Source organism: Streptomyces sp. NPDC052301 (assembly GCF_044593395.1).
GTDB lineage: Bacteria > Actinomycetota > Actinomycetes > Streptomycetales > Streptomycetaceae > Streptomyces.
In genome coordinates, this window is the sequence record NZ_JBIUBE010000010.1 from 1 (window position 1) to 57,671 (window position 57,671).

Consider the following 57,671-nt stretch of genomic DNA (forward strand, 5'->3'; position numbering starts at 1 on the left):
CCCCGAAGGGCTTCATCGTTCGACTTGCATGTGTTAAGCACGCCGCCAGCGTTCGTCCTGAGCCAGGATCAAACTCTCCGTGAATGTTTACCGGTAATCCGGTGCACACACACGAGAGCGGAACCAAGAGGAGGAATAGTCCTCTCGGTTCACAGCGTCCTCGCTGTGTTTTTCAAAGGAACCTCGTCACGGTCGTGATGACCGTAGACGGGGTATCAACATATCTGGCGTTGATTTTTGGCACGCTGTTGAGTTCTCAAGGAACGGTCGCTTCCTTTGTACTCACCCTCTCGGGCTTTCCTCCGGGCTTCCCTTCGGTGTTTCCGACTCTATCAGATCTTTTCTCGATCCGATTTCCTCGGTGCTTTCCAGGTTACCGCTCTCGCGGCTTCCTTTCCGGCGGTTCCGACTTTATCAGAAGTTCTGAGTCGGTTTTCCCGCCCCGTCCGGGCACATGTGTCCAGCGCGTGAAGTGCTGGGGTTCCCGGTTGGGCGGAGCCGTAAACGTACTGGAGCGGGGCGCCCCGATGCAAATCGAGGTGCCCCGCTCGGGTCACAACCCGACGGGTCGTCAGACCTCCACGACCACCGGCAGGATCATCGGCCTGCGGCGATAGGTGTCCGAGACCCACTTGCCGAGGGTGCGGCGGATGAGCTGCTGGAGCTGGTGGGGCTCCACCACACCGTCCTGCGCGGAGCGCTCCAGCGTTTCCGTGATCTTCGGGAGGACGTCGGCGAAGGCCGAGTCCTCGATGCCGGAGCCGCGGGCCTGGACGTGCGGGCCGCCGGTGATCTTGCCGGTGGAGGAGTCCACCACCACGAAGACCGAGATGATGCCCTCGTCGCCGAGGATCTTGCGGTCCTTGAGGGCCGGCTCGCCGACGTCACCGACGGAGAGGCCGTCGACGTAGACGTAACCCGCCTGGACCTTGCCGGAGATCTTTGCCTTGCCCTCGACCAGGTCGACCGCCACGCCGTCCTCGGCGATGACGATCCGGTCGTGCGGGACACCCGTGAGGGCGCCCAGCTCGGCGTTGGCGCGCAGGTGGCGCCATTCGCCGTGGACAGGCATGAGGTTCTTCGGGCGGCAGATGTTGTAGAAGTACAGCAGCTCGCCCGCGGACGCGTGGCCGGAGACGTGCACCTTGGCGTTGCCCTTGTGGACGACGTTGGCGCCCCAGCGGGTCAGGCCGTTGATCACGCGGTAGACCGCGTTCTCGTTCCCGGGGATGAGGGAGGACGCGAGGATGACCGTGTCGCCGTCGACGATCCGGATCTGGTGGTCCCTGTTGGCCATCCTCGACAGCGCCGCCATCGGTTCGCCCTGGGAGCCCGTGCAGACCAGGACCACCTCGTGGTCGGGCAGGTCGTCCAGTGTCCTGACGTCGACCACCAGGCCCGGCGGGACCTTCAGGTAGCCGAGGTCGCGGGCGATGCCCATGTTGCGGACCATGGAGCGGCCGACGAAGGCGACCCGGCGGCCGTACTCGTGGGCGGCGTCCAGGATCTGCTGGATGCGGTGGACGTGGCTGGCGAAGCTCGCCACGATGATCCGCTTGCGGGCGCTTGCGAAGACCTGCCGCAGGACGTTGGAGATGTCGCGCTCGTGCGGGGTGAAGCCCGGGACCTCGGCGTTCGTGGAGTCGGAGAGGAGAAGGTCGATGCCCTCTTCGCTCAGCCGTGCGAAGGCGTGCAGGTCGGTGAGGCGGTTGTCCAGCGGGAGCTGGTCCATCTTGAAGTCGCCGGTGTGGACGACCATGCCGGCGGGGGTGCGGATGGCGACCGCGAGGGCGTCCGGGATGGAGTGGTTGACGGCGACGAACTCGCAGTCGAAGGGGCCGATGCGCTCGCGGTTGCCCTCGGCCACCTCGAGCGTGTACGGGCGGATCCGGTGCTCCTGGAGCTTGGCCTCGATCAGCGCGAGGGTCAGCTTGGAGCCGATCAGAGGGATGTCCGGCTTCTCGCGGAGCAGGAACGGGACGCCGCCGATGTGGTCCTCGTGGCCGTGCGTGAGGACGATGCCCTCGATGTCGTCGAGGCGGTCCCGGACGGACGAGAAGTCCGGCAGGATCAGGTCGATTCCGGGCTGCTCCTCCTCGGGGAAGAGCACTCCGCAGTCGACGATCAGCAGACGGCCGCCGTACTCGAAGACCGTCATGTTTCGGCCGATCTCACCGAGGCCGCCGAGCGGGGTGACCCGCAGACCCCCCTCGGGGAGCGGCGGAGGCGGGCCGAGTTCAGGATGCGGATGACTCAAAAGACTCTCCTCACCACGCGCGCCACGTACCGGTCGGGCACGTGGCGCGCATGACGTTCGTGCAGAAGCAGTTGTCGTTGTCGTGTGCAGGCACCGGTGGCCTGCATATGCGGTTGTTCTTCAGTTGTGAAGCAGGTGAGGCCCTGAGAGGCCGGGTGGTGCGAAGTCTGTTGCTAGAGCTGTACCCCGCCTGCGGCAAGATCGATCTTGAGCTGGGCGATCTCCTCGGGCGAGCACTCGACCATGGGCGAGCGCAGCGGGCCGGCGGGAAGACCCTGCAGGGCGAGGGCGGCCTTGGTGGTCATGACGCCCTGGGTGCGGAACATGCCGGTGTAGACCGGGAGCAGCTTCTGATGGATCTCGGTGGCCTTGACGACGTCACCGGAGACGTGGGCGTCCACGAGGGCGCGCAGGTCGGGGGTGACCAGGTGGCCGACGACCGAGACGAAGCCGACCGCGCCCACGGAGAGCAGCGGGAGGTTCAGCATGTCGTCGCCGGAGTACCAGGCGAGGCCGGACTGGGCGATGGCCCAGCTGGCCCGGCCGAGGTCGCCCTTGGCGTCCTTGTTGGCGACGATGCGGGGGTGCTCGGCGAGCCGGACGAGGGTCTCGGTGTTGATCGGGACGCCACTGCGGCCGGGGATGTCGTAGAGCATGACCGGCAGGCCGGTGGCGTCGGCGACGGCCGTGAAGTGGCGGTACAGGCCCTCCTGCGGGGGCTTGTTGTAGTACGGCGTGACGACCAGGAGGCCGTGTGCGCCGATCCGCTCGGCCTCGCGGGCCAGCTCGATGCTGTGGTGGGTGTCGTTGGTTCCGACGCCTGCGACGACGTGGGCGCGGTCGCCGACGGCCTCCAGGACGGCTCGTACCAGGTCCGATTTCTCCGCGTCGCTGGTGGTGGGGGACTCGCCGGTGGTGCCGTTGATGATCAGGCCGTCGTTGCCTGCGTCCACCAGGTGGGCGGCGAGCCGCTGCGCGCCGTCGAGGTCGAGTGCGCCGTCCGCCGTGAAGGGCGTGACCATGGCGGTGAGGACCCGCCCGAAGGGGGTCTGCGGAGTCGAGGTCGGAGCCATGGGTAACACGCTACTCGGTGCTCCCTGCGTGGTCTGCCCTCGGGGGGTCGGGTAAGTCCGGACAAATGCGGAGCCCGGCACTGCCTGCTCGGGGGTTCAAGCAGTGCCGGGTCCGTTTGATCAGGCTAGATGAACTTCTCTAAATGCCGCAATACGGACACTTCACCAGGCTGACCCGTACATCCGTTCCGGGCGTGGGAACAGGGCTTCGTTACGGGGCCACCCGTCCGTTCGCGTTGAAGGCGGCGTACGTCAGCGGCATGAGCTTGGCCCATTCCGCCTCCATCTTCTCGCCGACCATCTCGATCTCCCGCTGCGGGAAGGACGGCACCTTGGCCAGCTCGTGCTGGGTGCGCAGGCCGAGGAAGTGCATCAAGGAGCGGGCGTTGCAGGTGGCGTACATCGAGGAGAAGAGCCCGACGGGCAGGGCCGCGCGGGCGACCTCGCGGGCGACTCCCTCGGCGAGCATCTTCTGGTAGGCGGCGTACGCCTGCTCGTACGACTCCCGCAGGGTGTCGCTGACCGCCTCGTGCTGGGCCGGGGTGCCCTCGACGAAGACGTACTTGCCGGGGCGGCCCTCCTGGACGAGCTTGCGGGAGGCGTCGGGGACGTAGAAGACGGGCTCGAGCTCCCGGTAGCGACCCGACTCCTCGTTGTACGACCAGCCGACCCGGTGCCGCATGAACTCGCGGAACACGAAGATCGGGGCGCTGACGAAGAAGGTCATCGAGTTGTGCTCGAACGGACTGCCGTGCCGGTCGCGCATCAGGTAGTTGATCAGGCCCTTGGAGCGCTCGGGGTCCTTCTTCAGCTCGTCCAGGGACTGCTCGCCGGCGGTCGAGACACGGGCGGCGAAGAGGACGTCGGCGTCCGAAGCGCTGGACTTCACCAGCTCGACGGTGACGTCGCTGCGGAACGTGAGCGACTCGGGGGTGGTCACGGGGGTTGGGGTCCTTCCCATCACTTCTTAGGTTCGCGCCCACCTTACGGGGCACCCGCCCCGGCCACGGCAGTGCATGGCCTCAAAAATCCCACCACGGATTTTTTCCGACATGGGCACCTTTTGTGTCACTCGAGCGTCTGTATCGGTGAGGCCTGCACGTTCGACCCCGACTCCCGAGAGGAGAGGCAACCGCGATGTTCCGTCGGCGCGAGCCCGTACCCTTCGCCTTCCTGGCAGAGGCTGACCGGTTCCGCAGCAATGTCACTCCCCCGCCCCGTCCGCGGGCGTCCTTCGGTGAGATAGCCGGGCGCTGGCTGCTGGGTCTCACCCTCGTCGCCGGGCTCGTGGGCGCTCTGATGCTCGGCATGCCGGCGCTGTCCACCCCGTCCGGTACGCCGGTGCAGCAGTCCCAGGCGTCCCAGGGGCACTGACCCGTCCCGCTGACCCTTCCGGACGCTCCAGGCTGGTGGGCGGGAACACGGCCGGATAGCCTCACCGGGCACAGCCCACGCGAGGACCGAGTGAGGACCAGCCGTGCCCCTGCCCTTCCTGACGGCCGACCGCACCTTCGAGGCGGCCTCCGAGAGCGCGCTGCCGTACGACGATCCCGACCGCTGGCGGCGGCCTTACCGCCCCGGTCCCTGGCGGGTGGCCATGGCCGCGCTGGGGTTGCTGCTGGCCTCGTTCGTGCTGTTCGGTGCGGTCCTCATCGCCCTGACCGGCTCGGTCTCCTCCGCCGGCGCGGTCCTGGGCGCGGGTCTGGCGCTCATCGCCGGTGCGCTGCGGTTGCTGCGCATGGGGGTGTGGGTGAGCGGGCGAGGACTGCGGCAGGTTCGCTTCCTGGTGACGCGGACGGTGCCCTGGGCTCGGGTGGCGTCCCTGCGGACGGTGCAGCAGCCGGTGCGGTGGGTGGGGTTGCCGCGGACGGTGCAGGGGCAGGCCCTGGTGCTCGTCCGCAAGGATCCGGGCGCCGGTGATGCGCCGCCGCTGCTGACCACGCACACGCTGGACTTCCTGGGGCGTCCGTCGGCCTTCGACCGGGCGGCGGACGTGGTGGAGGCGTGGGCGGCGGAGTGCGGGCGCGGCTGAGCCTTTGGCTCTCTCCGGCCACGCGGAAGCGGTGCCACGGAGCCGACCGAGCCGTCGACCCTGTGCCGTCGGCGGGTGTCAGGCCTGGACAGGCTTTCCGTCGTGCAGGGCGATGGCCCTCTGCATCGCCTTGCGGGCGCGTGGGGTGTCGCGGGCGTCGTGGTAGGCCACGGCCAGGCGGAACCAGCAGCGCCAGTCGTCGGGGGACGCCTCGGTCTCGGCCTTGCGCTTGGTGAACACCTCGTCGGCCGAGTCGCGGTCGATCCGGCCGCTCGGGAGACGCCGTAGCTCGTCCACGGGCAGGCCGCCCTCGGCGTCGAGTTCGGTGGCGAGGGCGTTGGCCCGGCGGACGAACTGGGTGTTCTTCCACAGGAACCACAGGCCGATGACCGGCAGGATCAGCACCGCCACCCCGAAGGTGACGGTGACGACCGTGCCGGACTGGATGAGCATCACGCCGCGGCTGCCGACCAGGACGAAGTAGAAGACGAGGACGGCGGCCGTGACGAGGTAGGTGATCTTCGCGCGCATGACGAGGGGGCTCAGCTCAGGTCGAGGAAGTGTTCCAGGCCGAAGGTCAGGCCCGGAGTGGTCACCACGCGGCGGGCGCCGAGCAGGATGCCCGGCATGAAGCTGCTGTGGTGCAGGGAGTCGTGGCGGACGGTGAGGGTCTCGCCCTCGCCGCCGAGCAGCACCTCCTGGTGAGCCAGGAGACCGCGCAGGCGGACGGCGTGGACCGGGATCCCGTCGACGTTCGCGCCGCGCGCCCCGTCCAGGGCCGTCACCGTGGCGTCCGGTGCCGGGGCGGTGCCGGCCGCCCGGCGGGCCTCGGCGATGAGCTGGGCCGTGCGCGTGGCGGTGCCGCTGGGCGCATCCACCTTGTTCGGGTGGTGCAGCTCGACGACCTCGACGGACTCGAAGTACGGCGCGGCGATCTGCGCGAACTTCATGGTCAGTACGGCCCCGATGGAGAAGTTCGGCGCGATGAGCACGCCGGTCTCCGGGGACTCGGCGAGCCAGCCCTTCAGCTGCGCGAGGCGCTCCTCGGTCCAGCCCGTCGTCCCGACGACCGCGTGGATGCCGTGGCGGACGCAGAAGTCCAGGTTGTCCATGACCGAGTCGGGTGTGGTCAGCTCGACGGCGACCTGGGCACCGGCCGCCGTCAGCGTCTCCAGCGTGTCGCCCCGGCCGAGGGCGGCGACCAGCTCCATGTCCTCGGCGGCCTCGACCGCCCGGACCGCCGCGGACCCGATCCGGCCCTTGGCACCGAGGACCGCCACGCGCAGCTTGCTCATCTTTTGTGCTTCCTTACCGAAGACGGAGGGGTTAGGCGACGGCGTCGTGCAGCCGCCCGGCCTGCTTGTCCTTCAGCGGGCCGATGACCGACAGCGACGGGCGCTGTCCCAGGATGTCGCGGGCGACCGAGCGGACCTCGTCCGGGGTGACCGCGGCTATCTTCGCCAGCAGGTCGTCGACGGACATCTGCTCGCCCCAGCACAGCTCGCTCTTGCCGATACGGTTCATCAGCGCGCCGGTGTCCTCCAGGCCGAGGACGGTGGAGCCCTGGAGCTGACCGATGGCGCGGCCGATCTCGTCGTCGGTCAGGCCGTTGGCCGCGACGTGGTCGAGTTCGTCCCGGCAGATCCTCAGCACGTCGTGCACCTGGCTCGGCCGGCAGCCGGCGTAGACGCCGAACAGGCCGCAGTCGGCGAAGCCCGAGGTGTACGAGTACACGCTGTAGGCGAGGCCCCGCTTCTCCCGGACCTCCTGGAAGAGGCGGGAGGACATGCCGCCGCCGAGGGCGGTGTTGAGCACGCCCATGGCCCAGCGGCGGTCGTCGGTGCGGGCGATGCCGGGCATGCCCAGCACCACGTGCGCCTGCTCGGTCTTGCGGCCGAGCAGCTCGACCTTGCCGGCGGTGCGGATCGTACGGCTGCCCTGGCGCGGGCCGATGGGCGTCACGTCCGAGCTCGTGAAGGCGCCCGCCTTCTCGAAGGCCGCGCGGACCTGTCGTACGACCTTGTTGTGGTCGATGTTGCCGGCGCAGGCGACCACGAGGTGGGTCGGGTCGTAGTGCTTCTTGTAGAAGCGGCGGATGCGGTCGGCGGTGAGGGCGTTGACCGTGTCGACCGTGCCGAGGACCGGGCGGCCGAGGGCGTTGCTGCCGAACATGGTGTGCGCGAAGAGGTCGTGCACACAGTCGCCCGGGTCGTCCTCGGTCATGGCGATCTCTTCGAGGATCGCGCCGCGCTCGACGTCGACGTCCTCCTCGAGGATCAGCGATCCGGTCAGCATGTCGCAGACGACGTCGATGGCGAGCGGCAGGTCGGTGTCGAGCACGCGTGCGTAGTAGCACGTGTACTCCTTGGCCGTGAAGGCGTTCATCTCGCCGCCGACGGCGTCGAGGGCGGCGGAGATGTCCAGCGCGCTGCGCCGGGAGGTGCCCTTGAAGAGCAGGTGCTCCAGGTAGTGCGTGGCGCCGTTCAGGGCCGGGGTCTCGTCGCGGGAGCCGACGTGCGCCCAGATGCCGAAGGTGGCGGAGCGGACCGAGGGCAGGGTCTCGGTGACGATGCGCAGGCCGCCCGGGAGGGTGGTCTTGCGGACCGTGCCGATGCCGTTCTGGCCCTTGATCAGGGTTTGGGTACGGGCGACGGCCCGCGCCTCCGAAGAGGGGCGGGCCGTCACCTTGGAGCTACGGGACGTCACTGCTCGGCGTCGTCCTTCGAGGTCTCGTCGGTGCCTTCCTCGCCCTCGATCACCGGAACGAGGGAGAGCTTGCCGCGGGAGTCGATCTCGGCGATCTCGACCTGGACCTTCTGGCCCACGCCGAGGACGTCCTCGACGTTCTCCACGCGCTTGCCGCCGGCGAGCTTGCGGATCTGCGAGATGTGCAGCAGACCGTCCTTGCCGGGCAGCAGGGAGACGAACGCACCGAAGGTGGTCGTCTTGACGACCGTGCCCAGGTAGCGCTCGCCGACCTCGGGCATCGTCGGGTTGGCGATGCCGTTGATCGTGGCGCGGGCGGCCTCGGCGGCCGGGCCGTCGGAGGCGCCGATGTAGATCGTGCCGTCGTCCTCGATCGTGATCTCGGCGCCGGTGTCCTCCTGGATCTGGTTGATCATCTTGCCCTTGGGGCCGATGACCTCACCGATCTTGTCGACCGGGATCTTGACGGTGATGATCCGCGGAGCGTTCGGGGACATCTCGTCCGGACGGTCGATGGCCTCCATCATCACGTCGAGGATGTGCAGGCGGGCGTCGCGGGCCTGCTTGAGGGCCGCGGCCAGGACGGAGGCCGGGATGCCGTCCAGCTTGGTGTCGAGCTGGAGGGCGGTCACGAACTCCTTGGTGCCGGCGACCTTGAAGTCCATGTCGCCGAAGGCGTCCTCGGCACCGAGGATGTCGGTGAGGGTGACGTAGTGCGTCTCGCCCTCGATCTCCTGGGAGATGAGGCCCATGGCGATACCGGCGACGGGGGCCTTCAGCGGCACACCGGCGTTCAGCAGCGACATGGTGGAGGCGCACACCGAGCCCATGGACGTCGAGCCGTTGGAGCTCAGCGCCTCGGAGACCTGGCGGATCGCGTAGGGGAACTCCTCGCGCGTCGGCAGGACCGGCACGAGGGCGCGCTCGGCGAGGGCGCCGTGGCCGATCTCGCGGCGCTTCGGGGAGCCGACGCGGCCGGTCTCACCGGTGGAGTACGGCGGGAAGTTGTAGTTGTGCATGTAGCGCTTGCGGGTCACCGGGGAGAGGGTGTCCAGCTGCTGCTCCATGCGGAGCATGTTGAGGGTGGTGACGCCCAGGATCTGGGTCTCGCCACGCTCGAACACCGCGGAGCCGTGCACGCGCGGGATGGCCTCGACCTCGGCGGCCAGGGTGCGGATGTCGGTGACACCGCGGCCGTCGATGCGCTTCTTCTCCTTGATGACGCGCTCACGGACCAGGGTCTTGGTCAGCGAGCGGTACGCGGCGGAGATCTCCTTCTCGCGGCCCTCGAACTCCGGGAGCAGCTTCTCGGCGGCCAGACCCTTGACGCGGTCCAGCTCGGCCTCGCGCTCCTGCTTGCCGGCGATGGTGAGCGCCTGGGCGAGCTCGGGCTTGACGGCGGCGGTCAAGGCCTCGAGGACGTCGTCCTGGTAGTCCAGGAAGATCGGGAACTCGCCGACCGGCTTGGCGGCCTTGGCGGCGAGGTCGGACTGGGCGCGGCAGAGCACCTTGATGAAGGGCTTCGCGGCCTCCAGACCGGCGGCGACGACCTCCTCGGTCGGCGCCTCGGAACCGCCCTCGACCAGCTTGATGGTCTTCTCGGTGGCCTCGGCCTCGACCATCATGATCGCGACGTCGCCGTCCTCCAGGACGCGGCCCGCGACGACCATGTCGAAGACGGCGTCCTCGAGCTCGGTGTGCGTCGGGAAGGCGACCCACTGGCCGCGGATCAGCGCGACGCGGACGCCGCCGATCGGGCCGGAGAAGGGCAGGCCGGCCAGCTGCGTGGACGCGGACGCGGCGTTGATCGCCACGACGTCGTACAGGTGGTCGGGGTTGAGCGCCATGACCGTGCAGACGACCTGGATCTCGTTGCGCAGGCCCTTCTTGAAGGACGGGCGCAGCGGGCGGTCGATCAGACGGCAGGTGAGGATGGCGTCCTCGGAGGGACGGCCCTCGCGGCGGAAGAAGCTGCCGGGGATCTTGCCGGCGGCGTACATCCGCTCCTCGACGTCCACCGTGAGGGGGAAGAAGTCGAGCTGGTCCTTGGGGTTCTTGGAGGCGGTGGTGGCCGACAGCACCATGGTGTCGTCGTCCAGGTACGCCACGGCGGAGCCGGCGGCCTGCTTGGCCAGGCGGCCCGTCTCGAAGCGGATGGTTCGGGTACCGAAGGCGCCATTGTCGATGACTGCCTCGGCGTAGTGGGTCTCGTTCTCCACTAGCGTTTTCTCCGTTACGTATCGTCTTTCGTCCCTTGGCTGCCCGTGTGGCAGGGGGACTGCGGCGGAGAAGCGCGCCGTCTGGTGCGGGCCGGTCTTCGATCGAAGCACCCGGGGCTCGCTTCCCCCCGGGGGCCACTACCGAGGACCGGCGGCGGCGAGGTGCGCTTCTCCTCGTTCTGTCCTGCGTTCTGTTCTGCGTTGCGTGTCGTGCGTACTGCGATGTGCTACCACACTACAAAGCGCGTGTGACACTGCGCACGTTTCCGCACGTACGACGAAGGGAGCGGTCCCCGAGTGCTACGGGGAACCGCTCCCTTCACGGCGTCTTACTTGGCGCCCGCCGCACCGCGGCGGATGCCGAGGCGGTCGACCAGCGCACGGAAGCGCTGGATGTCCTTCTTCGCCAGGTACTGCAGCAGCCGGCGGCGCTGACCGACGAGGATCAGCAGGCCACGGCGGGAGTGGTGGTCGTGCTTGTGGGTCTTGAGGTGCTCCGTCAGGTCGGAGATCCGACGGGAGAGCAGAGCGACCTGGACCTCGGGGGAGCCGGTGTCACCCTCCTTGGTACCGAACTCGCCGATGATCTGCTTCTTCGTAGCGGCGTCGAGCGACACGCGTACTCCTCATTAGTCTGTCGAGTGCCACCGAGTGCCCCCGGTCTACGTCTCGGGGGAGCTTCCGTTACTCGGGAGGCGGGGATCCGCTGGGCGCGGCCTCCAGGGCGCTGGGCTCCGGGGGCGCGTACACAAACGGCCGTCAGCCAGGGTACCAGGAGGTGGCCGGCTTCTTTCCCCCGGTTCTCGAACCACCCGGGCGGGCCGTCACCGGCCACTAGGGTGAGCGCCGGCACCCGTACGCACCCCGGGAAGGGATCGCTGCAACGATGACGGAGACGGAAGCGGAGATCAAGGCGCGCAAGGAGCGGGAGCGGGACGAACTGTACGCGCTCGACATCTCGGGCGTCGCGTGGCACTGCGCGCCGGGTACGGAGGAGCACGAGGAGCGCGTCGAGATCGCGTACCTCCCCGCCGGGGCGGTGGCCATGCGTTCCTCGCTGGACCCCGCGACCGTGCTGCGCTACACCGAGGCGGAGTGGCGGGCGTTCGTGCTGGGGGCGCGGGACGGGGAGTTCGATCTGGAGCCGATGCCGCACAACGGGGGGCCGGCCGCGCAGTGAGCGGCGCGCACGGACGACGGCCGGGCCCCGGCTCCTGATGAGGAGCCGGGGCCCGGTGCCGTACCGCGGGGTGTGTGTCGCCGTGCCGTACCGCAGGGGCCAGTGCCCCGGTGCCGTGGTACGTGACGGGTTATTTGCTGGTCATCGCCCGCGCGGCCGCGTACACGTCGAAGACCGCCAGGGTGAGCGGGATCAGGGTCAGCAGGACGAAGCCCTCGCAGATCTCCAGGAAGCGGCCCCAGAACGGGGTGAGCCCGCCGCGCGAGAGGACCAGGCCGAGCGTCGTGACCAGGGCGGTGGCCGCGGCGATGACCGCGATCAGCCAGATGGTGCGGATGTCGAGGTCGGTGCGGTTGCCGGCGAGCGCCTCGAGCATCACGTGCCGCGGCGGGTTGAGGGCGAGACCGAGGCCGAGCAGGACCAGGGCGCCGAGGCCCGCGGCCAGGACGGGGGCGACCTGGGCGGTGTAGCGGAAGAGGCCGGCGCGCATGAGCATCGCGACGCCGGTGGCGAGCGCGAGCAGCTGGGCCCAGATGTCGTCGGAGAAGCCCAGGACGGACGAGGCGCCGACGGCGAGCAGCGCGCAGCCGCCGACCAGGCCGACGAGAAGTTCGTGGCCGCGCCGGGCCTGGGCCTCGATGCGCTCGGTGTCCACGGGCTCCGGCGCGGCGGACTCGGTGCCGTAGGCGGATCGGGGGGTGCCGCTGCTCGGGTTCTCGAAGCCGATCGGGAGCCGGGCGAAGCGCATGGACATGCCGGGCAGGAAGGCGAGGGCACCCACGGCGACGGGCGCGCACAGGCCGGCCATCTCGGTCGCGGACCAGTGGGTGAGGGTCGCGACGAACACCACGACGAGGGCGACCGCCGAGGCGAACACGAAGGACACGAACGGGCCGTCGCCGTGCGGGGAGCACAGGGCGAGGACGAGGGCGGCGACGAGGACGGCCGCGCACGCCAGCAGGAACTGCAGTCTGCCGATGCCCTCGCCGTGGGTGAGCGGCAGCAGTCCACTGCCGGCGACGCCGATGTTGGGCAGCGCACCGAGGCCGAGGGCGACGGCCGAGCCGCGGTCGTCATAGACACGGGCGCGGACCGCGGAGAGCACGACGAGCAGGATGCCGGTGACGGCGGCGAGGATGCCGGCCAGTCCGTTCATGTCGTGGCGCGGGTCGGCGGTCCAGGCGACGAAGGCGAGGAGTGCCGGCAGCACTCCGCCGCCGACGAGGCCCGCGGCCCGGGTCAGTTCGCCGCTCCACAGCTTGTGCTGCTTGGTGACGGCGGTGGCGACGGCCTCGGCGACGTCGTCGAAGACGGCCGGCGGCAGCGACTCCGCGAACGGACGCAGCGTGAGGAGTTCGCCGTCGAGAATGCGCTGGGCGGCGAAGGAGCGGGCGCTGTCCAGCACGGTGCCGTCGGTACGGACGAGGTGGTACCCGACCGGGGCGCCCGTCTCGGGGCTCTGCTGGGACAGCCGGAGGATCTCCGGGTAGAGGTCGGCGACCGGGACGTCGTCGGGCAGCGCCACGTCGATGCGGCTGTCCGGTGCGACGATGGTGACCCGGCAGAAGCCGAGTCCGGTGCCGGACGCGGAAGGGGCTCCCGTCCCGGGTCCGCCGGTGGCGGCGGCCGTCATGCTCACCTGCTGCTCCCCCTCAGTGGTGGTGGTGCGTCTACTTCGTGAAGGTCTCGTGCCGGTTCGCCGCGTGCGCGGCGGCACGGGCGCCACGTGGCCGGATTCCTGGGGCGCACCCCTCCGAATTCGGGCGGGGTGTCCTGGTTTTTCCGGCCTGCTGGGCATGTGCTCACGCGAACACCCGGCACCCTACCGCTCACCCGTGTCGGGTGAACTCAGTAGGATCACGCGGCGGCCTGCGCCCGCCGGACACGGGGCGGTGGGCGGAAAGCCTGGGTCGGGCAAGGGAATTGGTGAGCGGTGAGCCAGATTGTCGTCAAGCGCCCTCCGAGGGCGCTGCCGTCCGAAGTGCCCACACAAGAGGTCGTTGTCGAGGCACCGCCCGAACTGCCGCGGGGGCATCAGGAGAGCGTGCTGATGCAGCTCCTGCCCACGCTGGGCATGGGCGGCTCGGTGGTGTTCTTCTTCACGAACGGTCAGCCGTTCATGAAGATCATGGGCATGATCATGATCGCCTCGACGGTGGGCATGTCCATCGCGATGGTGGTCCGTTTCCGCCGGGGCTCGCAGGGCCAACTGGCCGACATGCGCCGCGACTACCTCAGCTATCTGTCGCAGACGCGCAAGGCGGCCGTGGACACGGCCCGCACGCAGCGGGACGCGCAGTACTACCTGCACCCCGCCCCCGAGCAGCTGTGGGCGCTCGTCGCCGAGGGCAGCCGGGTGTGGGAACGGCGGCCGGGCGACGAGGACTTCGCGCACGTGCGCGTCGGCCTGGGCCCGCAGCCGCTGGCGACCCCGCTGGTCGCCCCGGAGACGGGGCCGGTTGAGCAACTGGAACCGCTGACCGCGGGCGCGATGCAGCGATTCGTCGCCTCGCACAACACCGTCGGCGATCTGCCGATGGCGGTGTCGCTGCGCGCCTTCTACCACGTCACGGTCAGCGGTGAGCCGCAGTCCGTACGGTCCTCCGCCCGCGCCCTCGTCGGCTCGCTGGCCTCGCTGCACTCCCCCGAGGACCTGGTCATCGCGGTGGCCGCGGGCCGGGAGGCGCTGCCGCACTGGGACTGGGCGAAGTGGCTGCCGCACGTACAGGCGTCCGGTGACATGGACGGCGCGGGCAGCCGCCGGCTGATCGGCACCGACCCGCGCGAGCTGGAGGACCTGCTGTCCGTCCGGCTGACCGGCCGCCCGCGCTTCCACCCGGGTGGCGCGCCGGTACTGGACGCACCGCACATCGTGCTCGTCCTGGACGACATCTCCCTGCTGCCGGACTCGGTGCTCGCCAACCCCGAGGGCCTGCAGGGCGTCACCGTCGTCGAGGTCGTGCCCGGCGAGCTCACGACGAGCGCCGGCGACCTGTCCGTCGTCGTACAACCGCGCCTGCTGCGCCTGGAGTCCGGACACGGCGAGGTCTACGAGGGCACCCCGGACGTCCTGTCGTACGAGTCCGCCGAGGCGCTGGCCCGGCAGCTGGCGCCGCTGCGCATGGCGTCCGGCGGCGACGACGACGAACCGCTGCTGGCAAACCTGGAGTTCACCGACCTCCTCGGTCTCGGTGACGCGGCCTCGGTCGACACCAAGCGGACCTGGCGCCCGCGCGCGCTCGCCGAACGGCTGCGGGTACCGATCGGTCTCGGCGAGGACGGCCGGCCCGTGATGCTGGACCTGAAGGAGGCCGCGCAGGAGGGCATGGGCCCGCACGGCCTGTGCGTCGGCGCCACCGGTTCCGGCAAGTCGGAACTGCTGCGCACCCTGGTGCTGGGCCTCGCGGTCACGCACTCCTCGGAGACCCTGAACTTCGTCCTCGCGGACTTCAAGGGCGGCGCGACCTTCGCCGGCATGGCGCAGATGCCGCACGTGGCGGCGGTCATCACCAACCTCGCCGACGACCTCACCCTGGTCGACCGCATGGGCGACTCGATCCGCGGTGAACTCAACCGCCGCCAGGAACTGCTGCGCGACGCGGGCAACTACGCCAACATCCACGACTACGAGAAGGCGCGCGCGGCCGGCGCCCCGCTCCAGCCGATCCCCTCCCTCGTCCTGGTGATCGACGAGTTCAGCGAGCTGCTGACCGCGAAGCCGGACTTCATCGAGATGTTCGTGCAGATCGGCCGTATCGGCCGTTCGCTGGGCGTGCACCTCCTGCTGGCCTCGCAGCGCCTGGAGGAGGGCCGGCTGCGCGGCCTGGAGACGTATCTGTCGTACCGCATCGGTCTGCGGACCTTCTCGGCGGCGGAGTCCCGCGCGGCCCTCGGTGTCCCGGACGCCTACGAGCTGCCGAACGTCCCCGGCTCCGGCTTCCTGAAGTACGGCACCGACGAGATGGTCCGCTTCAAGGCGGCGTACGTCTCCGGCGTCTACCGCACGGGCGGCCCGCGCACGGCCCTGACCGGCGGCAAGCTGCCGGTGGACAGGTGCCCGGTGCTGTTCACGGCCACCGAGGTGCCGGTGCGGTACGCGGCCATCCCGCAGCAGCGCACAGAGTCGGCCCCCGAGGTCGACGAGGCGCTGGCCGACACCGTCCTCGACGTGATCGTGCGCCGGCTGGAGGCGCAGGGTCCCGCGGCGCACCAGGTGTGGCTGCCGCCGCTGGAGAGCCCGCCGTCGCTGGACGCGCTGCTGCCCGGCCTCGCGGCGGTGCAGGGCCGCGGCCTGACTCAGCCGAACTACGAGGGCGCCGGCCGCCTGATCGTCCCGGCCGGCCTGGTCGACAAGCCGTACGAGCAGCGCCGTGACCGCCTGATGCTCGACTTCTCGGGCGCGGCGGGCCACATGCAGATCATCGGCGGCCCCCAGTCCGGCAAGTCGACGCTGCTGCGGTCGCTGATCTGTTCCTTCGCCCTCACCCACACCCCGCACGAGGTGCAGTTCTACGGGCTGGACTTCGGTGGCGGCGGTATGGCGGCGGTGGACGGCCTGCCGCACGTCGGTGGCATCGCCTCCCGCCTCGACCCCGAACGCGTCCGCCGCACGGTCTCCGAGGTGTACGGCGTCCTGACCCGCCGCGAGGAGTACTTCCGCACGGCCGGCATCGCCTCGATCGCCGACTTCCGCACCCGCCGCGCCCGCGGCGACATCTCGGTGACGGACCAGCCGTGGGGCGACGTCTTCCTCGTCATCGACGGCTGGGGCAACTTCCGTACGGACTACGAGGCCCTGGAACCGGCGGTCCTGGACATCGCCGCACGCGGCCTCGGCTACGGCATCCACGTGATCATCACGGCGTCGCGCTCGATGGAGGTCCGTGCCAACCTCAAGGACCACCTCATGAACCGTCTCGAGCTGCGCCTCGGCGACGTCATGGACTCCGAGATCGACCGCAGGGTGGCGGCGAACGTCCCCGCGGGCGTCCCGGGCCGCGGCCTGTCCCCGCAGAAGCTGCACTTCATGGCGGCGGTCCCGCGCATCGACGGCCTCACGTCCGACACCGACCTGGCCGAGGCCACGGCGGCGCTCACCACCGAGGTCGGCCGCCACTGGCAGGCACCGGGTGCCCCGAAGGTCCGCCTGCTGCCGCGCCAGCTGGAGGCCGTGCAACTCCCGCCGGGCGACCGCTTCCCGCAGCGGGGCATCGCCTTCGCGCTGGACGAGGAGGCCCTGGAGCCGGTGTTCCTGGACTTCGACCAGGACCCGTTCTTCCTCATCTTCGGCGAGAGCGAGTCCGGCAAGTCCAACCTGCTGCGACTGCTCATCAAGCAGCTGACGCTGCGCTACAGCGGCGACGAGGCGAAGTTCTTCGTCGTCGACAACCGGCGCTCGCTGCTGGACATCACGCCCGCCGGCCACTTGGCGGAGTACATCCCGATGTCCAGCCAGATGGACCACCACATGACGGCCCTGGCCGACCTCATGCAGCGCCGCACCCCCACGGCCGACGTCACCCCGCAGCAGCTGCGGGACCGGAGCTGGTGGCGGGGTCCGCAGGTCTACGTCGTCATCGACGACTACGACCTCGTCTCCACGTCCAGCGGCAACCCGCTCAGCGGCCTGACGGAGATGCTGCCGTTCGCCCGCGACGTCGGCGTCCGCTTCATCATCGCCCGCTCCTCGGCGGGCGCGGGCCGCGCCTCCTACGAGCCGTTCATGCAACGCATGAAGGAACTCGGCGCCCAGGGAATCGTCCTGGCGGGCGACCCGGCGGAGGGTGACATCCTGAACGGGGTCCGGCCCCGGCCTATGCCGGCGGGACGAGGCATCTTCGTCTCCCGGAAGCGGGGGAAGCCGTTGGTTCAGACGGGGTTGGTGGATGTGGAGTACTGAGGTACGTCTTTCCAGTATTGACGAAACTCCCGTCCGCGGACGGGGCACGGGGAAAACGGGGAGGGACCGCGCATGGCCTGGGACGAGTGGGAGCAGTTGAAATCAGAGGCCGCAAAGGGCCCGTCGGCACACATGCAGTTGAACCAGCTGGCCCCGGCAGGCGGCGGGGGCGGTGAGAGCACGCGCGGTGACCTCACCGTGCACCAGACGGACCTGGCCGCGATCGGGTCTGCGGCGCATGACCTGTTCCAGGAATTCGGCCGGTACAGCGATCACGCACGGATCGCCTCCATGAAGGCAGCCGGAGGGCTGAAGAGCCAGGGCTTCGCTCTGGGCTCCGCCCTCGACCATGTCGCCGAGCACTGGGTCGACCAGGTGCAGACCCTTCTCGACGCCTGCGCTCACATCTCCAACCACATGCGCTACACCAAGAACCAGCACGCGGCCGACGATTCCTACATCGGCGGAACCCTCAGCAGCATCTCCCAGCTCGACAAGGGCTTCGACGAGCGGAAGGACGGCTGACGACGGTGGATCTCGACGCACTGCGCCACGGCAACTTCTCGCAGCTCGGTGAGGCCATCACCGACTGGGAGGAGATGACCAAGAAACTGGCGACCCTGAAAGAGGACGCGCAGAAGAACCTCAAGGGCAAGGCGGACAGGGCGAGCTGGAACGGCGTCAACGCCCAGGTGAGCCGCGAGTTCATCGACAAGACCGCCCAGGAGTTCGCGGACGCGCACACCCAGGCGGACACGATCACCAACATCCTCAAGGACACGCGCGGCGAACTTGTCGGCTATCACACCCAGTTGACCGAAGCCATCTCGCGCGGCGACAAGAAGAACCTCACCGTCATCGACACCGGCCACGGCACGTTCTCCGTCACCGGGAACACACGCCCGGACTGGGCCTCCGACCCCAGCGGCAAGACGAGCGCCACCAACCAGCAGGACGTGGACGACCTGCGGGACGAGATCCAGCGCATCCTCAGCAAGGCCACCGAGAGCGACAACAGTGCCGCCAAGGTGCTCAGGCTCCTCGTCGACCAGACCAAGTACGGCTTCTCCGACGCCGCCTATAAGGACCGCGACACCGCCGCCGACGCCGTCGAGGCCGCGGACAAGCTGGCGAAGATGGCCAAGCACCCGGACAAGATGTCCGCCAAGGACATTGCAGAATTCAACCGGTACCTGGAGAAGTACCACAACGATCCGCTGTTTTCCGAGCGATTCGCCGAGGGTCTGGGCGGCAAGGGAACGATCCAGTTCTGGACGGACATGGTGGACGCCCACGCCGGCGCCCGGGGTTCGGAACTCAAGAGCATGGAGGAGTTGCAGAAGAACCTGAGTATGACGCTGGCAACGGCATCGTTCTCCGATTCGGACGCCATGAAGGCCTGGAAGTCGGATCTCCTCAAGGAGATGAACACAAGCTTCCATCCCGATTCCAAGGTTCCGTCCCAGCTGAATCCCGTCGGCGCGCTCGGATCTCAGGTGATCAGCAGCCTGATGCGGCAGGGGGAGTTCGACACCGAGTTCCTCGACGACTACCGGACCAGGCTGTTCAAGCAGGACAGGGGTGCGGGCGACTCCGACACCGACGCGCTCTGGGTGAAGGGCTACGACCACATCGACCTGGTCTTCGGCAGCGGGAACGGACGCGACCCGCTGGACGGGCTCTTCGACGCCCTCTCCCACAACCCCGAGGCCGCCACGCACGCCTTCGAGTCGAAGGCGGACCTGGACCACATGCTGAACACGACGCGCTACACGGATCGAGGCGCATCCCTGGGGCATGCCTTGGAAGCGGCCGTGACCGGACTCGGGGCCGGGGAACTGAACTCGACTCCTCCGCACAGCAGCACCCAAGTCAAGATCATGGCCAACATCATGGCGGCAGTTGCCGACCCGGACAACGGCGGAAGTCTCGTGACCAAGGCCATGGGCGCGAGCTTCGGACACATGGCTGCGGCTTACATGCCCGAAATAAGCCGCGAGCTGGGTGGACCCAACTCGGAGAAGGTCTTCCTCACGACCAGCGACAGCCCGGCCGGCCTTGACAAAACCGACGTGGTTCGATTTTTGACGCAGGTATCGAACGACGCTGGCGGCCGAGCCGCGATCCGCTATGGCGAGAGCATCTACACGGACAGCCTCCTGGAGGCCCATATGGCCGATCCTTCACTGTTCCATGGAAGCCAGACGCAAGTCATTCATGACATTGCATACAATTCCGGGATGATTGAAGGAATCGTGGGCCGTGCGGTTGCCGATTCCGACGTCGCCTCTTCTGTCGAAATGGAGAAGCAGGAAAACGACGCAATGGCTCAGCAAGGAGAGTTCTTCAAAGCGGTCCTCGCGGGAGGCGTTGGCATGGGAGCTGTGGCACTGTGCCCGGAGGGCAAGTTCGCAGAAATGGGCGCCGGAGCAGGGGGCGGCTTCTTCGGTCAGGTCGCGAGTATCGCAGTTGACGCCATGTACGACGGAAAACAGCAGGAGGGCGCACTGGACTCCTCGCTGTACCGAACCGGCAAAGACCTCAACGCGATGCAGGATTCAGTCAATCAGCAGGCACAATGGGCGGTGCAAGAGGCCATGAAAAAGCACCACTCTACCCTCCCAGCGGATGGCACTCTTGATCTGGTGCGCAATGCCGCTAACGACGGCTGGCGTGACAGTGACGGCATCATGGAAGACGTCGAGAAGCGCCCCAGCGCCTGATCTGAAAGCCATTTCTGAAAGCAGTCCCGATGAGAAAGAACACGAGACAGTTCACCTTCGGTGCCGTCGCTCTCTGCCTGCTGGCAGGCGGAGGGTGGTTCGGCTACCAGCAGGTATTCACAAAAGGCCTCGACAGGCTCTCCGAGAAGGTGTGCGACGACGCTGTCGCGCGCGAGACCGTGATCCGGGCACTTCCCGACTCGAGGTCGGCAGAGCAAGCCGCAAAACAAAACGGCTCAGGCACGAGTTACACCTTCTCGTGCCGCGTAGCCACAAGCGGTGATTCGATTTTGTCCGGAGAAGTGAAGGTCCAGGACACGTCTGAGCGGACATGGATCGACTTTTACGGGAGTCACTCCGGCACCGCTCTTCTCCGCTCATCCGCCGACGGCGTGGAAGCTCTGGCGCAGCTCGACAACCACCACGGCACTGCTTCCGTCTACGTCTCGTGCGTCCCCCGGGGAGTGAGGGCCGGTGCGGCTTCCGAGTCCTACGCGCTCGTCACGGAAGCGCGCGCGATCGGAGACACCAGGTCCACCGGAACCTCGTTGCGTCAAGCCGTGACAGACTTCGCGTACCAGCTCACCAAGCATGCTTACAGGGCGGGAGAGTGTCAGACGCCGCGGGCATTCCCAGCAGAGCTGCCCCGTTACGAGGCGCACTGACCGGCTTCCTTGGCAGGTGCCTCGGCCGAGGGGATGGGTCAGAAAACCGGGAACCCGATCAGATCGCTGTTGGCCGTGGCGAAGGCTCGGTTGCCGTCGGCTCCGAGGCTGACGGCGATCTTGTTACCCAAGAAGTGATACAAGTCGTATTTCCATACCTCCGCACCGTCCTCGATGCTCGCGGTGCGTATCGTCGTGACGTCATACTCCTGGTGGACCCTCCAGACGCCACTTCCCTGTACCACCACCGATCCCTCGGCCGAGCCGTATGACGCCCACCGGTAGTCTTGACCTTTGTCTCTATGGCACCGTGTGAGCATGGTGCCGACAATCGAATAAACGAAGTCGCCATGGATTTCGGCAGGACCCCATTCCGGCGGGGTCACGTACTCGTTTGTCGCCTGCCAGATCTCCTTGCCGTCCGAGATCCTTCGCGCGGAGAGCGACTTGCCGTTGAGGTATACGACGCCGTTGCGTGCCACCGGGACGAGTTGTTTCTTCCTCGCCTGGTTGTACAGCGTCCACAGGGAGCGGCCGGTCTTCGTGCTGAGCGCCAAGGCGTGCCCGTTCGTCGTCGAGACGACCAGTGTTCCGCTGTCGACCGCCCCTTGAGGGAGCACATGAGTCCGAAACGGGGCCGGGATGGACACGGTCCAGCGGATTCTCGCATCGGAACGACCCACCGAGCGCAGCCGGTGGTCCTTGGTCACGACGTACACGGCCTCCTCATCGGCGGCCAGCAGCACCGCAGCATCGGCCCGCGCCGTCCACTTGGGTTCGCCCGTGGCAGGGACGAAGGTGCGCAGCGTGCCTTCCTTGTCAGCGGCCACGAGCAGACGGTCGGAGAGTGAGAGGCAGCGGCCCGTAGCCTCCACGGTCGAGGTCTGCCAGCGACGTTTGCCGTCGACGACGTTGAACGCCGCGATGCCACCGGCCGCAGCGGCGGCGATGACGACGTCCCGGACCGGAAGCGGAGCCAGGGCATCGGATCCGACGACCCCTTTGTGGTGCCAGAGCGGTTTCACCTGGTCACCGACGATGTAGTCGCCGGCGTCGGCGGACAGGACGCGTGCCGACGGTGTCTTCACCGCGGGGGGAATGGCGAACAGGTCCTTGCGGCTCGGGCCACCGTCACGCAGCAGCCACCACCCCGTGCCACCGGTCGCCGCCAGCAGTGCGCCGCCCGCAGCGAACCCGGTCAGCAGTCTTCGCCGACTCGGCGGTGTACCGGCCTGCGTCGTCAGCAGTGGCGCGGTCAGTTCCCGAACCTCACGCTCCCGCTCCCTGATCGCATCGCCCACAGAACCACGCTTCCACACCCTGTCGTGCCCCTTGGGCAGCGTGAAGGCCCCACTGATCTGCTCGGGCGTGGGCCGCGCCGCCGCCTCCTTGGCCAGGCACGGGGCGATCAGGGCGTGCAGCTCGGGTGAGAGGCCGTGCCAATGCGGTTCGCCGTGCACGACCTCGTACTGGACGGCAGCCACGTGCGTGCCCTCGAACGCCCGCTTACCGGTAGCCGCGTACACGAGGACGGCGCCGAGGGAGAAGACGTCGGCGGCGGGGGTGACGCGTCGGCCGAGCACCTGCTCGGGGGCACCGTATCCCGGGGTCACCGGGATCTGACCGGTGGTCGTCAGGGTGAGACCGTGCTCCGGGCGAGCGATGCCGAAGTCGATGACCCGCGGGCCGGTGGAAGTGAGCACGATGTTCGGCGGCTTGAGATCGCGGTGGACGAAGCCGGCGGCATGGATGTCGCGGAGGGTGCGGGCGACGGACACGGCCAGGGCGCGCAGTTCCGCATCGTCCAGCGGGCCGCGCCGGTCCACGATCTGGTCCAGGGTCGGTCCGGCGAGGAACTCGGTGGCGATCCACGGGCGCCCGCCCTCGGTCTGTGCACCCAGCACGGCCGCCACGCCCGGACTCCGCACGGCCTGGGCCGCCAGCGCCTCGCGCACGAACCGCTGGGCGAGCCCGGTGTCGTGGGCGAGTTCGGGTCGGAGCACCTTGACGGCGGCGACGGTGCGCGCGTGGTCCTGTCCCACGTACACCTTGCCCATGCCACCCTCGCCCAGCACGCCGAGCAGCCGGTACGGGCCGAGGCGGATCGGGTCGCCGGTCCCCAGGGGTCTCATCGCTTGTCGCTTTCTCTTCTCTGCACCGGTCGGCTCATCGCAAGGGGAAAGCTGCGAGGAAGTGGCCACCCAGCGCGATGATCTCCCCTGCCTTCTCATGGATCACGAACTGGTCACCGGTGGTCCGGTAGGAGTGGGCCGGGGCGTGGGAGGAGAGACCGGTGGCCCACAGCCGTGCCCCTCGCTTGCTGTACACGTAGCCGGAGCCGACCATCGGCGCGGTCTTCAGGTCCGCTTTCGTGGCCTCCCCGCCCCTCTCCTGCCACTTGACGCGCCCGCTCGCTGCGTCGAACGCGACGACCCCGAGGTCCTGTTCGACGGCGTACACGGTGCCGTTGCCGAGCGCGGGGAGGCTGTGGAGACGGCCCGGGCGCTCGGAGCCGGAGTCCCAAACCACGCTGCCGTCGCCGAGCCGTAGAGCCTTGAGCCGGCCGGCGCCCACGTACAGGTGATGCGCGTCGGTGACCAAGGGCTGCCTGACGCTGTCCGGATCGACACCGTCCAGCTTGCGGTCCCACAGGACGGTGCCCGTACGGGTGTCGCGTGCGACTGCATGCACACTGCCGTCGGTCGCTTCCTGCAACGCCACGAGACGGCCGCCCACGACATCGGCGGCGAGGACGTACAACTTCGGGGGATCTTGGCGCCGCGGAGACAACGGTGCCGTCCACAAACGCCTGCCCGTGCCGATGTCGACCGCGACCACGTACCAGGACTGGGAGGCGAGGAAGCTGAGGGAATACTTGCCCCGCCCCGCGACCACATAGGCCACCCCGTCCGCGATGCACAGTGCCTGGTTCAGCGGAAGGTAATCGAGGTCGGTGAACTGGACGAAGGGATCCCTCGCCGTGCCGGTGAGGGGATCGATCCAGGCCAGGGCCAGTGGCTTCGCCTTGGAGGTGTCGAGCCCCGAGGAGTGGTCGTCCCCCGACGTCACCAGGAGGATGCGCTCCGCGTCGGACGTGGTCTGCCAGGTCCACTCCGTGTCGTCCGACTGCCAGTCGATCTTTCCCGTGCCCGCAGCGACACCGTTCAGGTTCATCCCCGCCATCAGCACCACGAGGTCACCGACGACGTGCAGTTGCGACGGAAGCGAGGCCATGTCGTCCGTGAAATACGGGTTGTCGGGGTCGGCGACCTGGATCTGCCAGAGGGAGTCCAGCTGCTTCTTCGGCAGCAGGCTGTTGCTGGGCCCCGGCGCCGGCTGTGCCTTCCGGCCGCCGGGCCACCCGCCCCAGGTCAACGCTCCCGCCGTCCCGGCCGCAACGGCCGCGGCCGCGCCCCCAGCGGTGAACAGCAACCGCCGGCGGGACCACCGCGTCCGCACCGCCGTCGACACGATCTCGGGCTCGTCGATCGGGGCCGGCAGCCGCTGCGGGGTGATCTGCCAGACCTCGGAAGCCCGTCTCCCGATGTCGGCCAAGAGGCCGTCCGGCAGATGGTCGGCGAACTCCCCGCTCCCGTCATGAAGTTGTGAGGCGAGCCAACTGGTCGTCGGCCGCCGGAAGGGGTTCTTGTCCAGGCACTGCGCGAGCACCGGTACGAGGCTGCCGGGCACCCCGCTCAGGTCGGGCTCGGTGTACTGCACGCGGTACAGCAGATCCGCCGCCTGGCCGTGCCCGAAGGGCGGGTGCCCGGTGGCGGCGAAGACGAGCAGACCGGCGAGTGCGAAGACGTCGCCGGCCGCGGTGTGCTCCTGCCCGCTCGCCTGCTCCGGCGACATGAAGGCGGGGGTGCCGACCGCGACCCCGACCCGGGTGAGACGGTCGTCGCCGGCCGCACGCGCGATACCGAAGTCGATGACCTTCGGACCGTACGCGGTGACGAGGATGTTCGACGGCTTGAGGTCGCGGTGCACGACGTCGGACGCGTGCAGCTGCCCCAGTGCCCCGCACAGCGCCGCTCCGAGGGCCCGTACCGAGGTCTCGGGCAGCGGACCGCACAGCTCCACGGCCTCGTCGAGGGGCGGTCCGAGCACGTACTCGGTGGCCAGCCAGGGCGTCTCCGCCCGCGGGTCCGCGTCCACGACCCCGGCGCCGAACCGCTCCCCCACGACCCGGGCCGCGTCGGTCTCCAGCCGGAACCGGGTACGGAAGGCCGGGTCGGTGGCGATGCGGGCGTGCATCGTCTTGAGCGCGACGGTACGGCCGCCGGCCGTGCGGGCCAGGTAGACGGTGCCCATGCCGCCGCTGCCGAGGCGGGCGATGGGACGGTACGGGCCGAAAGCCCGGGGGTCGTCGTGGGTGAGGGGGGAGGGCATGAGACCGTCGTCAGTCCGAATGAGATATGGGGTTCGTGGGCGGAGTCGGCCCGGCCTCGACGGGGATCTCCGCCATGAGGACGGCCGCCGACTGGTGGGCCAGGGCGGCGATCAGTCGGCCGGGGAGCCAGCCGGGGGTGAGGAGGGAGCTGGAGCGGTCTTCCTTCCCGGTCTCGGTCTCGGTCCCGGTGGCGCCGGACAGGGCGTCGATCAGCTCGGCGAGCTGCGGGCGGGTGCTCGGGTCGCGGGAGAGGCACCGGGCGACGACCGAGCGGAAGGGCGCCGGGAGTTCGTCCCGTTCGGGTGTCGTGTAGCCGGTGGCCGCGTAGGCGAGCGTCGCGCCGAGTGCGTACACGTCCCCGAGAGGACGCGGGCGCCCGCCGGATGCCTGCTCCGGAGGCAGACTGCCCGCTTCCAGCCCCGGCAGCCCGGAGCGGGACGTACCGTCCGGGGCGGCCGCGCGCACCGCGCCGAAACAGGAGAGGCGGGGGCCGTCAGCGGCGAGGAGGACGGCCGACGGTGAGAGGCCGGCGAAGGTCAGCCCCTGCCCGTGGAGGACGGCCAGGGTCTCGGCGAGGGCCACGCCCAGGGCGCGTACGGTTCGCTCGGGCAGTGGTCCGCCGTGCACGGCCAGGGCGGTGGGTAGCGGCAGGGCGGGCCTGTACGGGCAGGCGTACCAGGCGGGTTCGCCGGGACCGGCGAGGGCGGTGGCGGGGGCCGCGCAGGGGCCGAGGAGGTAGCGGGAGGCTTCGGCTTCGGTCAGGAAGCGCTGAGCGTCGGCTCCGGGCAGCGGGAGGGAGAGCAGGACGGTGTGCCGGCCGTCGGCGCTGCGGGCGATGTAACGGCGTTCGGGGACGGGGGTTTTGGTGCGGGTGTCGTCCAGAGGCGTGATGAGAACGTACGGGCCGACGTGCCGGGATCGTCCGGCGCGGTCCTGCCCTCCTGCGCCCACCACGTCTGTGGCGCCACCCGTGGTGTGCACGATTCCCTGTCCTGTTGCCTGTCTTGTCTCTGCTGACCTCTGCCGGTCTCCTGTGCCGGTCATCCGTTCAGGATCCGGACATGGCAGGGGGGTGGGCACCTCCCGTGCGTGCCCACCCCGGTGCTGCATCCTGCACGTTCGGCTCCGGTTCGAGCCTTACATGAAGTAGCTGGCAGCCTTCTTGTCGCCACCCTGGTAGTCACCGCCGGCGGCGTGCACGACGCGGCCGATCGCCATCAGGGCCTCGTGGATGCCCTGGGCCTCACGGTCCCACGCGGCCTGCTGCTCGGTGTACGTGTGGTGGGCCTCGCCCTCCCACATGCTGGCGACGCCGGCGACCTTCTGCTTGATGGCCTCGAGGCTCTCCTCGAGTCGCTTGGCGTGGTTGGCCAGCTGCGTGGCGGTGTGGTCGAGGTTGTGGTACGAGACTTCGAGGTCGCCGATGTTGTTGGCGCTCATGATTACTCCGTTGTCGAGAAGTGGTGGGCGGGCGGGATCAGAGGCTGGACAGCGCGGAGGTCGAGCCGCCGTAGTTCACGTCGATGCCCTGCACCTGCGAGCGGACCTCGTCTTCGGTGCTGTCCTTGATCTTCCGGGTGGCGCTCATGCCCTCGATGAACTTGGCGAGGATGTTGCCGATCTTCACCATGCGCTCGTTGATCTCGGTCTGCTTGGCGTTGAACGCGCCGGCGCCGATGCCCTTCCAGTGGCCCTCGAGGCTGTCGATGAGGCTCTGCAGTTCCTTGAGCTGACCCTTGATGCCCTCGAAACGGTGCGCGAGCTCCTTTTCGAGGACGATGATGTCCTTGTCACTTACCTTCTGACGCCCAGTCGCCATTGCGATGCCTTTCGTTGTGAACTGACCTTGCCCTGCGCTGATTTCTGGCGTCAGCTGAAGGCAAGCGGGCTTCTGCTCACTCGGCGAGGAGCAGGGGTTCGGGAGCGCACTCAGGCGTTACGGCGTGCTCGCAGCACGGCGAAACCTGCGCCTCCGATGACTAGTACGGCTGCTGCGGCGCCGATGATCACCCAGGTCTGGGTGCTGCCACCGGAGCCGGAGTCCTTGGCGGCGGCGGAGGTGGGGCCGCTGGAGGAGCCGGTGTCCTTTGTCGGCTTGGTGGACGGGGCTTTGGCCGAAGAGGTGTCGGTGGCCGATGCGCCGCCTCCGTTCTCGGCGGCAAGCGGGTCGACGTTGGCCGGCCCCGGATCGATGTTCTTGTTGATCAGCACTCGCCGAGGCCGGATGCCGCCGTAGCCGAGGTACGTGCTGGGCTTGTCCTTCGGCCAGGAGCGGCCGGCGGTGTCGATCAGTGTGCGCAGAACCTGGTTGCCCGTCCAGCTCGGGTGAGCGGACCAGACCAGCGCTGCGGACGCTGAGGCTATGGCAGCAGCGGGGCTGGTACCCCGGCTGTCGCAGTACTCGGTGAACTTGTTGTCGCACCAAGAGGGGATGTGCAGACCCGGGGCTGCGAAGTCCACATAGTCGCCGTGGGTGGAGAACTTGGTCACCGTGCCGGATTTGTCGATGGCGGAGACGCCGATCGTGTAGGGGTAGTTGGCCGGATACTCCTGGCCATTACCCTTGTCTCCACTGTTGCCAATGGCGGCGAAGACCAACTTGCCCTTGGACGCCGCGTACTTGATGGCGGCTTGGGTCTCATCATCCGAGTACGGTCCGCCGAACGACATGTTGATGATTTTGGCGTCGCTGTCGGCGGCCGCGCGGATCGCCGCAGCATCGTCGGGCGCGTTCCTCTCTTCTTCGCCCGTCAGACCGTCCGCGTCATTCAGCCCCTCCAGATCAACGCGGATGGGGATGATCTTCGCACCGGGCGCAAGGCCCTTGATGCCGCCTCCTGCACCCGTACCCGCGATGATTTCGGCCATGGAAGTGCCGTGCCCGGCGTAGTCCTGTGTGACGTGATAGGCCACCGACTTGGGCACGTCGTCGATCAGCACTTGGCCTTTGAGGGAGGTGGTTTCCGGATTGACCCCACTGTCGATCACGGCAACCTTCACCCCCTTGCCCGTGCTGATCTTCCACATGTCCTGGGCACGCATCGCATCCAGGTACCACTCTTTCGACTGCACGTCGACGGCGGCAGCCCCAGGAGCCAGCGCTGCAGACATGATGACCAGCGCGCCGAGTGCCGAACACACAGCGGACAGCCGTCTCGCACTGCATCTCGAGAGGAGGGCAGTCTTCGTGCCGCGCCGGCGGCTCCCTGGCTTCATGCCTCTGTACGTCCTCGTTCGGGTTCAGTCGCTCTTCTGTGGCGTGTCGCGCCGCTGCTTCTGGGTCTTCCGGTGGTGTTCCTTCTCGGCCGACTCACCGACACGAGCGGACCCACCCTCCGCGCCTCGCCGGTCACCGACAACGCCACGGGTGATTCCGGAGTCGTCACCGTGGCCAGCAGAGCCCTTGGCGGACGAGGCCGCAGCGTTGCGCGGGGCGCCGATCACGCCTTGGGGGTTGGACGCAGAGCGCAGCACCTCCTGCGCATCGCCCCGTTCCAGCTTGGCGGCAGGTGCACCGACGACCCCTCGCTGGCCGACGGTTCCCTTCACCGGCGTGGAAGACCCCGGCTCCTCGGCGCCGACGACCGTACCGCGCGGCATTCGCGGATTGGAGCCAGCACCGCTCGGACGACCGCTGACGGGCTTGCCACCCACGACTCCGTTGCGCACGGGACCGCTGGGACCGGCGGCTCCGGTACGCCCGGTCGTCGTGTTGACCGGCCTCGGAGTGCCACCGGTGACACCACGGCCGAGAGGCGAGCGCCCCGACTGCGTCGCCCCCCTCATGCCCGACTGACCGGTCGGAGTCGCGCGTCCAGCAGCACGGGCCGCCTGCCCCAATGGACCCTGCGGCACCCGACCGCCGGCAGTGGCACGCCCTGTCTGTCCCTCGGGCTCCTGCGGAACTCGGCCAGCCCCCTGCGGGAGCCGACCGCCTGAGGTACCTGACGGGCCGGTCCGGCCTTGCGCAGACAGGGGCAGTCGAGGTGCTGGGCCGTAGCCTGTGGAACGTCCGACGGTCGGCGCGATGGGAGGCGCCACGGGGCCGGTGGGCAGCGGAGGCGTCTGCCCGCCTCCACCCGCGGTCGGAAGCGTCGGGGTCGGAGTGTCGTGCGGTGCGGGCGCAGGAGGCAGAGTGCCGACGGTGTTGATTTCCGTACCGACGTCGTGACCGTGACTCGTGACCGGCTCGTGTACCTCCTTGACAGGTGCGACGTGGCCGCCAGTGACCGTGCCGGTCGGTTCTGCCGCTGAGTGGTGGCCCGCTCCTGAACCGCCTCGAACAGCAGGTGTCGGCGCCGACGAAGCCCCAGAGCCGTACCTCGAGAGACCATCGTCTCTCATACCCTGCGGTTTCGGGACTCCGACATTCGTAATGGGCTTGAGCGGCTGCGGCTCCGGCTCCTTGGTCAGGTCCGACGCCGCAATCTTGTAGTACGAGGCCAACCGGTTCATCTGGTTGATGGCCTCTTGCCGGTTCTTCTCGGCCTTCACCGCGGCCGCGTAGTCCGGGTTGCTGTCTACTTGCTTGGCCTTCGGCAGTTCGGTGGGCTTCTTCTGCTCGTCGGCCGGGCGTGTATCCCTGGGCGGCATGGAAACGCGGGCGGAGGCCAGGCCTGTGGCCGCCACGGAGAGGTGAGTGCCGGCTCGGTCGGCATAGTGAGCGAGGTGCTGGGTGTACTTGAGCAGGTCCCGCGTCCACTCCTGGAAGGCTCCGGCGCCCTCGCCCTCCCAGTCGACCTTGAGGTGCTCCTCCAGGCCCCCCGCAGCCTTACGGATCCCCGCACCGGCATCGAACAGGGCCTTGCTGGTCAGTTCGAGGTGCTCGGGGTTGGAATGCTCGACCAGGTCGATCATGTCGTTGAGGCCGTGGTCCTCGAAGTTCGTCGATCCGACGAGGTTGACTCGCACACCGCCGAAGAACGGCATGTTCGCCAACATGTCCTGCGCGGTCGTGACGGGCTTGACCTCTGTGTTGACCGACGTGTCGACCTGCTGCACATCCGACTTGTATTTCTGCTGCTTCTTCCAGTCGTCGCTCATGAGAGGTCCGTCCCCATCGACGTGCCGTGGCTGCGTCCGGGATGTGGTGCCGCCGGCTTGGTGTGCTCGTGGCTTGCCTTCGCCTTGTCAGCGGCGGCGGCCTTCTTCATGTCCTCCTGGTACTGCGCGTCGATCTTGGCTCGGATCTGGTAGAACCGGCGCCGAACCTCGTCCTCGCTCAGGTCGTAGGTGGCATCGGCCGCATGCGATGCGAGCTGCAGAGCCTCGATGTGCAGACCGAGCGTCTGCGAAAGATGGATGAGGCGCGCGTGGACGGTCTCGTACGCGGTGTGCAGGTCACCTGCCTCATCGAACTTCGCGTTCGTACCGCCGAAGGACGAGCGACTGAGCTGCTGTTGCGCGATCTTGGACGGCCCGCCGTCTCCGTCGTCGAACTCGTGCAGCACTTTGTCGAGTTTGCCCTTGAAGTCCTTCAGCGCATCAATGCCGCGCCTCATGCCCGAGCCGCTACCGCCGCTCACCGCGACCCCTTCCCCGTTTCCCCGTTCGTACAGCTCTCAACAGACCGGGGCAGCGGGCGACCCACCCCCGGATCCATCGCCAACCACTGTAGTCACTGCGGAAATCGCGGCCAACTGAACTCTGCGACGGTTCAGTTGCAAAGGTGTCCCGAAGTGACCGACTCCGGAGCCACCCAAGGCCGACAACGTGGTCAATAAGGACAGAAGCGTCCCTGCATCTGCGCAGAAACTTCACATGCGCCCAGCCTCGCCGCCTCTACGCACCGCGAGCGCAAGGACTTTGCAGACCCAAAACCACTCCATGGTGCGTCAGAGTGCACGGCCCGCACCCACTTGGCCGCCATCAGCACCACAACAAGGGCGTGCATACCCGCCACGCCACGCGATCAGCCACCTCCCGTGAATCTTCACGCTCGACAATCCACACATGCCAGACATGGCGCGGATTTTTCTCTAGTGGGGTTGCTATTTTGCCCGTCGTTGGAGCGTTCACACGGGGAAGGGGCCTTCCATGGCATGGGACGAGTGGGAGCAGCTCAAGGCGCACGCCGCTTCGGGGCAGTCGGCGCACATGCAGCTCAACCATGTGGACGGTGGTGGGGGGACCTACGGCCCGTACGTCGTCCCCAGCAAGACCGGTGACCTCAAGGTGGGCCACAAGGACCTGGAGAAGATCGGCGGCGCCGCCCATCACCTCTACGACCAGCTCTGGGACAAGGCCCGCGTGGCGACCCCGAGCAGCGATTCCGCGGCCGGTGACCTCTCCAAGCAGGGCTTCGCTCTCGGTGCCGGTCTCCAGCACGTCTCGAACCGCTGGGAGGAGCAGCTGAAGTCCCTGATGGACGCCTGCGCCCAGATCTCCAACCACATGCAGACCACCAAGGCCGTGCACGCGAACGACGAGAACTACATCCAGCGGCAGATGAGCAGCATCGACGCCCTGGACGACGGGTTCGACGAACGGGTCGGGGCGCCGGGCAAGAAGAACTCCATCTACGGCGAGAAGGACAAGAAGAAGGAGTAGCGGCACGGGGAGGAGCCGGCGAGACCTCCCTCCGTACCAGCTGACACCGCTACTCCCAGAGGACGACGACCCGCATGGACTTCCACGCTCTGTACCACGCCAACTTCAAGCTGCTCGACGACGCCGTCACCGACTGGTCGACGCTCGTGAAGCACCTCGCGGACCTGAAGAAGGACGCCGAGGACGATCTGCACAAGGCCGCGCTCAAGGCCGACTGGGCCGGGGTGAACGCGCAGGTCTCCAGGGAGTTCGTCGGCAAGACCGCCGGCGAGTTCGGGGACGCCCACACGCAGGCGACCACCATCCACAACATCCTGAGTGACACCCGGAACGAGCTGAAGACGTTCCACCAGCAGCTGACGGACGCCGTCTCGCGCGGGCAGAAGAAGAACCTCACCGTCGTCGACGCCGGTGACGGCAAGTTCACGGTCATGGGCAACACGCGGCCCGACTGGAGTTCCGATCCCAGCGGCAAGACCGGCGCGACCGACCAGAAGGACGTCGACGACCTCCGCGACGAGATCCAGGGCATCCTCAGCAAGGCCAGCGAGAGCGACAACACGGCCAAGACCGTTCTCATGGCGCTCGTCGACCAGACCACGATGGGCTTCTCCGACGCCAGCTACAAGGACCGCGACGCGGCGGCGGATGCGGTCAAGGAGGCCGATGAGCTGGCGAAGCTCGCGAAGAAGAACCCCGACGACCTGTCCGTCGAGGACTTCGACCGGCTCAACGCGGGACTGAAGAAGTATGCGAACGATCCGCTGTTCTCCGAGCGCTTCGCCACCGGCCTCGGGCCGCAGAAGACCTTGGAGTTCTGGACCGGGATCAGCGATCCCAACAGGGGCAACTACGAGCTGGGGCACAAGCGTCTCGACCAGTTCGACGACCTGCAGCGAAATCTGGGACTGACCCTGGCCCACGCCACGCAGAGCGATTCCACGGACATGGCCGAGTGGAAGCGCAAGATGATCGACATCGGGGACAAGCCGCTCTACGGCGACCGGGGTGGCCCCATGGGCTTCCAGGTCATGAGCAACCTCATGCGGACCGGTGACTATGACGACCAGTTCCTGAAGGACTACGGGACCAAGCTCATGGCCACCGAACGGAAGATGACCGGCAACGGAGAGCACGGAAACCCCATCTGGCAGCGCACAGGCATGAGTTCCTGGCTGAACCGGATCGGCGACGACAGCGGCAACGACCCGCTCACCGGCTATCTCAAGGGCCTGTCCAACAGCCCCGATGCGGCCACCGACTTCCTCAACCAGCAGTACATCTCCAAGGACGACCCGGACGACCCCTTCGAGCGGGACACGGACGGCAACGGCAAGAAGGGCAAGGTGTCGCTGTCGAACTTCCAGTACCTGTTCGAGGAGCGGGACTGGCCCAAGGAGGCGGACCTCCACGGGGACGACATCGTCACGGGCCAGAACAACCTGGCGCTGGCCCTGGAGGCCGCCACGACCGGGCATCCGGCCGGCGAGATGCCGACGCTGGACACTCCCCCTCACAACGCGGGACAGGCGAAGCTCGTGGAGGACCTGTTCCATTCGGTGTCCGAGGATCCGAAGCGACTGACCGGCCACAGCTACATGTCGGACAGCATGGGGCAGATCGCTGCGGAGTACATGCCCGATATCCACCGGGAACTGCATGCGGGCAGTTCCAGCGAGAAGGCGCTGTTTCCGGTGGCAGGCACAGCGGCCGCGCTCAACGAACGGGATATCACCAGGTTCCTGTACGCGGTCGGCCAGAACCCTGAGGGCTACGCTGCGGTCAACCTCGGTCAGACCAGCTACACGACTCAGCTGATGCAGTATCACTTCGAGCATCCGTCGGCATATACCGGGGACCCTGCCTTCTCCGAGGCCGACAACCTGAAACAGGGAACCGAACAAATCGCACGCAAGGCGGGCGAGATCGAGGGAATCATCGGCGCCGGCCGGGCCTACCAGGCAGAACTGGAGGGTGGCGCGAAGGACGCCGATTACAACGCCGCCATCGAGAGCGCAGGAAGCTGGGGAGGCACGGCCGTAGGCATCGGCATCGGCATGGCCACGGAACCGATGACCGGTCCCGGCGGTGCCATCATCGGTGACGTGGCTGGTGCGACGGCCGATGAGATCATCGGCAAGATCACCGAAGGAGCGATGCGAGACAGCTCCGGCGAGATCATCTACCGCAACGGTGAGAGCTTCGAGGACACTTCCGATTCGACGTACAAGGTGGTGGAACTCGCCGCCAGGAAGGCGGGCGAGAATTCCGGTCATCGCTACCCGTTGATCGAGGCTTCCGTGGCCACGGCTGCGGAAGACGGATTCAACACGGCCGGGACGAAGGTGCACAAATACCTGGACGGGGAGGGTATCCCCCGACAGCTCGACACGGAAGACTGAGACGTTGGCATCCACTCGTACAAGGTCCCTGCTCGCCGGGGGAGCAGCACTGTTGCTCTGCCTTGTCGGAGGCGTCCTCTACGCACTCGGACTTCCCCCCTTCGAGAAGAAGGGCGAGATCAAGGCATCCGAAGTGTGCAGGACGCTGGGCTCCTCGTCGGACAGTGCCGCCGCGCTGAAACGCGTCCTGCCGGACAAGTCCTCGTACACGTTCGACGGCGCCGTCACCGATGGGCGTACCGACGACATGGACGACAGCTTCTTCGCCTCCTGCTTCGTCGACGGCGACGGGAAGCAGCTCCTTGCGGCCACGGCCGAGATGATGCAGTACGACAAGGCGGACGAGTGGGTGAAGGACGTGGTCGCGAACTCCGTGTCGCATGCCTCGGTGAAGCCGTTCGCTGCCGGCGACAAGGCCGTCGCTTCTGACAGGGTCGCCGCCATCTATCTTCCTTGCGTCTCCCGCGGCTTCGAGCGGCACCTGAGCGTCGTCGTAGAGCTCAAACAGCTTGGCACTGCCGACGGCGATCAGTTGCGGGAGGGGCTGATCTCGCTCGCCCGGAACGCCGCCCTCTCCGCTCACCAGAGGGCGAAGTGCGACGTGCCGGCCGGCGTGACGCGGTGAGCGGAGCCCGGCTGGTGAGTGGTCTTCGCAGGGGGGCCGTCGGTCTTGTCGTGGGGGTTTCGCTGGTCGGTGGGGTGGTCGGCTGTTCCTCCTCGGCGCGCGGGCGCGGCTACGCGGTGCCCGCGGATGTGTGCGGGGTCGAGGTCGGCCGCTCCGTGCTGGGGGCGTTGTTGCCCCCCGGAGACAAGGTCAGCGTGCAGCCGACGTCCGCGGTCGGGGTCGAGCGGTGCCGGTTTCTCGTCGACGGGGACGTCGTGTTCTCCAGCAGCGTGCAGAAGCGCGGGCCGGACGCTTCCGCGCAGGACGTGGCCATGTCGGCCTTCGGGGTGGAGCCGGCCGATGCGTCGGCGGACGGCGGTCGTGTCCTCTACTCGCCGACGGGGGCCGTGGGGCTTGTCCCGTGTCCCCGTTCGGGCTCGCGGGGCGGTTCCCTGTGGGCCACGGTGCGGACCTCGCGCGAGGGGGAAGCGGCGGACGTGCGGCGTTTCATCGAAAACTACGCCGCCGCTGTCGCGGAACGACAGTGCCCCAAGGGGCCGCTCAGCACTCCCCGTCTCGCACCGACACGGCAAGCCGGTACCCCGGATACGTCAGGGTCCCCTCTCCCCCGGTGATGCCCGGCGGCGTGTAATCGTCCTTCGTCGAGCGAGTGCGCTGGACACGCGTGCAGAACGCGCCGTCCGCGCCGTCCGCGGTGACCGTGAAGGACGAGTCGCCGGCCGTGTTTCCTCCGGCGGAGTCGACCGTCACCCCGTACTCCGGTGCGTCGCCTCCGCCGTACTCGTACACCTTCTCCTCGATCAGCGACGCGTAGTCGGTGAAGGCCAGAGGGTGACCCGCGTCGTCGGCCTGGAACGTGAAACCGTCCAGGTCATCGGCCGCTTGCCGTACCGCGCTGGTCAGTTCGTCGTCGCTCCAGGACGCGCGGTCGGAGACACCGAAGCCCTGGACGGCCGCGTAGACGCCGAGGCCGGCCAGGCCGAGGAAGAGAAGGCGGGCGGCGACGAAGGCGGAGTCGGGCAGTTCCGGACCCGACGGATTGACGTTCCTGCGCCAGGCACGCACCCGGTCCGCCTTCACGCAGGCCATGGCCACGAGTACGGCGGACAGAACCAGGCCCAGCACATTCAGCTTGGTCAGCGCGTCCATGACCCCGCTCCCATCCGGCCGCCGCGCCTGCGCCGCGCGTCCCGCAATGCCACCGCTCCTCCACTCAGCCCCGCCACCAGCACCGCCACGCCCACGGCCACGTAGGTGGCGATGCGGGCGGTGCGTTCCTGGGGGGTTTCGCCGAGGGTGAGCTTGGCCGGGGTCGGGGCCTGCACATGGGTGAGGCCGGCGTCGGGGTGGGGGGTCTCGATCGGGTGGTCGTCCTCCGTCAGGGCGCGGACCGGGTCCACCACGCCCCAGCCGACCAGGCGGTCGTGGCCGTTGATGGAGCGTTCCGCCGTCTGCTCGATCTGGGCGACCACCTCCTGGGCCGTCCACTCGGGGTGCTTGGCCTTGATCAGCGCGGCCACTCCGGCCACGTACGGCGCGGAGAAGCTCGTACCGTTGTCGGAGCAGTGGCCGCCCTTGGGCACCGTCGAGATCATGTCGACGCCCGGCGCGGCGACGCCCACCCAGTCGCCGGCCTGGGAGAAGGCCGCCTTCTCGTTGTTGCGGTCGGAGGCGGCGACGGCGAGGACGCCCTGGTAGGAAGCGGGGTACGTCCGCTTGGAGTTGCCGTCGATGCCGTCGTTGCCCGCCGAGGCGACCACGACGATCTTGTGCTTCAGCGCCTCGTCGACCGCGGTCTGCAGGGCGTCGCCCGGCGCCACGGCGTTCGTCGTGTCCTGGGAGATGTTGATGACCTGGGCCCCCGCCGCGACGGCGTGGTTGATCGCCGTGGCGAGGGTCCCCGACGTGCCGTGGCCCTCGGCGTCGTTCTGCTTGATCGGGATGATGGTGGCCTCGGGAGCGAGGCCGACGAAGCCGGTGCCCTTCATGGGGCGGGCCGCGATGATGCCGGCGACGCGGGTGCCGTGGCCGACGGTGTCGGTGGTGCCGTCCTTCTTCCCGACGTCGATCTTCTCCCCCTTGCCGTCCTTCGTGGGGAGGTAGTTGGCGCCCCGGGAGGCGTCGACCGCGTGGGTCAGCTGTGGGTTGGCCGTGTCGACGCCGGTGTCGATCACGGCCACCTTCACGCCCTTGCCCTTCGACTGGGTCCACAGTTCGTCGAGGTTGACGCGCTGCAACGACCAGGGCGTGCCGGTGTACTTGTGGTTCTGCTTGGAGAAGGTGCACTGGTCGGTGACCGAGTCCGCCGCGGCCGCGGGAGCCGCCAGCAGACACGCGGTGACGGCCAGCGCCGACGCCAGGCTCGTACGGGTGCGCAGGGTGGACGGCATCGGCGTACCCCTCACGAACCCTGCGGCTGGCTCGCGCCCGCCGTCGACAGACGCGGCCCCGTCGGCAGGAACTTCGACCAGGGGGCGGGAATGGGCGTCGTCTTCACGTCGGCGTAGCCGAGGCGGGTCTGCGCCAGCTTGGCCTGCGTCTGCAGCTGTTTGCGCTGCTGGGCGGTCATGCCGATGCCGTTGTTCTCGCTGGCGTTGTCGGCGTTGGACTGCAGGGCGTAGCGCAGACCGGTGTCGGTGACCAGGAAGACCGGGCCCACCTTGGTCTCCTTGCCCTGGAACTGCCGGTACAGCTGGCCGGAGCCCGGGGTGACGTAGGCGCTGGACGAGTCGGTGGCCAGCTCGGCGGGGAAGTCCTTGCCCGCCCAGGTGGTCAGCGTGGTGCCCCCGTCGTCGGGGTCGACGTGGTGCAGGACGTTGCAGACCGTGTTCCTGCTGCCGGCGGCGGTGGAGGCGTCGTTGACGGCGCTGGGCTCCTCGGTCGGCCAGTGCTTCTGGGCGGCGAACGGCTCGCCCCGGGTGATGGCGCCCGCGCTGACCTCCTTGTAGTGCCCGGCCTGGCCGAGCTTCACGAGGTCGGTGTCGGCCAGCAGCAGCCGGGCGACGAAGTCGGACACCGGAGCGACCCGGTGGGGCAGTACCACGAAGTACTGCTCCTGGCCGTTGACCGGCGCCCGGAGGACCATGCCGACGCGGTTGGCGTCGCCCAGCTCACCCGGTGCGTTCGCGGCGGCGTTCGCGACACCGTCGATCTGCGGGAACGTGATCGGGTCACCCTGGTGCAGGGTGTCGATCCACTGGCTGGTCACCTGCTGGGGCTTGCGGTTCAGGCCCACGAGGGTCTCCACCAGGTTGCTGTTGGAGCCGTCCACCGGGTACGCCGTGCCCTGGGCGTCGACCACGTACTGCTTCTTGTCCGACGGGGTGGTGACGTAGAGGAGTTCACCGCCGTGCAGCTTCTGACCGGCCTTCTCGGTCTTCTTCCGGTCACGCTCGGCCAGGACGAACGCGGCCTTCTGGATGGAGCTGCCGCTGCCGCTCGGGCGTTCGCAGACGGCCCACGTGTGGTCCGCGCCGGCCTCCGACGCGGAGGGCAGCCGGTCGGGGGCGTAGGGGATGCCGATGGTGACGCCGTGCGGGATCTTGCCGTTGTCGAGGATCGACTCGTCGACGGTGACGACGTCGACGTCGCTCTGGCCGTCGAGGACGAGCTTGGCCGAGGCCATGTTGAGGACCGGGTGCAGCTCGGCCTTGCCGTTCGTCTTCAGCACCACGTACCGGGTCGTGGACTTGCTGGCGATGATCACCTTCGTCGCCGGTGTGTCCCAGCCCTGCGGGGCCGTCGGCTTGAACATGCCCCAGGCGCCGAAGGCGGCCAGGACGACCACGCCGACGATCGCGCCGGGCAGGACGGCGCGCAGTGGCCGCGGTGCCCCCTCGTCGGAGGCATCCGGTGACGACTGCACGAACGACGCGAGCATGCGGCGCTTCGCGAAGGTGTAGGCGTTGAGTTGATCCCGCCGAGATGCCATCTGTGCCCGTTTCTCCCCGTGTCTCACGCGGAGCGCGCCCGGGGAACAGCTCCCCCGCCCTCCGTTGTCGGACCCGGCCCCTACTATGCCTGGTACGGAGCGGGTCTCGTGGAGCGGGTAGGGTACCTGGGCCCTCAAGGGCCTTGTTCAGTGGCCTGGTTCCAGCGAGTTGTGAGCAAATCGGGGGGATGGAGTGATGGCTTCCGGAACGCGGACGCGAGCGCGCGGCCGGTCGGCGGCGCGCGGCCGTGCGACCGGGTCCGCGGCGTCGGCGCGCGGCGCCTCCGCTCAGCGCGGCGCGGCGCAGCAGTCGGTCACGCTCGGGCTGCGGCCCCGGCCGGGCCAGGCCGGTTCGTTCCGTTTGCAACGGCTGGTGCTGGTCGAGCTGGCGGCGGCCGTGCTGGTCGTCGGCTGGGCGATCGGGATGATGGCGCTGGTGCCGGCAGCTGTCGTCGCGGTGGCGCTGGTGCTGCTGGCGTTCGTACGGCGGCGGGGCCGCTCCCTGCCCGAGTGGCTGGCCACCGCGCGGGAGTTGCGGGCCCGCCGGAAGCGGGCCGAGAACACCCCGATACCTCCGGGCACGGAGCCCGGGCTGGTCCCGGCGGTGGAGTGCGAGCCCGCACTGCGGACGTACTCCTACGGCGCGCGTGACCGGCGGCCGGTCGGCGTCGTCGGTGACGGGACGTTCGTCACGGCGGTGCTCCAGGTGGAGGCCGACGCGACCGCGCTGCGGGCCGAGCGGAGCCGCCAGCCGCTGCCGGTGGGGCTGGTGCGGGACGCGCTGGAGGTGGACGGGATCCGGCTGGAGTCGGCGCAGATCGTGCTGCACACGCAGCCGGCGCCCGCGCTGCACCTGCCGCAGCAGTCCGTCGCCGTCGCCAACTACGTTCCGTTGCAGGAGCAGACGGGCGCCCCGGCCGTGCGAATCACGTGGATCGCGCTGAAGCTCGACCCGGAGCTGTGCGCGGAGGCGGTGGCCGCGCGCGGGGGCGGGCTGCTCGGGGCGCAGAAGTGTGTCGTACGGGCCGCGGACCATCTGGCGAGCCGGCTGACCGGTGCCGGGTTCCGCGCCCGGGTGCTGGACGAGGAGGAGCTGGTCGCCGCGCTGGCCACCTCGGCGTGCGCCAACCCGCTGGTCACCGCGGAGGCGGGGCGCAGCGAGACGCGTGAGCGGCGGACCGAGGAGTCCGGGCGCAGCTGGCGCTGCGACAACCGGCGGCACACCACGTACTGGGTCCGCCGGTGGCCCCAACTCGGCGGTGACCGCGGCGAGTCGCTGCCGCAGTTCGTCGCCCGGGTCACGGCGATACCGGCGCTGGCGACGACCTTCAGCCTGACCCTGGCGCCCGGGGACCGGCAGGAGGTGTCGCTGTGCGGGCATCTGCGGGTGACCGGGCGCAGCGACGACGAACTCGTGGCGGCTCGGCGCGCGTTGGAGGACGCGGCCCGGCAGGCCGGTGCCGGCCTGGCGCGCCTCGACCGTGAGCAACTGCCCGGCATGCTGGCCACGCTGCCCCTCGGAGGTGCCCGGTGACGACGATTCCGACGACTTCCGTGGGCCCGGACGCGCAGCGGACTCCGGAGGCCTCCGGGCTGCGGCGGATGGGTGAGCGGCTGCGGCACGGCCTCGGCCTGGTCGGGCCCCGGCACGGCCGGCACGGGGTGCCGGTGCAGCAGTTGGAGACACTCGCGCTGCCCATCGGTGACGACGGGGTGGTGGCCGGTGTCGACGCCGAGGGGCAGCCGGCGGTGCTGGGGATCAACCGGCCCACGCCGTACGACGTCGTGTTGATCGGTGGTCTGTGGACCGCCCAGGTGCTGGCGTTGCGGTCGGCGGCCACGGGTGCCCGGGTCGCCGTGGAGACCGGCAGGCCGCAGGCCTGGATGCAGATGGTGCACGCGATGGGCGGCGGGCAGAACGGCCTGTCCGTGTACGACGTCGGGCGCGTGCCGCCGCAGGGCGCGTCGGCCGGTACGCCGGTGCTGGTGGTGCGGGACTGCGGCATGCGGCCGCCGCGCGGGCGTGTGGTGTCCGGGCCCTGGCAGTCGGTACTGACCCTGCTGCCGTACCTCAGCCCGGTCGCGCCCCGGCTGCTGCGGCAGGCGCGGCTCGCCGGCATCCAGCGGGTCTCGCCGGACGAGGCGGCCGAACTCGGGCGCACCATGGGCCTGTCGCGCACCGAGATGGAGTCGCTGCCGGCACTGCCCGACGGCGTCACGCTCTGGTGCACCGACCGTGACCGGCAGTACGTGATGACCCAACCGACCGATGCCGAGATCGGATTGTTGGGCACACCACGACGCATGGACTGAACTGCCCTTGCTCGTCCGTTTTGTTCACTGCTCGGGTGGTCGGTGCGTTCAGTGATTCGTCACTTGTCCGCCGTTTGCTCCCTGTTCCGTTCGGCAAGGCGCCTGGCGGACAGGGCACTTGCGGGCGCTGTGTGACCTGGTGGGCCCGGCTCGAGAGGTGGGCGGGCCTGCCGAGGTGTGGCTCGTGGTGATTAGGCTGGGAGCGGGCGCGATGGCAGGACCCGTGTACCGCGCGTCGGTGTCCCAGGGGGAGGACCGGATGGACCGGACTGCCTCGAACGACTACGGACGACTCGGAACGACACGACATGGTCGCCCCGGCACGGCATGAGGGTGCTCGACCACACCAGGAGGAACTGTGAGCAGCGATCGGGACGGGATGCGCGGGGGCTGGGCCACACCCGGCGATGACCAGCCCGACGCGGAGGCCGTCGAGACCACCGGCGAGTTCACCATCGATTACGCTCCCCCGGCCTGGTACACGCAGAACGCGTCGGGTACGGCGGGCGGCTCCGGTACGGCGACGGGCCCTGCCCCGGCCGGCCCGGCGGGGGTGGGCGCGGGCGGTGTCACGGGGTCGAACGACTCCGGGATGCCTGGCGCTTCCGGGATGCCGCAGTTCCCGCCCGGCTCGCCGGTTGCCGGACCGACTCCCCCGCCGCCCGCCGCGGGTACGCCGCCACAGGGGACGCCGTACGCCCCGCCGCCGCTCGTCACCGGTACGCCGCCGCAGGGGACTCCGTACGCCCCGCCGGCCGCCACCGGCACTCCGCCCCAGGGGACCCCGTACGCCCCGCCGCCGGCCGCCCCGGCACCCGAGGCTCCCTACGCTCCGCCCGCGTCGGCGCAAGGCGCTCCGTACGCCCCGCCCCCGCCGGCCGGGAGCCCGGTGCCGATGCCGGGGCTGCCGGAGGGCTTCGAGCCGCAGCAGGCGCAGCAGGTCCCGCCGCAGCAGCTCCCTTCGCAGCAGGTCCCGTCGCAGCAGGGTGCTGCTTCTGACGCCGTCGTGCCGGAGACGAGCAACGGGGATCTGGAGAGCGGAGCCACCATGCGGTTCTCCGCCGTCGCCCTGAAGCGCGAGATGGCCGAGATCGCCGAGCGCGCGGCGGCCGCCGACGAGCAGGCCGAGGGCGCTGAGGTCGGGGAGGCCGAGTCCGAGGCGGTGCAGGCGGCTGCGAGCGCGGAGGACTCCGCCGAGAGCGGCGAGGCCGCGGAGTCCGGCGACGGCGAGTCCACGCAGGGCGAGCCGGTGGCGGACGCGGCTGCCCCGGGGACCGCCGGAGGCGAGGCCGACGAGGACCCGGGCCCCGAGCAGGAGCAGGACCAGGAGCAGGAGCAGGACCAGCAGGGAGAAGGCGAGGCGGAGGCCGACGAGACGGCTGCCGCTCAGGAGGGTTCGGCCGACGGGACGTCCGACGCGCCGCAGTCCCCGGACACCGCGCACAGCGCGGACACTCCGGGCCCCACCGATGTCGCCCCCGAGGCCGCCGCGTCCGACGCGGTGGCACAGGACAGCACCTCCCAGCCGGCCCAGGCGGAGACGCCGGAGACCACGAACACCTCGGACACCCCTGCCACGACGGAGCCGGGAGCGCCGCAGGGCACCACCCCGCAGGCCCCCGTACCCTCCGCCGCCCAGGACTCCGCGCCCGCGTGGACTCCCCCGCCGGCGCCGCAGAGCGGGGTTCCGCCGCTGCCGCCCTCCTACCAGCCCGCCGCCCCGGCTCCGGCCGCTCAGTGGCCGGCGCAGGCCGCGCCGCAGCAGCCGGGCCCGATGCCCGGTCAGCCGCAGCCGCACCCGCAGGCCGCCCAGGGTCCCGGTGCCGTGCCCGGCCCGCAGCCGCCCTTCCAGCCGCAGGCCCCGCAGCCCGCGCCCGCCGCGTGGAACCAGCCGAACCAGCCCGGCCCGCACCAGCCCGGCACGCCCACCGCACCGCAGCCCGGTCAGCCCTATGCGACCGGTCAGCCCGCGGCACCGGCACCCGGCCCGGCTCCCCAGCCGAACCCGGCGGGTCCCGAGGCCCCCGGCGGTTACGGCTTCCCGCAGCCCCCGGCGCCCCGTCCGGCCCCCGACAACCCGACCCCGCCCAACGGCCCCATCCCTCCCACCCCTCCCACCGGCTACGGCTTCCCCCAGCCCGGTGCCCCCACTCCCCAGCCGCAGCCGCAGCCGCAGCCCGGCGGGTACGGCTTCCCGCAGCCGGACGCGCCCAACCCACCGGCACAGGCGGGCGGTTACGGCTTCCCGCAGCCGCCGCAAGCCCACACCCCGGGGGCCGCGCAGGGGCAGGCAGGAGGTGCTCAGGCGCCGGTCGATCCGCGGTCCGGGGCCGCCTGGCCGCAGCCGATCCAGCACGACCAGCGGCAGCCCACCAACCCGGGCGCCGCGCCCCTCGGTTACACGGCCGCGGTCGAACTGTCCGCGGACCGGCTGCTCAACAACAAGAAGCAGAAGGCGAGGAGCGGGCGACCCGCGGCGGCGGCCGGCCGGTTCAAGCTCGGCGGCAAGAAGGAAGAGGCCGAGCGGCAGCGCAAGCTGGAGCTGATCCGCACGCCGGTGCTGTCCTGCTACCGGATAGCGGTCATCAGCCTCAAGGGCGGCGTCGGCAAGACGACCACGACCACCGCGCTCGGCTCCACCCTCGCCACCGAGCGGCAGGACAAGATCCTCGCCATCGACGCGAACCCGGACGCCGGTACGCTCGGCCGCCGGGTGCGCCGGGAGACCGGGGCCACCATCCGTGACCTGGTCCAGGCGATCCCGTACCTCAACTCGTACATGGACATCCGCCGCTTCACGTCCCAGGCGCCCTCCGGTCTGGAGATCATCGCCAACGACGTCGACCCGGCCGTCTCGACCACGTTCAACGACGAGGACTACCGGCGCGCGATCGACGTGCTCGGCCGGCAGTACCCGGTCATCCTGACCGACTCGGGCACGGGTCTGCTGTACAGCGCCATGCGCGGCGTGCTCGACCTCGCCGATCAGCTGATCATCATCTCGACGCCGTCCGTGGACGGTGCGAGCAGTGCCAGTACGACGCTGGACTGGCTGTCCGCGCACGGGTACGCCGACCTGGTCTCCCGGTCCCTCACCGTGATCTCCGGGGTCCGTGAGACCGGCAAGATGATCAAGGTCGAGGACATCGTGCAGCACTTCGAGAGCCGGACCCGCGGCGTCGTGGTCGTGCCCTTCGACGAGCATCTGGCCGCCGGTGCCGAGGTCGACCTCGACATGATGCGGCCGAGGACCCGCGAGGCGTACTTCAACCTCGCCGCGCTGGTCGCCGAGGACTTCGTACGACACCAGCAGTCGCACGGGCTGTGGACGTCCGACGGCAACCCGCCCCCGGTGGCCGCCCCGCCGATGCCGGGCCAGCCCATGCCCGGACAGCCCATGCCGGGCCAGCCGATGCCCGGACAGCCGTACCCCCAGGCACCAGGCCAGGAACTGTACACCGGTCCGCCGCAGCCCTATCCGGCCCAGCCGTACCCGCAGGCCGCCCCCGGTCAGCCGTACCCGCAGGCACCGGGTCAGCCGTACCCGCAGGCACCGGGTCAGCCCTACCCGCAGGCCGCGCCGGGACAGCAGTACCCGCAGCCGGACCAGCAGCCGTACCCACCCCAGCAAGGACAGCAGCCGCAGGGACAGCAGCCGGGACAGCCGCCCCAGGGGCAGCCCCAGCAGCCCATGCCCCCGTACGGCTACCCCCAGCCGCATCAGGACCAGCAGCAGGGACAGCAGCAGCCCCCGCAGGCCCCGCCTCAGCCGCCCCAGCAGTAGCTCGCCGCGAGGCGGTGGGACCGCACGACGAAGGGCGGCCGGTGCTCAGCGCACCGGCCGCCCTTCTCGCTACGCGGGGGGTCTACCGCTCCGCCGCCACGATCTCGCGGCACCGCTTCACGTCGGCGGCGATCTGCTCCAGCAGGGCCTCCAGGGACTCGAACTTCGCCTGGCCGCGCACGTAGGCGAGGAAGTCGACGGCGACGTGCAGGCCGTACAGGTCGAGGCCGACGCGGTCGATCGCGTACGCCTCCACCGTGCGCTCGGTGCCGTCGAACTGCGGGTTCGTGCCGACGGAGATCGCGGCCGGCATGGCCTCGCCCTGGACGTGCAGATAGCCGGCGTACACGCCGTCGGCGGGGATGGCGGTGTGCGGGAGGGTCTCGACGTTGGCCGTCGGGAAGCCCATCTCGCGGCCTCGCTGGGCGCCGCGCACGACGACACCCTCCACGCGGTGCGGGCGGCCGAGGATCTCGCGGGCACCCGTGACATCGCCCTCGGCGACCAGGCGGCGGGTCAGGGTCGAGGAGAACGGCTCGCCGCCGCCCGCCTCACCGGTGACGTACAGGTCGACGATCTCGACCTCGAAGTCGTAGATCTTGCCCTGCTCGACGAGGAACTCCACGTTGCCGGCCGCCTTGTGGCCGAAGCGGAAGTTCGGGCCTTCCACGACCGCCTTGGCGTGCAGCTTGTCCACCAGGACCTTCACGACGAACTCGGCGGGCGAGAGCTTCGAGAACTCGGTCGTGAAGGGGAGGATCAGGAGCGCGTCCACACCCAGTTCGGCCATCAGTTCGGCGCGGCGGTGGTGCGGAGCGAGCAGCGGCGGGTGGCTGCCGGGGCGGACGACCTCGCTGGGGTGCGGGTCGAAGGTGACGACGACGGCCGGGACGCCCAGCTCGCGGGCGCGGTCGACGGCATGCTGGATGATCAGCTGGTGGCCTCGGTGGACGCCGTCGTAGGAACCGATGGTGACGACGCTGCGCCCCCAGTCCTGGGGGATGTCCTCCAAGCCACGCCAGCGCTGCACTGTGACCGCTCCTCGAACCCGTGTCCGTGTCTTCTGACCTCTTGTGCAGGTCTAAGGGTGCCATGCCGGGTGCCCCGGCCCGGCATCGGCATGGACGCTGTGACCGGGCGCACGTTCCCGGTACCGCTCGGCACGCTTCATGCCGGTACCCGCACCCCCGCCAGGTTCTCCAGCATGCGGCGGGCGCTGGGGCCCACCACGGCGACCCAGTCGTCCGGTGTCTCGGTCAGCCAGCGGGCCATGCGGGCGGCGAAGCCGGGGACGTGCCGGCCCAGGTCGACCAGGCCGCGGTCGAAGCGGGTGGCGCCCTCGGGGGTGCGGACGAGGAGCAGGCCGGTGCGGTGGACGAGTTCGCGCACCTCCTCCTCCCGGCGGCCGTGCTCCGCCGCCGCGTGCAGGACGGCGTCCAGGACGGACGGCTCCCGCTCCTGGGCGAGGAGGACCTCGAGGAGTTCGCGGCGCAGGGGCCGGCAGGCGGGAGCGCCGGCGGCGGCGAGGACGGTGGCGAGGGCGGCCCGGAGCTGTTCGGGACCGGTGTCGAGCAGACCCGTGACCAGCGGCAGCAGGGCCGGGCGGGCGGTGGAGCCCTGTTCGAGGCGGCGGTCGACGCAGGCGGCGACGTGTCCGGCGGTCTCCGGGCGCAGCGACACCGCCTCCCGGACGAGGGCGGCCACGCGGTCGGCGAGGGCCGGGGTGGCGGCATCGAGGAGGAGGGTGCGCAGGGCGTCTGCTGCGTCGGGGTCGCGCAGGCGGGTGCGGAAGGCGTCCAGGACTTGTCCGGGGTGCGTGGCGAGGGCCGGGAGCAGGGCGGTCGGCGGCAGGTGGGGGTCGCCGTCGGCGAAGTGGCGCAGGGCCGCGGGCAGGTGCTGGTCCCGGGTGTCCGGGTCGCGGACCAGCAGGGCGAGGGCGCCACCGTGCAGGGTGCAGTCGGCGGGGCGGGCGAGCAGGGCGAGGGCGGAGAGGCGCAGCAGCGCGCGGTCGGCCTCGCGGCGGACGTGCGGGGCCGCCCGCAGCCCGAGCGCCACCGCGGCGACCCGGCGGGCGGGCCGCTCGTCGTGCGCCCAGCGGTCGACGGCCCGGCAGACGGCGGACGGCTCGTCCTCGGCGAGGGTGGCGAGCAGTTCGTCGGCGCGCCGGTGCGCGCTCGCCACGAGCACCTCGATGAGGTCGTCCACAGTGCCGTGCCGGTGGGTGTGCAGCAGTGCCTGCGCGGCGGTCGCCACGGTGGCGTGCGGGGTCGCGGGCAGCAGCCGCTCGTCGTCGAACCACCTCGTCAGCTGCGGCTGGACGACGGCGGGGGCGGCGGCGAGCAGCCGGGCGACGGCGTCGAGGTACCGCTCGCCGGGCGCGGGCGGCGCCTGGTCCGCGGACCCCGGCGGCGCCTCGTCGGCGAGCACGAGCCGGCGCAGCAGATCGAGGCGCTCGGTCTCGCCCAGGGGCAGGGAGGTCCAGAAGCCGGGGCCGAACTCGGCGGGCACCGGCCGGCCTTGGCGCCGCCAGGCCACGACGCGATCGGCGAGCAGCCGCAGCACCTCGGTGTACGGCGCCGCGTCCGGGACCTGGTGCAGAGTACGGGCGAGCAGCCGGGCGGCCCACCAGGAGCCGGGGTCGCGCTCCAGGGCGTCGGTCAACTCCCGCAGTCGCGCAGCGAGCCGGCGGTGGCCGTACTGGCGGCCGAGCAGCAGAAGGGCCTGGACGACGGGGCCGAGGCGGTGGTGCGGCACGGGGACGGGCGGCGTCCTGCGGGTCTCGCGGGGGCGGTGCACCAGGGCGTGCAGGGCCTCGTCCAGGTCGAGGTGCATGCCCTGGATCCAGTCGGCCAGCTCCTCGTGCGCGAAGCGGTAGCCGCCGCCGGCCGGGACGAGGAGGCCCTCGGTGAGCACGGCGGAGGCCCAGCCGGTGGCACCGCCGAGCCGTGCCGGGGCGGGCCCCCAGGGGAACACCGACTCGAAGGACTCGCGGTCCAGCTCGCCCTGTCCCGGACCCAGGCTGCGCCGGGCGGCCTCGTGCACCTGCCCGGCCACGCGTGCCGCGAGCCGCCGTACGGCCGTGCCGCGCAGCCCGCTCGCGGCGGCGAGACGTACGGCGATGCGCAGGCACATCAGGTCGAGGTGGGCGGCGAACACCTCGTGCCGGTCGAGCGGCGGGGCGGCGGGGGCGTCCGGGACGGCGGCCCGGACCTCGGACAGCAGCCGGAGGGTGAGCGGGTGCCGGGCGTCGCGTTCGCCGAGCACGCCGTCGGGGATCCCGTACGCGGCCCGGGCTCGGCGGGCCTCACCGGCGCTGAGGCCGCCGACCGCCACGCAGGGCGGGAACGGCTGGAGGGCCGAGGGGAGCGGGTCTCCCGGGGTGGTGGGGGTGTGGAGCACGGTGGTGGGGAAGGTGGTGGCGGCGCGCTCCCAGTACTCCTCACGACAGGCCACCACCAGCCTCGCCCCGGTCTCCCGGAGCCAGGCGGCCGTGCCCTCGGTCCAGGCGGGCAGGCGGTGGGCGAGGACGGGGGGCATCTCCTCGGGGCCGTCGAGAAGGAGCAGCAGGGGGCTGCCGGACCGGGCGGCGAGCCGGGCCAGGCGGTCCGGGGTGAGGTCGCCCAGGTCCTCGGGGTGGGCCGAGCGGGCGGCGGCGATGATCCGGGCGGCGCGCTGCAGGGTGCGGCGGGCCGCGTCGGCCACGGAGCTGTCGGCTTCCTCCAGGTCGGCGCCGCGCAACCACAGCGTGGGCGCCGGCCGCTCGCCCCGGCTCCGGCGGGCGGCGAGGGCGGCGAGTTCCGTCGTACGTCCGCTGCCCGGGGCGCCGACGAGGCCGAGCACGGCCCGGTCACCGGCCGAGAAGGCGGCCAACTCCTGGGCGATGTCGGCCCGTTCGACCGGACCCACGGCGGCGAGGGGGCCCGTGAGCGTGCCCGGTGGGCCGTCCTGGGCCATCGAGGTGGCGGTCAGCTCCTGGATGCCGGCCAGGTTGAGGTCGGCGCCGTATCCGGGCACGGTCGCCGCGTTGCGGGCGAACAGGTCGCCGAGGGGGCCGTCGGCGGGGCTGAGCGGTACGGCGAAGCCCGCGTCGCGCTCGGCGGTGTGCAGGGCGGTGCCGATCACCCCGACGACCGCGCCGGTGCGGGCGTCGAGCACCGGGCCGCCGGCCGCCCCGCCGCCGAGGCGGAGCGCGTCCCGGCCCGCCGTGCCGATCGCCAGCTCCAGCACGTCCTCGAGGAGGTGGAAGCGGTCCGTGGCGGTGTACGTCACCTGGGTCGTGGCCAGCACCCGGGCCTCGCGCCAGCAGCCGGCGGGGACCCGCACATAGGTGCCGGCGTCGATCCGGTCGCGCACGGTCAGCGGCAGCGGCGCCACCCCGAGGCCCTCGGTGCGCACCAGCGCCAGGTCCCGCTCGGGCAGCGGGGTGACGGCGTCGGCCGGCACCACGCAGGTCCGGTCGCCGGCCGTGTGGAGCACGAGCCGGGGCAGGCCGTCGACGGCCTCGTGGCTGGTGAGCAGGGTGCCTTCGTGGTCGGCGAGGAAGCCGATCCCGCGGGGGCGACCCGCCAGGTCACGGATCTGCACCAGGGCGGGCTCGGGACGGTGGGTGGTGTGGTCCGTGCGCGGCCCGTCGTCTCCCGACCGGGTGCCGTCGGCCGCCGCGCACGCCCCGTCCGCCGTCTCACCCCTGCCGTCCGCCGCCGGTCGGCGACCGCTGCCGCTCCCGGCGCGGGGGCCCCGTCCTGTCATCGCCGTACCTCCCCGCCCGAACCCGCGTGCCTGTTTCCCGACGGTAGGCGCGCGATGATCGGCGGGACAGATCCCGTGGTGAACGCGCCCCCTTCCGCTCCCCCGGTTCACTCCGAGCGCCTGCCCGGTCGGGTGAATAGCCGGGGGCGGTTGGATACACCCTAGGGGTGGGGGAACCGAGGGGGGACCGTGGAGCGGCGGCAGGCCACCCCGTGGCCGGCCGCCGCTCCACGGGCGATCGCGCGGGGCGTCGCGTGGAGCGGCTCGGCCACGCTCAGCCGAAGACGGCCAGGCTCTTCGCCTTGCCCTTGTGCTGCTCGACCAGCGCGAGGAAGCGGTCCTCGGGGCCGAACACGGCGACGGGACCGGCGCCCGCGTACTCGTCGGGCATCTCCAGCCGGACGCCGTTCAGCAGCAGCCGGGCGCGCCGGGCGTCCACCTGCCAGCGGGGGAACGCGGCCGCGGCGGCGTCCGCGATCGGCATCACGGTCAGCTCCTGCTGGAGCTGGTCCAGCGTCTTCGCCGTGTCGATCTTGTACGGCCCGACGCGGGTCCGGCGCAGCGCGGTGAGGTGGCCGCCGACGCCCAGGTCGGCACCCAGGTCACGGGCGAGGGCGCGGATGTAGGTGCCCGAGGAGCAGACGACGGAGACCACCAGGTCGAGGACCGGGGTGCCGTCGTCGGCGACGGCGTCCCGGACGTCGTACACGGTGAAGGAGGAGATCGTCACCGGCCGGGCGGGGATCTCGAATTCCTCGCCCTCCCGGGCCCGCTTGTACGACCGCACGCCGTCGATCTTGATGGCGCTGACCTTGGACGGCACCTGCATGATGTCGCCGGTCAGCTTGGCGATGCCGGCGTCGATGGCGTCCCGGGTCACCTTGGACGCGTCGGTGGACGAGGTGATCTCGCCCTCGGCGTCGTCGGTGAGGGTGTTCTGGCCCAGGCGGACGGTGCCCAGGTACTCCTTCTCGGTCAGGGCGAGGTGGCCGAGGAGCTTGGTGGCGCGCTCGACGCCGAGGACCAGGACGCCGGTCGCCATCGGGTCGAGGGTGCCGGCGTGGCCGACGCGGCGGGTCCGGGCGATCCCGCGCATCTTGGCGACCACGTCGTGCGAAGTGAAGCCCGACGGCTTGTCGACGATGACGAGGCCGTCGGGCGTGGTGTGCTTCTGGGTCATTCCGCGGCGTCGCCGTCCGTCTCGATCGCCTCGTCGTCCGCCGGCTTGCGGTACGGGTCCGCGCCGCCCGCGTAGCTGGCGCCCGCGGAGGCCTCGCGGACCGCGGCGTCGGACTGCCGCGCCTTGTCGAGCAGGTCCTCGATGGTCCGGGCGGTGTCCGGCAGGGCGTCCGCGACGAAGGTCAGGGTCGGCGTGAACTTCACACCGGCCGCGCGGCCCACCTCGGAGCGCAGGATGCCCTTGGCGCTCTCCAGGCCCGCTGCCGCGGCCTTCCGCTCCTCGTCGTCGCCGTAGACCGTGTAGAAGACGGTCGCCTCCCGCAGGTCACCCGTGACCCGGGTGTCCGTGATGGTGACGTGCGAGCCGAGCCGCGGGTCCTTGATCCCGCGCTGCAGCTTCTGGGCCACCACCTCCCGGATGAGGTCCGCCAGCCTTTTCGCCCGCGCGTTGTCGGCCACTGGTCCGTCTCCCGTTCCTTGTTTCTTCTTGCGTTCTGTGGTCAGTCGTCTTCGCCGTGGAAGCGCCGTCGCACGGACAGCAGCTCGACCTCGGGGCGGCCGGCGACCAGCCGTTCGCACCGGTCCAGTACGTCGGTGAGGTGCGCCGCGTCGCCGGAGACCATGGCGAGGCCGATGATCGCCCGCCGGTGGAGGTCCATGTGGTCCACCTCGGCCGCGCTCACCGCGTACTTCCGCTGGAGCTCGGCGACGATCGGGCGGACGACGGAGCGCTTCTCCTTCAGCGAGTGGACGTCGCCGAGGAGCAGGTCGAAGGACAGAGTCCCCACGTACATGTGTGTAACCGGTTCACCCGCCGGTACGGGATCGATGGCCCCGGGCCCGTGTGGGCCGGGGACACCAAAAGGTTACGCGAACCCGCGCGGTGGCTCGACGGAGTTTCCGTGGCCCCCGCAACGGCAAGCTGGCCGACAGGACCGAGGTCCCGCCGGCCAGCTTCAGAAACCGTAGGCCTTACACCCGCGGCTTCTCCCGCATCTCGTACGTCGCGATGACGTCGTCGACCTTGATGTCGTTGAAGTTTCCGAGGTTGATACCACCCTCGTAGCCTTCGCGGATCTCGGTGACGTCGTCCTTGAAGCGACGCAGACCCTCGATGTTGAGGTTCTCGGCGATGACCTTGCCGTCGCGGACGAGGCGTGCCTTGGTGTTGCGCTTGACCTCGCCCGAGCGGATGAGGACACCGGCGATGTTGCCCAGCTTGGACGACTTGAAGACCTCGCGGATCTCCGCCGTACCCAGCTCGACCTCTTCGTACTCCGGCTTGAGCATGCCCTTGAGGGCCGCCTCGATCTCCTCGATCGCCTGGTAGATGACCGAGTAGTAACGGACGTCCACGCCCTCGCGCTCGGCCATCTGCGCCGCGCGGCCGGCCGCACGGACGTTGAAGCCGATCACGATGGCGTCGGAGCCCATCGCCAGGTCGATGTCGGACTCCGTGACCGCACCGACGCCGCGGTGCAGGACGCGGATGTCGACCTCTTCGCCGACGTCCAGCTGGAGCAGCGAGGACTCGAGGGCCTCGACCGAACCGGAAGCGTCACCCTTGATGATCAGGTTCAGCTGCTGGACCTCACCGGCCTTGAGCACCTTGTCCAGGTCCTCCAGCGACACGCGGCGCGTGCGCTTGGCGAACGCGGCGTTGCGCTCACGGGCGGCGCGCTTCTCGGCGATCTGACGGGCCGTACGGTCCTCGTCCACCACCAGGAAGTTGTCGCCCGCACCCGGGACGTTGGTCAGGCCCAGGACCTGGACCGGCGTCGACGGGCCGGCCTCGGCGACGTTGTTGCCGTTGTCGTCGAGCATGGCGCGGACGCGGCCGTAGGCGTCGCCCACCACCATCGTGTCGCCGACCCGCAGCGTGCCTCGCTGGACGAGGACCGTCGCCACGGCACCACGGCCGCGGTCGAGACGGGACTCGATCGAGATGCCCTGCGCGTCCTGGGCCGGGTTGGCCCGCAGGTCGAGCGAGGCGTCGGCCGTGAGGACCACGGCCTCCAGCAGCGAGTCGATGTGCAGACCCTGCTTGGCGGAGATGTCGACGAACATGGTGTCGCCGCCGTACTCCTCGGCCACCAGGCCGTACTCGGTCAGCTGACCGCGCACCTTGGTCGGGTCGGCACCCTCGACGTCGATCTTGTTGACCGCGACCACGATCGGCACGTCGGCCGCCTTGGCGTGGTTGAGCGCCTCGACCGTCTGCGGCATGACGCCGTCGTTGGCCGCGACGACCAGGATCGCGATGTCGGTCGACTTCGCACCACGGGCACGCATGGCGGTGAACGCCTCGTGACCCGGGGTGTCGATGAAGGTGATCTTGCGCTCTTCGTCGTTGACCTCGGTCGCGACCTGGTAGGCACCGATGTGCTGGGTGATGCCGCCGGCCTCGCCCGCGATGACGTTCGTCTTGCGGATCGCGTCGAGCAGTCGGGTCTTACCGTGGTCGACGTGACCCATGACGGTCACCACCGGCGGACGGACGACCAGGTCCTCCTCGGAGCCCTCGTCCTCGCCGAACTCGATGTCGAAGGACTCGAGCAGCTCGCGGTCCTCCTCCTCCGGGCTGACGATCTGAACCGTGTAGTTCATCTCGTCGGCGAGGAGCTGCAGCGTCTCGTCGGAGACGGACTGCGTCGCGGTGACCATCTCGCCGAGGTTCATCATGACCGCGACGAGGGACGCCGGGTTGGCGTTGATCTTCTCCGCGAAGTCGGTGAGCGACGCGCCGCGGGAGAGACGGATGGTCTCGCCGTTGCCGCGCGGCAGCATCACGCCGCCGACGCTCGGGGCCTGCATGGCCTCGTACTCCTGGCGCCTCTGCCGCTTCGACTTGCGACCGCGACGCGCGGGACCGCCGGGACGGCCGAAGGCACCCTGCGTGCCACCACGGCCACCGGGACCGCCGGGACGGCCACCGAAGCCGGGACGACCGCCGCCGCCACCGGGACCACCCGGACGGCCGGCGAAGCCACCGCCACCGCCACCGGGACCGGCGGGACGACCGGCGAAGCCGCCGCCACCGCCACCGGGACGGCCGGCGAAGCCGCCGCCACCGGGACGACCGCCGCCGCCACCGGGACGACCGCCGGCACCGGGACCGCGGCCGCCGGGGCCACCGCCGCCCGGACGCGGGCCGGCAGCGGGACGCTGCGGCATCATGCCGGGGTTCGGACGCGGACCGCCGGGACGCGGACCGCCCTGCGGGCGGGGCATGCCGGACGGGGTCGGACGGGGACCGCCGGGAGCCTGCGGACGCGGACCGCCGCCCTGGGCGCCGGGCGCCTGCGGACGGGGACCGGCGCCGGGGGCACCGGGACCACCCGGACGCGGACCGCCCTGCGGGCGCGGAGCCTGCGGACGGGCCATGCCGGTGGAGCCACCGGAGGTGAAGGGGTTGTTGCCCGGGCGCGGACCGGCCGGACGAGCACCGGGACGCTGGCCCTGGCCACCGGGGCGCGGGGCACCCTGGCCCGGACGGGCCTGACCCTGACCCTGGCCGGGACCGGCGGGACGACCACCGGGACGCGGCGCACCGGGACGGGCGCCGCCGGGACGCGGACCCTGCCCGGTCTGACCCTGCGCGGCCGGGGCCTGCGGGGTCTGCGCGGCCGGAGCGGCCGGCGGAGCGGTGAACTCCGGGGCGGCCGGGGCCGGGCGCGGCGCGGGCTTGGGACCCGGCACCGGACGCGGGCCGGGGGCCGGCGCGGGTGCGGAGGGGGCCGACGACGCGGCGGGCTGCGGGGCAGCAGGCGCCGTCGGAGGCTTGGGGGCTGCCGGCCTCGGGGCCGGGGCAGCCGGACGCGCCGCCTGCGCCGGAGAGGGCGCGGCGGGCTTGGGGGAGGCCTTGCGCGGGGCGGGCTTGCCGGCGGACTTGCCGTTGCCACCGCCCTGGAAGGCGTCGGTCAGCTTGCGTACGACAGGCGCTTCGATCGTCGAAGACGCCGAACGGACGAATTCACCGAGTTCCTGGAGCTTGGCCATGACGACCTTGCTCTCGACACCGAACTCCTTGGCGAGTTCGTATACCCGGACCTTAGCCACTTCGCTCCTTTGAGGTCCGGGTTGAAGCCGGACCGTCGCTAGTTCATGGGCGTACTCATCGCGTACTCATCGAGTGCTCATCGCAATCTCGACCTGCTTTCGACTCGCGAGGTACCAGGCCGCACGGGGTTCCGTACGACACGTCTTACGGTGTTGCCTGCTTGGCAACTGTTGTCTGCTCGACGTGTTGGCGCAACGCCTTTGTGTCGAGCGCTCCCGGGGCGCGCAGTGCCCGCGGGAACGCCCGGCGGCGTACCGCCTGGTCGAGACAGACCAGGGCGGGGTGCACATAGGCACCCCGGCCGGGCAGCGTACCGCGAGGATCGGGGACGCATGCGTCCTCGATCTTCACGATCCGCAGGAGATCGTTCTTGGCCGCCCGCTCCCGACACCCCACACAGGTGCGTTCAGGGCATGCTCGGGCGTGCGTCCGGCCAGACACAGCTAAGTCTACCTCCCCGTAGCGACCTCACCCCTTCGGGGCAAAGATCGAACGGTTGTTGTCCTCATCCGAGCGATGTATGGCCCGGATCTATTCCCCGGCTCCGCTTCCGGCGCCGGGGACTACTCCGCGGCCTGCTGCTCGGTGTCGGGCCGGATGTCGATGCGCCAGCCGGTGAGGCGGGCGGCGAGGCGGGCGTTCTGCCCCTCCTTGCCGATCGCCAGCGACAGCTGGTAGTCCGGCACGGTCACCCGGGCGGAGCGGGCGGCCATGTCGACGACCTCCACCTTGCTCACCCGAGCGGGTGACAGGGCGTTCGCCACCATCTCCGCCGGGTCGTCCGACCAGTCGACGATGTCGATCTTCTCGCCGTTCAGTTCGCCCATCACGTTGCGCACCCGGCCGCCCATCGGGCCGATGCACGCGCCCTTGGCGTTCAGGCCCGTACGGGTGGACCGTACGGCGATCTTGGTGCGGTGACCGGCCTCACGGGCGATCGCCGCGATCTCGACCGACCCGTCGGCGATCTCCGGCACCTCCAGGGCGAAGAGCTTCTTCACCAGGTTGGGGTGCGTACGGGAGAGGGTGACCGACGGTCCGCGGACGCCCTTGGCCACCCGGACGACGTACGACCTGAGGCGCATGCCGTGCGGGTAGGTCTCGCCGGGCACCTGCTCCTGCACCGGCAGGATGGCCTCCAGCTTGCCGATGTCGACGAGCACGTTCTTCGGGTCGCGGCCCTGCTGGACCACACCGGTGACGATGTCGCCCTCGCGGCCGGCGTACTCACCGAGCGTGGCGTCGTCCTCGGCGTCGCGCAGCCGCTGCAGGATCACCTGCTTGGCGGTGGTGGCGGCGATACGCCCGAAGCCCGACGGGGTGTCGTCGAACTCGCGCGCCTCCTGCCCCTCCTCCAGGTCCTCGGGGTCCTCCTTCGCCCACACGGTCACATGCCCGGTCTCCCGGTTGAGCTCCACGCGCGCGTGTCGGCGGCTTCCCTCGGTGCGGTGGTAGGCGATGAGGAGGGCCGACTCGATCGCCTCGACCAGCAGGTCGAAGGAGATCTCCTTCTCCCGAACCAAGCCCCGCAGGGCGCTCATGTCGATGTCCACGGCTACGCCTCCTCCTCTTCCTTCATGTCCTTCTTGCTGTCCTTGCGGTTGAACTCGACCTGCACGCGCGCCTTGTCGATCTCCGGGAAGCCCAGTCTGCGGGTGGTCGCCTTGCGGCCCTTGACCCCGGGGACCTCGACGTCGAGACCGTCCTCGTCGACCGTCAGGATCCTGGCGACCAGTTCACCGCCCTCGGTCAGCTGGAACTTCACGAGCCGGTCGGTGGCGCGCACGAAGTGCCGGTGCTCGGTGAGGAGGCGCTCCGCGCCGGGAGTTCCGACCTCCAGGTCGTACGCGGCGTCACCCATCGCGTTGGTCTCGTCGAGCTTCGCCGAGAGCGCACGGCTCACATCGGCGATGGCGTCCAGATCAGCTCCGGAGTCGGAGTCGACGACCACACGCAGCACCCGCTTGCGTCCGACGGAGTCCACAGCGATCTCTTCGAGATCCAGCCCCTGAGAGGTGACGAGCGGTTCCAGCAGCTCTCGCAGCCTCTCGCTCTGGGTGGTGCTCATCCGGGTGACTCCTCGGCCGCGTGTGCTGTTGTGGGATGGGTCGCGTGTCTGGTCAAAGGGTATCCGGTCGCGGGGAGTGTTGCCGTCCACCTGTGCCCGGACGGTGCCGGTGAGTGGCGTACGACGGGTGCGCGGGTACGGTGATCACGGGCGTGCCGCCCACCCATTCGAATCACCCTCCGTACGAGTGCCCCGAGGACGTCTGCAGTGCCGTACCCACCGCCGCCGCGCACCCCCTCGGGGCCGCGCAGAAGATCCCTGCTCGCCTCGGCCGCCGGTGCCGCTCTGCTGGTGGGCTGCTCCGCCGGTCCGGACTCCGGCACCGGCGGCCCGTCGGCGACCGCGCGGGCACGCGCGCGTGCGGCGCGGGACAGCGGGGAGCTGCTGGAGCACTACGACGCCGTGCTGGCCGCCCATCCGGGCCTGGCGCAGCGGCTGCGCCCGCTGCGGGCTCAGGTCGCGGCCCACGCCCGCGCGTTCGGCGGCGGCACGAAGCCCACGTCGGCCACGCCGTCGGCCTCCCCCGTCTCTGTGCCGGCCACCGAGAAGGGCGCCCTCGCCGGGCTCGCCGCGGCCGAGCGGAGCCTCGCCGACCAGCGGGCGAAGGACCTGCTGGAGGCGCCGGACGAGACGGCCCGGCTGCTGGCGTCGGTGGCGGCGGCCGGGGCCGCGCACGCGTACCTCCTGGCGGAGGGGCCCCGATGAGCGACGAGGCGAAGACCGCCGAGCTGACCGCGCTGCAGGCCGCGCTGGCGGCGGAGCACGCGGCGGTGTACGGGTACGGCGTCGTCGGCGGGCGGATCGACCGGCGGCGGCAGAGCGAGGCCCGGACCGCGTACGACGCCCACCGGGCGCGCCGGGACG

44 protein-coding genes and 1 rRNA gene (1 of these 45 running past the window's edge) are annotated in these 57,671 nt (G+C 70.3%); 15 read left to right on the forward strand and 30 right to left on the reverse strand.

What is annotated here, in order from left to right; genetic code table 11:
- The 4 genes from ACIHEJ_RS26695 to thyX all read right to left on the reverse strand — a co-directional run.
- Nucleotides 1-84: ribosomal RNA gene (locus tag ACIHEJ_RS26695) — 16S ribosomal RNA — on the reverse strand; the annotation flags it as partial.
- A gap of 487 nt (nucleotides 85-571) precedes the next feature.
- Nucleotides 572-2,257, reverse strand: coding sequence for a ribonuclease J (locus tag ACIHEJ_RS26700; protein WP_400139173.1), 1,686 nt, complete (start codon nucleotides 2,255-2,257; stop codon nucleotides 572-574).
- 173 nt (nucleotides 2,258-2,430) lie between these two features.
- On the reverse strand, nucleotides 2,431-3,330 hold the full coding sequence (gene dapA, locus ACIHEJ_RS26705) for a 4-hydroxy-tetrahydrodipicolinate synthase (RefSeq protein ID WP_400139174.1): 900 nt from the start codon (nucleotides 3,328-3,330) through the stop codon (nucleotides 2,431-2,433).
- Between the two features lie 211 nt (nucleotides 3,331-3,541).
- A complete protein-coding gene (gene thyX / locus ACIHEJ_RS26710; RefSeq protein WP_400139175.1) occupies nucleotides 3,542-4,291 on the reverse strand; it encodes an FAD-dependent thymidylate synthase in 750 nt (249 codons plus the stop codon).
- A gap of 176 nt (nucleotides 4,292-4,467) precedes the next feature.
- Here thyX and ACIHEJ_RS26715 point away from each other — a divergent pair, with 176 nt between their 5' ends.
- Both ACIHEJ_RS26715 and ACIHEJ_RS26720 read left to right on the forward strand, forming a co-directional pair.
- Nucleotides 4,468-4,704, forward strand: coding sequence for a hypothetical protein (locus ACIHEJ_RS26715; RefSeq protein ID WP_400139176.1), 237 nt, complete (start codon nucleotides 4,468-4,470; stop codon nucleotides 4,702-4,704).
- A 103-nt stretch (nucleotides 4,705-4,807) separates the two neighbouring features.
- Nucleotides 4,808-5,362: a hypothetical protein gene (locus ACIHEJ_RS26720; RefSeq protein ID WP_400139177.1), complete on the forward strand. Its 555-nt coding sequence runs from the start codon at nucleotides 4,808-4,810 to the stop codon at nucleotides 5,360-5,362.
- Between the two features lie 78 nt (nucleotides 5,363-5,440).
- Here the strand turns inward: ACIHEJ_RS26720 and ACIHEJ_RS26725 are convergent, their stop codons facing one another.
- The 5 genes from ACIHEJ_RS26725 to rpsO all read right to left on the reverse strand — a co-directional run bounded on the left by ACIHEJ_RS26725 (nucleotide 5,441) and on the right by rpsO (nucleotide 10,904).
- Nucleotides 5,441-5,893 carry a tetratricopeptide repeat protein gene (locus ACIHEJ_RS26725; RefSeq protein WP_366015677.1) on the reverse strand — a complete coding sequence of 151 codons (453 nt, stop codon included), beginning with the start codon at nucleotides 5,891-5,893 and terminating at the stop codon, nucleotides 5,441-5,443.
- 11 nt (nucleotides 5,894-5,904) lie between these two features.
- Nucleotides 5,905-6,657 carry a 4-hydroxy-tetrahydrodipicolinate reductase gene (dapB, locus tag ACIHEJ_RS26730; protein WP_400139178.1) on the reverse strand — a complete coding sequence of 251 codons (753 nt, stop codon included), beginning with the start codon at nucleotides 6,655-6,657 and terminating at the stop codon, nucleotides 5,905-5,907.
- 31 nt (nucleotides 6,658-6,688) lie between these two features.
- Nucleotides 6,689-8,068, reverse strand: a complete 1,380-nt coding sequence (locus tag ACIHEJ_RS26735; RefSeq protein ID WP_400139179.1) for a M16 family metallopeptidase — start codon at nucleotides 8,066-8,068, stop codon at nucleotides 6,689-6,691.
- Nucleotides 8,065-10,287, reverse strand: a complete 2,223-nt coding sequence (locus ACIHEJ_RS26740) for a polyribonucleotide nucleotidyltransferase (RefSeq protein ID WP_400139180.1) — start codon at nucleotides 10,285-10,287, stop codon at nucleotides 8,065-8,067. The genes ACIHEJ_RS26735 and ACIHEJ_RS26740 overlap by 4 nt, the downstream gene beginning before the upstream one ends.
- Before the next feature lie 329 nt (nucleotides 10,288-10,616).
- Nucleotides 10,617-10,904, reverse strand: coding sequence for a 30S ribosomal protein S15 (rpsO, locus tag ACIHEJ_RS26745; RefSeq protein ID WP_030177470.1), 288 nt, complete (start codon nucleotides 10,902-10,904; stop codon nucleotides 10,617-10,619).
- 269 nt (nucleotides 10,905-11,173) lie between these two features.
- Here rpsO and ACIHEJ_RS26750 point away from each other — a divergent pair, with 269 nt between their 5' ends.
- Nucleotides 11,174-11,467 carry a DUF397 domain-containing protein gene (locus tag ACIHEJ_RS26750; RefSeq protein WP_400139181.1) on the forward strand — a complete coding sequence of 98 codons (294 nt, stop codon included), beginning with the start codon at nucleotides 11,174-11,176 and terminating at the stop codon, nucleotides 11,465-11,467.
- Between the two features lie 130 nt (nucleotides 11,468-11,597).
- Here the strand turns inward: ACIHEJ_RS26750 and eccD are convergent, their stop codons facing one another.
- The gene (gene eccD, locus ACIHEJ_RS26755) at nucleotides 11,598-13,100 is read right to left on the reverse strand and encodes a type VII secretion integral membrane protein EccD (RefSeq protein ID WP_400139516.1); all 1,503 of its coding nucleotides are present in this window, start codon (nucleotides 13,098-13,100) and stop codon (nucleotides 11,598-11,600) included.
- A 300-nt stretch (nucleotides 13,101-13,400) separates the two neighbouring features.
- On the opposite strand from eccD, the gene eccCa reads away from it, so the two are divergent.
- The 4 genes from eccCa (at nucleotide 13,401) to ACIHEJ_RS26775 (ending at nucleotide 20,754) form a co-directional block, all read left to right on the forward strand.
- Entirely contained in the window at nucleotides 13,401-17,366 is a 3,966-nt protein-coding gene (eccCa, locus tag ACIHEJ_RS26760; RefSeq protein ID WP_400139182.1) for a type VII secretion protein EccCa, read from the forward strand.
- Nucleotides 17,367-17,438: 72 nt separating this feature from the next.
- On the forward strand, nucleotides 17,439-17,891 hold the full coding sequence (locus tag ACIHEJ_RS26765; RefSeq protein ID WP_400139183.1) for a hypothetical protein: 453 nt from the start codon (nucleotides 17,439-17,441) through the stop codon (nucleotides 17,889-17,891).
- 5 nt (nucleotides 17,892-17,896) lie between these two features.
- Entirely contained in the window at nucleotides 17,897-20,089 is a 2,193-nt protein-coding gene (locus tag ACIHEJ_RS26770; protein ID WP_400139184.1) for a hypothetical protein, read from the forward strand.
- Between the two features lie 29 nt (nucleotides 20,090-20,118).
- The gene (locus tag ACIHEJ_RS26775) at nucleotides 20,119-20,754 is read left to right on the forward strand and encodes a hypothetical protein (RefSeq protein ID WP_400139185.1); all 636 of its coding nucleotides are present in this window, start codon (nucleotides 20,119-20,121) and stop codon (nucleotides 20,752-20,754) included.
- 38 nt (nucleotides 20,755-20,792) lie between these two features.
- Here the strand turns inward: ACIHEJ_RS26775 and ACIHEJ_RS26780 are convergent, their stop codons facing one another.
- The 8 genes from ACIHEJ_RS26780 to ACIHEJ_RS26815 all read right to left on the reverse strand — a co-directional run bounded on the left by ACIHEJ_RS26780 (nucleotide 20,793) and on the right by ACIHEJ_RS26815 (nucleotide 30,672).
- Nucleotides 20,793-22,955 (reverse strand): protein kinase, encoded by a 2,163-nt coding sequence (locus ACIHEJ_RS26780; protein WP_400139186.1) that lies wholly within the window; start codon nucleotides 22,953-22,955, stop codon nucleotides 20,793-20,795.
- Nucleotides 22,921-25,146, reverse strand: a complete 2,226-nt coding sequence (locus tag ACIHEJ_RS26785) for a protein kinase (RefSeq protein ID WP_400139187.1) — start codon at nucleotides 25,144-25,146, stop codon at nucleotides 22,921-22,923. The genes ACIHEJ_RS26780 and ACIHEJ_RS26785 overlap by 35 nt, the downstream gene beginning before the upstream one ends.
- Nucleotides 25,147-25,156: 10 nt before the next feature.
- A complete protein-coding gene (locus tag ACIHEJ_RS26790; protein WP_400139188.1) occupies nucleotides 25,157-26,128 on the reverse strand; it encodes a serine/threonine protein kinase in 972 nt (323 codons plus the stop codon).
- A 156-nt stretch (nucleotides 26,129-26,284) separates the two neighbouring features.
- A complete protein-coding gene (locus ACIHEJ_RS26795) occupies nucleotides 26,285-26,587 on the reverse strand; it encodes a WXG100 family type VII secretion target (protein WP_366015690.1) in 303 nt (100 codons plus the stop codon).
- Between the two features lie 37 nt (nucleotides 26,588-26,624).
- Nucleotides 26,625-26,966 carry a WXG100 family type VII secretion target gene (locus tag ACIHEJ_RS26800; protein WP_366015691.1) on the reverse strand — a complete coding sequence of 114 codons (342 nt, stop codon included), beginning with the start codon at nucleotides 26,964-26,966 and terminating at the stop codon, nucleotides 26,625-26,627.
- 110 nt (nucleotides 26,967-27,076) lie between these two features.
- Nucleotides 27,077-28,258, reverse strand: a complete 1,182-nt coding sequence (locus ACIHEJ_RS26805; RefSeq protein WP_400139189.1) for a S8 family serine peptidase — start codon at nucleotides 28,256-28,258, stop codon at nucleotides 27,077-27,079.
- Between the two features lie 129 nt (nucleotides 28,259-28,387).
- Nucleotides 28,388-30,190: a hypothetical protein gene (locus tag ACIHEJ_RS26810; RefSeq protein WP_400139190.1), complete on the reverse strand. Its 1,803-nt coding sequence runs from the start codon at nucleotides 30,188-30,190 to the stop codon at nucleotides 28,388-28,390.
- A complete protein-coding gene (locus ACIHEJ_RS26815) occupies nucleotides 30,187-30,672 on the reverse strand; it encodes a hypothetical protein (protein WP_400139191.1) in 486 nt (161 codons plus the stop codon). The genes ACIHEJ_RS26810 and ACIHEJ_RS26815 overlap by 4 nt, the downstream gene beginning before the upstream one ends.
- 511 nt (nucleotides 30,673-31,183) lie before the next feature.
- Between ACIHEJ_RS26815 and ACIHEJ_RS26820 the strand changes: the two genes are divergently transcribed.
- The 3 genes from ACIHEJ_RS26820 to ACIHEJ_RS26830 all read left to right on the forward strand — a co-directional run bounded on the left by ACIHEJ_RS26820 (nucleotide 31,184) and on the right by ACIHEJ_RS26830 (nucleotide 34,723).
- Entirely contained in the window at nucleotides 31,184-31,696 is a 513-nt protein-coding gene (locus ACIHEJ_RS26820; protein WP_400139192.1) for a hypothetical protein, read from the forward strand.
- A 74-nt stretch (nucleotides 31,697-31,770) separates the two neighbouring features.
- The gene (locus tag ACIHEJ_RS26825; RefSeq protein WP_400139193.1) at nucleotides 31,771-34,098 is read left to right on the forward strand and encodes a hypothetical protein; all 2,328 of its coding nucleotides are present in this window, start codon (nucleotides 31,771-31,773) and stop codon (nucleotides 34,096-34,098) included.
- A 133-nt stretch (nucleotides 34,099-34,231) separates the two neighbouring features.
- Nucleotides 34,232-34,723, forward strand: coding sequence for a hypothetical protein (locus ACIHEJ_RS26830; RefSeq protein WP_400139194.1), 492 nt, complete (start codon nucleotides 34,232-34,234; stop codon nucleotides 34,721-34,723).
- Between the two features lie 540 nt (nucleotides 34,724-35,263).
- On the opposite strand, the gene ACIHEJ_RS26835 is transcribed toward ACIHEJ_RS26830, so the two are convergent.
- The 3 genes from ACIHEJ_RS26835 to eccB are packed head-to-tail and all read right to left on the reverse strand — an operon-like array spanning nucleotide 35,264 to nucleotide 38,654.
- Nucleotides 35,264-35,872, reverse strand: coding sequence for a hypothetical protein (locus ACIHEJ_RS26835; protein ID WP_400139195.1), 609 nt, complete (start codon nucleotides 35,870-35,872; stop codon nucleotides 35,264-35,266).
- A complete protein-coding gene (mycP, locus tag ACIHEJ_RS26840) occupies nucleotides 35,860-37,113 on the reverse strand; it encodes a type VII secretion-associated serine protease mycosin (protein ID WP_400139196.1) in 1,254 nt (417 codons plus the stop codon). Before mycP ends, ACIHEJ_RS26835 begins: the two co-directional genes overlap by 13 nt.
- Before the next feature lie 11 nt (nucleotides 37,114-37,124).
- Nucleotides 37,125-38,654, reverse strand: coding sequence for a type VII secretion protein EccB (gene eccB / locus ACIHEJ_RS26845; protein WP_400139197.1), 1,530 nt, complete (start codon nucleotides 38,652-38,654; stop codon nucleotides 37,125-37,127).
- 196 nt (nucleotides 38,655-38,850) lie between these two features.
- Here eccB and eccE point away from each other — a divergent pair, with 196 nt between their 5' ends.
- From eccE to ACIHEJ_RS26860, 3 genes are all read left to right on the forward strand, one after another.
- Nucleotides 38,851-40,188, forward strand: coding sequence for a type VII secretion protein EccE (eccE, locus tag ACIHEJ_RS26850; protein WP_400139198.1), 1,338 nt, complete (start codon nucleotides 38,851-38,853; stop codon nucleotides 40,186-40,188).
- Between the two features lie 68 nt (nucleotides 40,189-40,256).
- Complete coding sequence (locus tag ACIHEJ_RS26855; RefSeq protein ID WP_400139518.1) at nucleotides 40,257-40,967, forward strand: hypothetical protein; 711 nt, start codon at nucleotides 40,257-40,259, stop codon at nucleotides 40,965-40,967.
- A 358-nt stretch (nucleotides 40,968-41,325) separates the two neighbouring features.
- Nucleotides 41,326-44,751, forward strand: coding sequence for an SCO5717 family growth-regulating ATPase (locus ACIHEJ_RS26860; protein ID WP_400139199.1), 3,426 nt, complete (start codon nucleotides 41,326-41,328; stop codon nucleotides 44,749-44,751).
- An 82-nt stretch (nucleotides 44,752-44,833) separates the two neighbouring features.
- Here ACIHEJ_RS26860 and ACIHEJ_RS26865 read toward each other — a convergent pair whose 3' ends face one another.
- The 9 genes from ACIHEJ_RS26865 to rimP all read right to left on the reverse strand — a co-directional run bounded on the left by ACIHEJ_RS26865 (nucleotide 44,834) and on the right by rimP (nucleotide 56,807).
- On the reverse strand, nucleotides 44,834-45,781 hold the full coding sequence (locus ACIHEJ_RS26865; RefSeq protein ID WP_400139200.1) for a bifunctional riboflavin kinase/FAD synthetase: 948 nt from the start codon (nucleotides 45,779-45,781) through the stop codon (nucleotides 44,834-44,836).
- Nucleotides 45,782-45,918: 137 nt separating this feature from the next.
- Nucleotides 45,919-49,500, reverse strand: a complete 3,582-nt coding sequence (locus ACIHEJ_RS26870) for a trypsin-like peptidase domain-containing protein (protein WP_400139201.1) — start codon at nucleotides 49,498-49,500, stop codon at nucleotides 45,919-45,921.
- A gap of 274 nt (nucleotides 49,501-49,774) precedes the next feature.
- A complete protein-coding gene (gene truB, locus ACIHEJ_RS26875; protein ID WP_400139202.1) occupies nucleotides 49,775-50,680 on the reverse strand; it encodes a tRNA pseudouridine(55) synthase TruB in 906 nt (301 codons plus the stop codon).
- Nucleotides 50,677-51,138, reverse strand: coding sequence for a 30S ribosome-binding factor RbfA (gene rbfA, locus ACIHEJ_RS26880; RefSeq protein ID WP_400139203.1), 462 nt, complete (start codon nucleotides 51,136-51,138; stop codon nucleotides 50,677-50,679). The genes truB and rbfA overlap by 4 nt, the downstream gene beginning before the upstream one ends.
- 41 nt (nucleotides 51,139-51,179) lie before the next feature.
- Entirely contained in the window at nucleotides 51,180-51,473 is a 294-nt protein-coding gene (locus ACIHEJ_RS26885; RefSeq protein WP_208898485.1) for a DUF503 domain-containing protein, read from the reverse strand.
- 178 nt (nucleotides 51,474-51,651) lie between these two features.
- Nucleotides 51,652-54,738 (reverse strand): translation initiation factor IF-2, encoded by a 3,087-nt coding sequence (gene infB, locus ACIHEJ_RS26890; RefSeq protein ID WP_400139204.1) that lies wholly within the window; start codon nucleotides 54,736-54,738, stop codon nucleotides 51,652-51,654.
- Nucleotides 54,739-54,883: 145 nt separating this feature from the next.
- Nucleotides 54,884-55,180, reverse strand: a complete 297-nt coding sequence (locus tag ACIHEJ_RS26895; protein ID WP_400139205.1) for a YlxR family protein — start codon at nucleotides 55,178-55,180, stop codon at nucleotides 54,884-54,886.
- A 122-nt stretch (nucleotides 55,181-55,302) separates the two neighbouring features.
- Nucleotides 55,303-56,292, reverse strand: a complete 990-nt coding sequence (nusA, locus tag ACIHEJ_RS26900; RefSeq protein WP_400139206.1) for a transcription termination factor NusA — start codon at nucleotides 56,290-56,292, stop codon at nucleotides 55,303-55,305.
- 2 nt (nucleotides 56,293-56,294) lie between these two features.
- Complete coding sequence (gene rimP / locus ACIHEJ_RS26905) at nucleotides 56,295-56,807, reverse strand: ribosome maturation factor RimP (protein ID WP_400139207.1); 513 nt, start codon at nucleotides 56,805-56,807, stop codon at nucleotides 56,295-56,297.
- 207 nt (nucleotides 56,808-57,014) lie between these two features.
- Between rimP and ACIHEJ_RS26910 the strand changes: the two genes are divergently transcribed.
- Together ACIHEJ_RS26910 and ACIHEJ_RS26915 are read left to right on the forward strand one after the other, a co-directional pair.
- The gene (locus ACIHEJ_RS26910; protein WP_400139208.1) at nucleotides 57,015-57,512 is read left to right on the forward strand and encodes a hypothetical protein; all 498 of its coding nucleotides are present in this window, start codon (nucleotides 57,015-57,017) and stop codon (nucleotides 57,510-57,512) included.
- Nucleotides 57,509-57,671: the 5' portion of a ferritin-like domain-containing protein gene (locus ACIHEJ_RS26915; RefSeq protein WP_400139209.1), read on the forward strand. 332 nt of this gene lie beyond the right edge of the window; the window shows 163 of its 495 coding nt (coding positions 1-163); the start codon lies at nucleotides 57,509-57,511; its stop codon lies beyond the right edge, outside the window. Before ACIHEJ_RS26910 ends, ACIHEJ_RS26915 begins: the two co-directional genes overlap by 4 nt.

Excerpts from the sequence above, each read along its gene's own strand:
- ACIHEJ_RS26750 (WP_400139181.1), top strand. The coding sequence starts at position 11,174 with ATGACGGAGACGGAAGCGGAGATCAAGGCGCGCAAGGAGCGGGAGCGG.
- truB (WP_400139202.1), bottom strand. The coding sequence starts at position 50,680 with ATGACCCAGAAGCACACCACGCCCGACGGCCTCGTCATCGTCGACAAG.
- eccE (WP_400139198.1), top strand. The coding sequence starts at position 38,851 with ATGGCTTCCGGAACGCGGACGCGAGCGCGCGGCCGGTCGGCGGCGCGC.
- rimP (WP_400139207.1), bottom strand. The coding sequence starts at position 56,807 with ATGAGCACCACCCAGAGCGAGAGGCTGCGAGAGCTGCTGGAACCGCTC.
- ACIHEJ_RS26725 (WP_366015677.1), bottom strand. The coding sequence starts at position 5,893 with ATGCGCGCGAAGATCACCTACCTCGTCACGGCCGCCGTCCTCGTCTTC.
- dapA (WP_400139174.1), bottom strand. The coding sequence starts at position 3,330 with ATGGCTCCGACCTCGACTCCGCAGACCCCCTTCGGGCGGGTCCTCACC.
- ACIHEJ_RS26825 (WP_400139193.1), top strand. The coding sequence starts at position 31,771 with ATGGACTTCCACGCTCTGTACCACGCCAACTTCAAGCTGCTCGACGAC.
- dapB (WP_400139178.1), bottom strand. The coding sequence starts at position 6,657 with ATGAGCAAGCTGCGCGTGGCGGTCCTCGGTGCCAAGGGCCGGATCGGG.
- thyX (WP_400139175.1), bottom strand. The coding sequence starts at position 4,291 with ATGGGAAGGACCCCAACCCCCGTGACCACCCCCGAGTCGCTCACGTTC.
- ACIHEJ_RS26835 (WP_400139195.1), bottom strand. The coding sequence starts at position 35,872 with ATGGACGCGCTGACCAAGCTGAATGTGCTGGGCCTGGTTCTGTCCGCC.
- mycP (WP_400139196.1), bottom strand. The coding sequence starts at position 37,113 with ATGCCGTCCACCCTGCGCACCCGTACGAGCCTGGCGTCGGCGCTGGCC.
- ACIHEJ_RS26765 (WP_400139183.1), top strand. The coding sequence starts at position 17,439 with ATGGCCTGGGACGAGTGGGAGCAGTTGAAATCAGAGGCCGCAAAGGGC.
- ACIHEJ_RS26820 (WP_400139192.1), top strand. The coding sequence starts at position 31,184 with ATGGCATGGGACGAGTGGGAGCAGCTCAAGGCGCACGCCGCTTCGGGG.
- ACIHEJ_RS26855 (WP_400139518.1), top strand. The coding sequence starts at position 40,257 with ATGGGTGAGCGGCTGCGGCACGGCCTCGGCCTGGTCGGGCCCCGGCAC.
- ACIHEJ_RS26885 (WP_208898485.1), bottom strand. The coding sequence starts at position 51,473 with ATGTACGTGGGGACTCTGTCCTTCGACCTGCTCCTCGGCGACGTCCAC.
- eccB (WP_400139197.1), bottom strand. The coding sequence starts at position 38,654 with ATGGCATCTCGGCGGGATCAACTCAACGCCTACACCTTCGCGAAGCGC.
- eccD (WP_400139516.1), bottom strand. The coding sequence starts at position 13,100 with ATGACGGCCGCCGCCACCGGCGGACCCGGGACGGGAGCCCCTTCCGCG.
- ACIHEJ_RS26810 (WP_400139190.1), bottom strand. The coding sequence starts at position 30,190 with ATGAGCGACGACTGGAAGAAGCAGCAGAAATACAAGTCGGATGTGCAG.
- ACIHEJ_RS26785 (WP_400139187.1), bottom strand. The coding sequence starts at position 25,146 with ATGCCCTCCCCCCTCACCCACGACGACCCCCGGGCTTTCGGCCCGTAC.
- ACIHEJ_RS26795 (WP_366015690.1), bottom strand. The coding sequence starts at position 26,587 with ATGAGCGCCAACAACATCGGCGACCTCGAAGTCTCGTACCACAACCTC.
- ACIHEJ_RS26775 (WP_400139185.1), top strand. The coding sequence starts at position 20,119 with ATGAGAAAGAACACGAGACAGTTCACCTTCGGTGCCGTCGCTCTCTGC.
- ACIHEJ_RS26870 (WP_400139201.1), bottom strand. The coding sequence starts at position 49,500 with ATGACAGGACGGGGCCCCCGCGCCGGGAGCGGCAGCGGTCGCCGACCG.
- ACIHEJ_RS26715 (WP_400139176.1), top strand. The coding sequence starts at position 4,468 with ATGTTCCGTCGGCGCGAGCCCGTACCCTTCGCCTTCCTGGCAGAGGCT.
- ACIHEJ_RS26800 (WP_366015691.1), bottom strand. The coding sequence starts at position 26,966 with ATGGCGACTGGGCGTCAGAAGGTAAGTGACAAGGACATCATCGTCCTC.
- ACIHEJ_RS26805 (WP_400139189.1), bottom strand. The coding sequence starts at position 28,258 with ATGTCTGCAGCGCTGGCTCCTGGGGCTGCCGCCGTCGACGTGCAGTCG.